The 57,671-nt window shown below is 43.3% G+C and carries 45 protein-coding genes; 10 read left to right on the top strand and 35 right to left on the bottom strand.

Annotation, left to right across the window (positions count from 1 at the left end):
• Nucleotides 1-49 precede the first annotated feature (49 nt).
• From FEM33_RS05020 to FEM33_RS04940, 17 genes are all read right to left on the bottom strand, one after another.
• A complete protein-coding gene (locus FEM33_RS05020; RefSeq protein ID WP_139011007.1) occupies nt 50-1,291 on the bottom strand; it encodes a PQQ-dependent sugar dehydrogenase in 1,242 nt (413 codons plus the stop codon).
• A gap of 263 nt (nt 1,292-1,554) precedes the next feature.
• Nucleotides 1,555-3,807, bottom strand: coding sequence for a xanthine dehydrogenase family protein molybdopterin-binding subunit (locus FEM33_RS05015; protein ID WP_139011006.1), 2,253 nt, complete (start codon nt 3,805-3,807; stop codon nt 1,555-1,557).
• Nucleotides 3,804-4,466 carry a hypothetical protein gene (locus tag FEM33_RS05010; RefSeq protein WP_201747698.1) on the bottom strand — a complete coding sequence of 221 codons (663 nt, stop codon included), beginning with the start codon at nt 4,464-4,466 and terminating at the stop codon, nt 3,804-3,806. Before FEM33_RS05010 ends, FEM33_RS05015 begins: the two co-directional genes overlap by 4 nt.
• A 25-nt stretch (nt 4,467-4,491) precedes the next feature.
• Nucleotides 4,492-4,971 (bottom strand): (2Fe-2S)-binding protein, encoded by a 480-nt coding sequence (locus tag FEM33_RS05005; protein ID WP_139011005.1) that lies wholly within the window; start codon nt 4,969-4,971, stop codon nt 4,492-4,494.
• Between the two features lie 46 nt (nt 4,972-5,017).
• Nucleotides 5,018-5,476, bottom strand: coding sequence for a putative quinol monooxygenase (locus FEM33_RS05000; RefSeq protein ID WP_229214098.1), 459 nt, complete (start codon nt 5,474-5,476; stop codon nt 5,018-5,020).
• A gap of 18 nt (nt 5,477-5,494) precedes the next feature.
• Nucleotides 5,495-6,217 (bottom strand): carboxymuconolactone decarboxylase family protein, encoded by a 723-nt coding sequence (locus tag FEM33_RS04995; RefSeq protein ID WP_139011004.1) that lies wholly within the window; start codon nt 6,215-6,217, stop codon nt 5,495-5,497.
• A gap of 15 nt (nt 6,218-6,232) precedes the next feature.
• Entirely contained in the window at nt 6,233-7,288 is a 1,056-nt protein-coding gene (locus tag FEM33_RS04990) for an NAD(P)-dependent alcohol dehydrogenase (protein WP_139011003.1), read from the bottom strand.
• A gap of 96 nt (nt 7,289-7,384) precedes the next feature.
• Nucleotides 7,385-7,879 (bottom strand): nuclear transport factor 2 family protein, encoded by a 495-nt coding sequence (locus tag FEM33_RS04985; RefSeq protein WP_229214097.1) that lies wholly within the window; start codon nt 7,877-7,879, stop codon nt 7,385-7,387.
• A 21-nt stretch (nt 7,880-7,900) separates the two neighbouring features.
• Complete coding sequence (locus FEM33_RS04980; RefSeq protein WP_139011002.1) at nt 7,901-8,359, bottom strand: cupin domain-containing protein; 459 nt, start codon at nt 8,357-8,359, stop codon at nt 7,901-7,903.
• A gap of 24 nt (nt 8,360-8,383) precedes the next feature.
• On the bottom strand, nt 8,384-9,382 hold the full coding sequence (locus FEM33_RS04975) for an aldo/keto reductase (RefSeq protein WP_139011001.1): 999 nt from the start codon (nt 9,380-9,382) through the stop codon (nt 8,384-8,386).
• 12 nt (nt 9,383-9,394) lie between these two features.
• Nucleotides 9,395-10,246 carry an aldo/keto reductase gene (locus FEM33_RS04970; protein ID WP_139011000.1) on the bottom strand — a complete coding sequence of 284 codons (852 nt, stop codon included), beginning with the start codon at nt 10,244-10,246 and terminating at the stop codon, nt 9,395-9,397.
• Nucleotides 10,247-10,457: 211 nt separating this feature from the next.
• Nucleotides 10,458-11,579 carry an alpha/beta hydrolase gene (locus FEM33_RS04965; RefSeq protein WP_229214096.1) on the bottom strand — a complete coding sequence of 374 codons (1,122 nt, stop codon included), beginning with the start codon at nt 11,577-11,579 and terminating at the stop codon, nt 10,458-10,460.
• A gap of 260 nt (nt 11,580-11,839) precedes the next feature.
• Entirely contained in the window at nt 11,840-12,373 is a 534-nt protein-coding gene (locus tag FEM33_RS04960) for a flavodoxin family protein (protein WP_229214095.1), read from the bottom strand.
• A 165-nt stretch (nt 12,374-12,538) separates the two neighbouring features.
• A complete protein-coding gene (locus FEM33_RS04955) occupies nt 12,539-14,470 on the bottom strand; it encodes a PQQ-dependent sugar dehydrogenase (protein ID WP_139010999.1) in 1,932 nt (643 codons plus the stop codon).
• 163 nt (nt 14,471-14,633) lie between these two features.
• Nucleotides 14,634-15,110 carry a cupin domain-containing protein gene (locus FEM33_RS26525; RefSeq protein ID WP_139010998.1) on the bottom strand — a complete coding sequence of 159 codons (477 nt, stop codon included), beginning with the start codon at nt 15,108-15,110 and terminating at the stop codon, nt 14,634-14,636.
• Nucleotides 15,107-17,260 carry a xanthine dehydrogenase family protein molybdopterin-binding subunit gene (locus FEM33_RS04945; protein ID WP_139010997.1) on the bottom strand — a complete coding sequence of 718 codons (2,154 nt, stop codon included), beginning with the start codon at nt 17,258-17,260 and terminating at the stop codon, nt 15,107-15,109. Before FEM33_RS04945 ends, FEM33_RS26525 begins: the two co-directional genes overlap by 4 nt.
• 43 nt (nt 17,261-17,303) lie before the next feature.
• On the bottom strand, nt 17,304-18,395 hold the full coding sequence (locus FEM33_RS04940) for an alpha/beta hydrolase (protein WP_139010996.1): 1,092 nt from the start codon (nt 18,393-18,395) through the stop codon (nt 17,304-17,306).
• Between the two features lie 211 nt (nt 18,396-18,606).
• Here FEM33_RS04940 and FEM33_RS04935 point away from each other — a divergent pair, with 211 nt between their 5' ends.
• Complete coding sequence (locus FEM33_RS04935) at nt 18,607-19,512, top strand: helix-turn-helix domain-containing protein (RefSeq protein ID WP_139010995.1); 906 nt, start codon at nt 18,607-18,609, stop codon at nt 19,510-19,512.
• 117 nt (nt 19,513-19,629) lie between these two features.
• Complete coding sequence (locus FEM33_RS04930; RefSeq protein ID WP_139010994.1) at nt 19,630-20,124, top strand: cupin domain-containing protein; 495 nt, start codon at nt 19,630-19,632, stop codon at nt 20,122-20,124.
• A 415-nt stretch (nt 20,125-20,539) separates the two neighbouring features.
• On the opposite strand, the gene FEM33_RS04925 is transcribed toward FEM33_RS04930, so the two are convergent.
• The 8 genes from FEM33_RS04925 to FEM33_RS04890 form a co-directional block, all read right to left on the bottom strand.
• Nucleotides 20,540-21,124 (bottom strand): hypothetical protein, encoded by a 585-nt coding sequence (locus FEM33_RS04925; RefSeq protein WP_139010993.1) that lies wholly within the window; start codon nt 21,122-21,124, stop codon nt 20,540-20,542.
• On the bottom strand, nt 21,121-22,056 hold the full coding sequence (locus FEM33_RS04920; RefSeq protein WP_139010992.1) for a relaxase/mobilization nuclease domain-containing protein: 936 nt from the start codon (nt 22,054-22,056) through the stop codon (nt 21,121-21,123). The genes FEM33_RS04925 and FEM33_RS04920 overlap by 4 nt, the downstream gene beginning before the upstream one ends.
• Nucleotides 22,046-22,423 (bottom strand): MobC family plasmid mobilization relaxosome protein, encoded by a 378-nt coding sequence (locus tag FEM33_RS04915; protein ID WP_161597070.1) that lies wholly within the window; start codon nt 22,421-22,423, stop codon nt 22,046-22,048. Before FEM33_RS04915 ends, FEM33_RS04920 begins: the two co-directional genes overlap by 11 nt.
• Nucleotides 22,424-22,548: 125 nt before the next feature.
• Nucleotides 22,549-23,478 carry a DUF8464 domain-containing protein gene (locus FEM33_RS04910; protein ID WP_139010990.1) on the bottom strand — a complete coding sequence of 310 codons (930 nt, stop codon included), beginning with the start codon at nt 23,476-23,478 and terminating at the stop codon, nt 22,549-22,551.
• Between the two features lie 218 nt (nt 23,479-23,696).
• A complete protein-coding gene (locus FEM33_RS04905; protein ID WP_139010989.1) occupies nt 23,697-24,902 on the bottom strand; it encodes a primase-helicase family protein in 1,206 nt (401 codons plus the stop codon).
• Nucleotides 24,899-25,195 carry a helix-turn-helix domain-containing protein gene (locus FEM33_RS04900; protein ID WP_139010988.1) on the bottom strand — a complete coding sequence of 99 codons (297 nt, stop codon included), beginning with the start codon at nt 25,193-25,195 and terminating at the stop codon, nt 24,899-24,901. The genes FEM33_RS04905 and FEM33_RS04900 overlap by 4 nt, the downstream gene beginning before the upstream one ends.
• Before the next feature lie 214 nt (nt 25,196-25,409).
• Nucleotides 25,410-26,594 carry a hypothetical protein gene (locus FEM33_RS04895; protein ID WP_139010987.1) on the bottom strand — a complete coding sequence of 395 codons (1,185 nt, stop codon included), beginning with the start codon at nt 26,592-26,594 and terminating at the stop codon, nt 25,410-25,412.
• A gap of 3 nt (nt 26,595-26,597) precedes the next feature.
• Nucleotides 26,598-27,836, bottom strand: coding sequence for a site-specific integrase (locus FEM33_RS04890; RefSeq protein WP_139010986.1), 1,239 nt, complete (start codon nt 27,834-27,836; stop codon nt 26,598-26,600).
• 810 nt (nt 27,837-28,646) lie between these two features.
• On the opposite strand from FEM33_RS04890, the gene FEM33_RS04885 reads away from it, so the two are divergent.
• A complete protein-coding gene (locus FEM33_RS04885; RefSeq protein ID WP_139010985.1) occupies nt 28,647-29,291 on the top strand; it encodes a pseudaminic acid biosynthesis-associated methylase in 645 nt (214 codons plus the stop codon).
• 127 nt (nt 29,292-29,418) lie between these two features.
• Here FEM33_RS04885 and FEM33_RS04880 read toward each other — a convergent pair whose 3' ends face one another.
• The 3 genes from FEM33_RS04880 to FEM33_RS04870 all read right to left on the bottom strand — a co-directional run bounded on the left by FEM33_RS04880 (nt 29,419) and on the right by FEM33_RS04870 (nt 34,415).
• Entirely contained in the window at nt 29,419-31,365 is a 1,947-nt protein-coding gene (locus FEM33_RS04880; protein WP_139010984.1) for a hypothetical protein, read from the bottom strand.
• Between the two features lie 102 nt (nt 31,366-31,467).
• Nucleotides 31,468-32,514 (bottom strand): T9SS type A sorting domain-containing protein, encoded by a 1,047-nt coding sequence (locus tag FEM33_RS04875; RefSeq protein WP_139010983.1) that lies wholly within the window; start codon nt 32,512-32,514, stop codon nt 31,468-31,470.
• Nucleotides 32,511-34,415, bottom strand: a complete 1,905-nt coding sequence (locus FEM33_RS04870) for a hypothetical protein (RefSeq protein ID WP_139010982.1) — start codon at nt 34,413-34,415, stop codon at nt 32,511-32,513. The genes FEM33_RS04875 and FEM33_RS04870 overlap by 4 nt, the downstream gene beginning before the upstream one ends.
• 517 nt (nt 34,416-34,932) lie before the next feature.
• On the opposite strand from FEM33_RS04870, the gene FEM33_RS04865 reads away from it, so the two are divergent.
• The 4 genes from FEM33_RS04865 (at nt 34,933) to FEM33_RS04850 (ending at nt 42,200) form a co-directional block, all read left to right on the top strand.
• On the top strand, nt 34,933-36,480 hold the full coding sequence (locus tag FEM33_RS04865) for a catalase (protein ID WP_201747699.1): 1,548 nt from the start codon (nt 34,933-34,935) through the stop codon (nt 36,478-36,480).
• 269 nt (nt 36,481-36,749) lie between these two features.
• Complete coding sequence (locus FEM33_RS04860; RefSeq protein WP_139010980.1) at nt 36,750-39,908, top strand: TonB-dependent receptor; 3,159 nt, start codon at nt 36,750-36,752, stop codon at nt 39,906-39,908.
• 28 nt (nt 39,909-39,936) lie between these two features.
• A complete protein-coding gene (locus tag FEM33_RS04855; protein ID WP_229214094.1) occupies nt 39,937-41,286 on the top strand; it encodes an alkaline phosphatase family protein in 1,350 nt (449 codons plus the stop codon).
• Nucleotides 41,287-41,540: 254 nt separating this feature from the next.
• Nucleotides 41,541-42,200: a Rossmann-fold NAD(P)-binding domain-containing protein gene (locus FEM33_RS04850; RefSeq protein WP_139010979.1), complete on the top strand. Its 660-nt coding sequence runs from the start codon at nt 41,541-41,543 to the stop codon at nt 42,198-42,200.
• A gap of 81 nt (nt 42,201-42,281) precedes the next feature.
• On the opposite strand, the gene FEM33_RS04845 is transcribed toward FEM33_RS04850, so the two are convergent.
• On the bottom strand, nt 42,282-42,713 hold the full coding sequence (locus tag FEM33_RS04845; RefSeq protein WP_139010978.1) for a DUF1810 domain-containing protein: 432 nt from the start codon (nt 42,711-42,713) through the stop codon (nt 42,282-42,284).
• Nucleotides 42,714-42,972: 259 nt separating this feature from the next.
• On the opposite strand from FEM33_RS04845, the gene FEM33_RS04840 reads away from it, so the two are divergent.
• The gene (locus FEM33_RS04840) at nt 42,973-45,825 is read left to right on the top strand and encodes a PQQ-dependent sugar dehydrogenase (RefSeq protein ID WP_139010977.1); all 2,853 of its coding nucleotides are present in this window, start codon (nt 42,973-42,975) and stop codon (nt 45,823-45,825) included.
• 26 nt (nt 45,826-45,851) lie between these two features.
• Nucleotides 45,852-46,787, top strand: a complete 936-nt coding sequence (locus FEM33_RS04835; protein ID WP_139010976.1) for a sugar phosphate isomerase/epimerase family protein — start codon at nt 45,852-45,854, stop codon at nt 46,785-46,787.
• A 51-nt stretch (nt 46,788-46,838) separates the two neighbouring features.
• Here the strand turns inward: FEM33_RS04835 and FEM33_RS04830 are convergent, their stop codons facing one another.
• The 6 genes from FEM33_RS04830 to FEM33_RS04805 all read right to left on the bottom strand — a co-directional run bounded on the left by FEM33_RS04830 (nt 46,839) and on the right by FEM33_RS04805 (nt 53,647).
• Entirely contained in the window at nt 46,839-47,414 is a 576-nt protein-coding gene (locus FEM33_RS04830; protein ID WP_139010975.1) for a hypothetical protein, read from the bottom strand.
• 336 nt (nt 47,415-47,750) lie between these two features.
• Nucleotides 47,751-48,230 carry a hypothetical protein gene (locus tag FEM33_RS04825; protein WP_139010974.1) on the bottom strand — a complete coding sequence of 160 codons (480 nt, stop codon included), beginning with the start codon at nt 48,228-48,230 and terminating at the stop codon, nt 47,751-47,753.
• 213 nt (nt 48,231-48,443) lie between these two features.
• A complete protein-coding gene (locus FEM33_RS04820; protein ID WP_139010973.1) occupies nt 48,444-49,193 on the bottom strand; it encodes a LytR/AlgR family response regulator transcription factor in 750 nt (249 codons plus the stop codon).
• 286 nt (nt 49,194-49,479) lie between these two features.
• Nucleotides 49,480-49,902: a hypothetical protein gene (locus tag FEM33_RS04815; RefSeq protein ID WP_139010972.1), complete on the bottom strand. Its 423-nt coding sequence runs from the start codon at nt 49,900-49,902 to the stop codon at nt 49,480-49,482.
• Nucleotides 49,903-49,994: 92 nt separating this feature from the next.
• The gene (locus tag FEM33_RS04810) at nt 49,995-51,164 is read right to left on the bottom strand and encodes a T9SS type A sorting domain-containing protein (protein WP_139010971.1); all 1,170 of its coding nucleotides are present in this window, start codon (nt 51,162-51,164) and stop codon (nt 49,995-49,997) included.
• A 29-nt stretch (nt 51,165-51,193) separates the two neighbouring features.
• Nucleotides 51,194-53,647: a hypothetical protein gene (locus FEM33_RS04805; RefSeq protein ID WP_139010970.1), complete on the bottom strand. Its 2,454-nt coding sequence runs from the start codon at nt 53,645-53,647 to the stop codon at nt 51,194-51,196.
• A 443-nt stretch (nt 53,648-54,090) separates the two neighbouring features.
• Between FEM33_RS04805 and FEM33_RS04800 the strand changes: the two genes are divergently transcribed.
• Nucleotides 54,091-57,576 (top strand): sensor histidine kinase, encoded by a 3,486-nt coding sequence (locus tag FEM33_RS04800; RefSeq protein WP_139010969.1) that lies wholly within the window; start codon nt 54,091-54,093, stop codon nt 57,574-57,576.
• Nucleotides 57,577-57,671: the final 95 nt, after the last annotated feature.

The raw sequence follows: 57,671 nt of genomic DNA, 5'->3' as shown, positions 1-57,671 counted from the left end.
ATCGACCCGATCAGATCGGCATTCGCCGCTCACTCTATTAGTCCCAGGTTTAGTTTGAGCCAATTCGATAAAGGCGTCCTCCGTCGGTGATAGCATATAATGCTCCATCGGAGCCCTGTGTGATGTCCCTGAAACGCTGATTTTGATCTGCAAGTAGCCGTTCTTCTCCAACGATCCGGTTGTTCTCTATGACCAAACGGGCGATATGCATTCCGCTAAGTGAGCCAATGAAAAGGTTATTCTGCCACTCTTGAATCGTAGTGCCGTTGAAAAATGTCATCCCACTCGGAGAAATAACCGGGTCCCAATAGTAAGCAGGTTGTTGAAGTCCATCGCGTTGCTGAATCGCGTCACCCACTGGCTGACCGCTGTACTCGATCCCATAAGTAATGGTGGGCCATCCATAATTCTGACCAGCCTGAACGCGGTTGATTTCATCGCCGCCTCGCGGGCCGTGCTCGCTCTGCCAAAGCTCGCCGGTAACCGGATGAAGCGCGAGCCCCTGTGGATTACGGTGGCCTAATGAGAAAATCTCGTGCCTTGCACCGGCCTGACCCGCAAACGGATTGTCGGCAGCTGATTCGCCGTCCCTAGTAATCCTGACAATCTTACCAAGACCGGAATTGAGGGACTGCGCCTGAGGTCTGGTCACTGTTGATGATCTTTCTCCCGTACTCACCAGCAGGTGACCGGTTCGGTCGAACAGAATCCTCCCGCCATAATGGGCACTACTGTTAAAGGCTGGCGTGGCCTGGTAAATTACGGTTGGGCTTTCTATCCTGGTTTCATCAGTAAATAGCCTGCCTCGACCAACAGCTGTGAGCGTTCCACCGGACACTGCTTGTGAGAATACCCAGTAAACCTGCCTGTTAGTTTCAAAAGCAGGGTCGATGCACAAGCCAAGTAGGCCGCCTTGGCCGGACGCATTCACAGCTGGTAATCCGGTGATTGAAGCAACGATCGCTCCGCTTGTGTTAACAATCCGCATCTGTCCCGATTTCTGAGTGATCAGCAAACGTCCATCGGGGAGCGTAGTAATGCCCCAAGGGCTACTTAATTGTTCGGTCAGGATTCGGGAAGTGTATTGTGCTCGAGTTTGGACTGATCGGATGCGGGTTTGTCCTGCAAATGCTGGTGCATAGTTGGTGTTTGGCGCATTGTTTTCGACGCTTGCTGAGTCGGTTTGTTCTGTGCCTCCTTCCACCGGGTCCGGCGAATCCGGATCGTCCTGTTTGCAAGAGGCCAATAATGTTGATGAAAGGAATAATGCTGCTAGGATGTAGGTCTTCATAGTAATAGAGTTTGTGTGATGATTAATTATGCTTGGACCCGCATTTCCATACTGAAGTGGAATCGGTTTATAGACATTTACGCGATATGTGCAGTCATTATTAACGATCTTACGATCGATTCGCCAAACGTCTATTGTGGCCTGCGGAAAAGCAGAATTGGTAAGATGAACGACAACTTCGCACAGAGACATTTAAAGGCCCGGAATTAAAGAACTCCGGGCCTTGACGAAGACTAATATCGGTTTCTATTCAATCTGTCTTCCTAGATAGTCTTTTCGAGTTCGTCCCGGAATGGCTGATTATAATACCGCTTACCTTTCAATTTATACATCGCATTGGCCACTGCGCCAAACACTGGCGGAAATGGCGGCTCGCCAAGGCCGGTCGGATCGAGGTCGTTTTCGACAAAATGCACTTCAATGCTTTTGGGCACTTCATTGATGCGGATCATCCGGTAATTACTGAAATTGTTTTTCTGTGGCACGCCGTCCTTGAAGGTCAGCTCACCATAAAACGAATTGCCAATGCCGTCCACCACCGCTCCCTGCACCATATTCGTTGCAGCATCGGGATTGATGACTATCCCGCAATCCATCGCACTGTAAACCCGATCAACATACGGCTGCCCATCGCGCGTGACCATATCGACGACGTGCGCTGCGTAAGAATTATGGCAGAAATAAGCCGCCACACCACGATGGTATTTTTCATTTCCTGGCTTTCCCCAATTCGATTTATCGCGCACCAGTTTTAGCACACCAGCATAGCGGTCGGGCTCATACTCGTTGTTCTTTCCGACTGGATTTTCCTTTGCCCTTTTCAAGAGCTCTAAACGGAACTCGATCGGATCTTTGCCAGCGGCTTCGGCGACTTCATCCAAAAACGACTGTTCGGCCGCTGCGTTAAAGTTTGAACGCGGCGCACGGAAAGCACCAATAGTAATATTAGACGGGATTTGCCATCCCTCTGCCAAATAGTTGTCAACAGCTCCTGCAGGAAAGCGGTTTGCATGGATTGGATGCTCGGGGATACCTCCGCCTTTCACATGGAATGCGATCAGGTTTTTATTTGCATCCAGTGCAGCGCGGTAGGTTGCCGTGTACATCGGGCGGTAAATGCCGTAGGTCATGTCATCCTCACGGGTGTACATCAGCTTCACCGGAGCTTTCACCTTGCGGGAAATCAGTGCGGCTTCCGAGAGATAATGGGCATAGGCCCTGCGACCGAAACCACCACCCATTCGGGTCATTTGAATTTCGATCCTTTCGGGCGGGAGGTTTAGCAGTTTGGCCAATGTCGGTTCCGCCCAGCCGGGAGCTTGAAGTGGACCGGCCAGCAATGCTTTTTCTTCTGTTACGTGCGCGAAGAAGTTCATGGGCTCCATGCAGTTGTGTGCCAGAAATGGACCGTTATAAGTGCGCTCGATTACTTGAGCCGCATTTTTAAAAGCGTTTTCTGGATCACCGTCTTTTCGCAATTGTTGCGATGGCTTGGCTGCATACTCCTGCATTTGCTGCATTTGAATCAAAGTGCTTTCAAGCGCACCAGGTACTGTTACCTCACGTTTTCCATTTCTCCCGCCCATTGTATCTTTCTGGTCACCCGCAGGCTCCCAATTAGCCACGAGCTTTTTACGGGCTTCCATAACGTGCCATGTACTGCTGCCCACCACTACAAGTAAATCATTAAAAGACCGGGTATCAAAGCCACCTTGCTCGAAACCATCTTCGTATAATTTCAGCGAAAAAACTTCCTTGATTCCCGACATTTTCAGTGTTTCCGCAGCGTCAAAGGATTTTAGTTTCATTCCAAATGCAGGGGGATGCTGGATCATCGCGATCAGCATACCGTCAACACTGTAGTCCAGTCCGAAAAGCGGCTTGCCGGAGGTGATCTTTTGAACCTCTACATTTTTCTTGGACTTTCTGACGACCGTAAACTCCTTCGGTGATTTCAACTTTAAATCCTTCGGCACCGGCACGCTGGCTGCTTTGCTGGCCATCTCACCATATTTTGCCGACTTACCGCTGGAATGCAACAGCACACCCGCCTTGGTAGTCACTTCTCCAACTGGCACATTCCAGGTTTGGGCCGCCGCTTCGCGCAGCATTTGTCTTGCCGCCGCGCCTGCTTCCCGAAGCGGCTTCCAATACATTCTTACCGAGTTGCTTCCTCCGGTAAACTGTGCGCCCAGCTTTACGGGATCATGCGGCCCCATTTCGACTACCACATTCTTCCAGTCCGCATCCAGTTCTTCCGCGACGATCATCGGTAAGGAGGTCATTACATTTTGTCCAAATTCGGGGTTTGGACAAATCAGTCTGATCTTGTTATCTGAGGTAATCTGGATATATCCGTTTAGCTGCGACCATTGATCGGGCAGGTTCAGCGCCTCTGCCTTGTCAGCGGATTTGAATGAAGACAACCAGCTTACGGAAAGCATTAAGCCTCCGCCGGATAGCAGCGAGGCTTTAAGGAATGAGCGCCTGTCCAGCGCATTTTTATCGTTGTTCATGGTAGGTTCAGGTTAAAACTATTTTTTCGGCGCATAAGCACTTTTTGAATCCAGGTAATCCAAGCTTTCTTGAATTCGGCGTGCGATACCGGTGGGAGTGTCCTACCTTCCCCCGGATTCCAACCAGCCAGCACCAATCCGTCGTCGGCGTGCTCAATGAGCTTTTTCATATCCTTGTTGCCGTTTTGTTTTTTGTCGACAAGCTGTCTGGCAAGTTCATGAGGACTTTTACCCTGAAAGACCATGCGCATAGCAGCAGGAGGTAAGTGCCATTCCGGATTTCCCGGTGGCGTGTGCAAACCGGGTGTATTGGTATCCTGGTGGCAGTTGGCACATTTCATCGCAAAAACTCCTTTTCCGTCGACGCCTCTTTTTGGACCCATCGCGTGCAAATGACTATCGTCTCCCTGTAATGGCACATCGCCGGCCGGGTGACAGTTCATACAGCGCGGGCTCATCAGGGTTTTGTAGACCGTTTCAAAAGCCTTGACGGATTCAATGCTATCGCGCTCGGCCAGGTTTAGTCTTATTTCCTTTGTCGGCGGATTTTTCCTAAATGTAGAAGCTGCTACTGAAATAATGAATATCATTAGAGAGAGCAGCATGGCAGCTTTTCGGGTCAGGAAGTACCCAGGCCCTTTGTTCAAATCTTGTTTCATACGGATTAGATTAGGCGTGAATAACTTAACCTTTTACAGGCGCTTTCTTCTGCATTTCCGCAGCCTTGTGAATGGCCTCCCGGATTCGCAAATATGTACCGCACCGGCAAATGTTTCCCGCCATCGCATCGTCGATATCCTGATCGGTCGGATTCGGTTTTTCGCGCAGCAGAACTGCTGCAGACATGATCTGGCCGGAATGGCAGTAACCGCATTGCGGTACGTCAACTTCTTGCCAAGCTTTTTGCACCGGGTGGGAATTGGTTTCGGACAACCCTTCAATTGTGACTACTTTCTTACCTGTCGCGCGGCTGACCTTGGTCACGCACGAACGCACAGCCTCGCCATCTAGGTGCACAACGCAAGCCCCGCATTGCGCAACCCCGCATCCATACTTTGTACCTTTCAGGCCAGCCAGATCGCGGATCGCCCACAAAAGCGGCATTTGAGGATCAGCTTCCAGCTGATAGTCCTTCTTGTTGATATTCAATGTGATCTTCGCCATGTTGAGTTTAGTTAGTCTTCTATTAAGTTACCAAAAAGTCCTGCCATTATTCTTTCAACTTCTTAAATAACAAGGGCATCGTTCCAGGATCGATGGCAGTCATATCTACCAACTTCAATGACTTCACCATGCTAGCTGTACCGGTCTTGTATCTCTGAAAATGAGTTGTTTTCAAATGTTGTTCATATGCTGCCCTGTCGGCATATACTTCCAAAATTCTTACACTTGTAGGGTTTTCATCTGAATACATCGGAAAGATGCTGATCACACCCCTTTCCAACTTGATAGACGCGGCAGCCTCTTCTTTCAAGATAGCCTTATATTCTTCCAGCGAGGCAGGGTCAATTTCAATTTCGGCAATGCGGATCATCATCTTGCTTTGCTGCGCGATAGCGGATTGACATCCAAAAACCAGAATGCATGAAAACGACAAAAACGCAAACAGTAGATGCTTGCGAAATGGTCGAGACCGGCGGGTCGTACCCATACTTGTTAAATCTTCCATCGTAAGAGAGGATAATCGTTATCTATTAGCTCCCGTCGAAACCCTTTCCAAAATTTTATTCGCTTCAACCGCCCTCTGATCTCCAACTTTATCAGCAATAATGTTAAGCAAGTCCTGCAACTGCTTCTTAGAAATGCCTAGATGTAAGCTAATACCAATGTGACCGCTCAACTGAGACTCTACACCACCCAAAGTCGCCAGTATTGAAACAGTGATTAGCTCACGCTGTTTGTAATCCAACACTCCGCGAGTGAAAATGTCGTTAAATAAATGCTCTTTCAACAACGTATCAATACCGGGAACAAATGCTGCATATCCGGTTTTGGGATAGCGGTCTGGTTGTCCGGTCAACGATTCCAACACCTTTTTACCTGACTCGTATTTATTCGATTCAGTGGGTTTGGTTGGCGCTTTACCTGCCGGGTCGTTGATTTTTTTTGCTTTCCGTTCATCGAGAACACTGTTAAAGGTAATGATCCCATTCAGCGCTCGGGGAAAGCCGCAGTATGCTGATACATGTATGAATTCCTCTTTGATCTCATTGATAGACAAACCAGCTACGAGAGCACCATTCAGAGCCGATCGGAGATCTGCAAGATCACCGTTTGCGGTTAACGCAGCGATCTCGATCAAACTTTTTTGCTTCGAATCAAGCTCTTGTGACAGGTCGGCCTTTCCTTGCGCATAGCCAAGGTTTGAAATTGTAAAAGTGGCAATAAACAAGATTACCAACTGCTTCATAGGTCTATCCTTCGTCTAATTGTTATTTATTGACGCCATGTCAATTACAAAACGGTACTTTACGTCACCCTTCTCCAAGCGCTGAAAAGCTTCATTTACTTCTTGAATAGTGATCATTTCAATATCTGCTGTGATATTATTCTCTGCACAAAAGTTTAGCATTTCCTGTGTTTCGGCAATTCCACCAATGTTTGACCCTGCCAAGCTCTTGCGGCCGTGAACAATATTGAATGCACTAACTGGAAGCTCCTCAGCCGGTAGACCCACCATTACTAGCGCACCATCTACGGCTAGCAGATTAAGGAAGGTATTAATATCATGTTTTGCCGATACGGTGTCTATAATGATATCTAGTTTTAAAGATTGACTTATTTGGTTGTCGTCAGAGGACAGGACCACCTGGTCGGCACCTAGTCTTTTGGCATCAATGGCCTTGGACTGCGTTGTTGTAAACACCGTGACATGTGCGCCAAGGGCCTTGGCAATCTTTATGGTTAGATGCCCTAAACCACCAATTCCAACAACACCGACTTTTTTCTCACGATTTGCATTCCAATGCTTTAAAGGCGAGTAAGCAGTAATACCTGCGCACAGCAGGGGTGCAGCTGAAGCCGGATCCAATGAATCCGGAATCTTCAACACATATTTTTCATCCGCAACAATCCTTTGAGAAAAACCACCAAATGTATGTCCACCAATAAACTTATCTTCCGAGCCGTACACGATCGTATTTCCATTTTCACAGAACTGTTCTAAATCTTTCTTACAATAGTCGCAATCGCGGCATGAATCAACCAGACATCCTATCCCGGCCAAATCTCCTACTTTAAATTTCGTCACATGTTCTCCGATCTGGCTAATTCTGCCGATGATCTCATGCCCGGGAACGATTCGATATTTCGTCCCACCCCACTCATTTCGCAACATGTGAAGATCCGTGTGGCATATACCGCAGTAGGTAATTTCAATCTCGACGTCATGCGCCATTATCTGCCTTCTCTCAATACTCATAGCAGCCAGCGGCTGGTTTGAATCGAGCGAACCAACTGCTTTTGTTACGGTTGTTTGCATATGTTTTAATTAGATCTCTTCCTTGGTTAAGTTTTAGGCCTGATTTCAAAAGATTACGTCGGTTCGTGTAAAAGCGCTCAATTAACTTTCAGTGATTTACCTGGCCATTTTCACCGGCCTCAGAAGACGGGAGAAAGTAAGCGAGCCCATTGACCATTCCCCGTCCTCCTTTACATACACCTCGGTCACCATGAATGGATTGATTACCTCATTTCCTCCAACAACAGCTTTTAAATCAATGTCATTTAGGAGGATCGCGGTATTACCAAGGATATTTACCGACGAAGAATAGACCTCTGCTTGTTTGTACCAAATCTCACCGCTTTTAATCACTTCCAGTTCACGCCCTTTTCCCCAGGTTCCACCCATATGGATAAACATTGCTTTCTCATTGAAAAGCCTGGATAAAGAGTCAACTTTTTTCTCGGACATCCACTGCCACTTCTCTTTGGAAAGAGCTATAAGTTTCTTGCCAGCCTCGGTTGTGCTGTCGCTTGATTGAGCAAGGCTGGCGCCCTGGCTCATGATCAGTAAACCGAATCCAGCAATTGTAGAGATAGCCAATTGAGACAAGAGCATGACATTTTGCATGAGGTAAGTAGTTTAGGTTGATTATTTCTCTTCCGCACCAAATTCTTGATCCGTAACCCTTTGAAACCAAATTGTCTTTCCCTTCTGTGAGGGCGAAGTGGCAATGTAGGTCACGCCGGTCTGCTGAGTCGCACCATGCCAATGCTCGACTCCAGGTTGGCATTTAATCACTTCGCCGCGACGCACCGTTTGTTTGGGTTTGCCTTTTTCCTGATAGTAACCAACTCCGTCAGTGATGATCAGAATCTGTCCACCCGGATGTGAGTGCCAATCCAATCTTGCGCCCGCATCGAAGGTTGCTACCGATGTCCCGTAAGCAAATACGCTGTCTGGAGCATTTAATTCCGTTAACCATACATCTCCCACATGGTGAACATTAGGTGATTTTTCACCTTTGGGGAACAGCGGTTTATCTTGAGCCAGTGACCGATTTGCCGTTATCGTTAATCCGGCGAATAATAGATATTTAGTCGCTATCATCTTTTCGTTTCTTGAATGTTCGGATTATCTGTCTACTCGTTTCTGTAACTCATCTGGATACCGCGCCCCGCTGACTTCGAAGTCTGCAATCACATCAGCGATCCATTTCAATTCATATTCTGTGAGCTGAATTTGAGTAGCTCCCAGGTTCTCTTCCAATCTATGCAGCTTTGTTGTGCCAGGAATAGGCACGATCCAAGGCTTTTGAGCCAAAAGCCAGGCTAACGCGATTTGGGCGGGCGTCACAGAAACTCCATTATTTTGTTTCTGTGTAGCTATCGATTTCAGAACCTCAACAAGTCCTTGATTGGCTTTGCGATTTTCGTCTGAAAAGCGCGGGACAATATTGCGAAAGTCACCCTTGTCAAAAGCTGTGCTATGATCAATTTTACCGGTCAAAAAGCCTTTTCCAAGTGGGCTGAATGGAACAAAGCCGATACCAAGCTCTTCCAGTGTGGGAAGAATGCTTTCCTCTGGCTCTCGCCACCAAAGTGAATATTCACTTTGCAATGCCGCAACCGGTTGAACCGGGTGAGCCCGGCGAATTGTCAATGCACTCGCCTCCGACAGCCCAAAGTGCTTCACTTTTCCCTCTTTGATCAATTCCTTTACTGTTCCGGCCACGTCCTCAATGGGGATCAAAGGATCTACACGGTGTTGGTAAAACAAATCGATTGTCTCTACATTCAGCCTTTTGAGCGAAGCCTCTGCAACCACGCGGATATTTTTTGGACGACTGTCAACCCCTTCATTGGGCTTTCCGTTAGTAAATCCAAACTTAGTGGCTATTACGACATTGTTAGCGAAAGGCTTCAATGCTTCACCAACGACTTCCTCGTTGGTGAAAGGGCCATATGCCTCCGCAGTATCAAAAAATGTAACGCCACGTTCGACCGCTGCCCGGATAAGTTTAATCGCCTCTTGTTTATCTGTTGCAGGACCGTAACCGAAGTTCAGTCCCATGCATCCCAGCCCAAGTGTCGAAACTTCCAAGCCGCTATTTCCTAATTGTCTCTTTTTCATACAGACATTACTTTAGTCTTCAAGTTTTCTTTCTCCCAGCCACTTGACCATCGCTGGATCTCTGTGGTCAAAAAAGCTGCTTGCGCTTGTATCGAGTGACTTGATTGCTTCCATATCGTCGCTGTCAAGGGTGAAGTCGAAGACCTCGAAGTTTTCGGCCATTCTTTCCTTCCGCACTGATTTGGGGATCGCAATCACGCCTCGCTGGGTCAACCAGCGTACTACTACCTGTGCGATCGTCTTTCCATATTTGTCGCCAATTGTTTTCAGCAGCTCATTTTGGAAAAGTCCGTTTTTTCCTTCGGCAAATGGCCCCCATGACTGGATTTGGACATTATTGTCTTCCAGAAAGGCCTGCGTTTGGATTTGTTGATGAAATGGGTGCGTTTCAATCTGATTGATGGCAGGAACGATTTCGTTGTGGACAATCAAATCTATCAGTCTGTCCGGGTGAAAGTTGCTAACACCAATCGCACGAATTTTACCTTCTTTATACAAATCCTGCATTGCCCGCCACTCTCCATAGACATCGCCAAATGGCTGATGGATCAGATATAGGTCCAAATAATCAAGTTGCAGTTTACTCATTGACCTTTCAAAAGCTCTTTTAGTGCCTTCGTAGCCATCACCCTGAATCCATAGCTTTGTAGTGATAAAAAGCTCCTCCCTTGGTACGCCACTTTTTTTGATAGCGCTTCCAACTGCCTCTTCGTTTGCATATGCTGCCGCTGTGTCGATCAAGCGGTACCCAGTTTCGATCGCATCTATTACGCTCCGTTCACATTCCTGCAAATCAGGTACCTGGAAAACTCCGAAACCCAAAACTGGCATCTGAACGCCATTGTTCAACTTTATATATTCCATGTGGTCATCTTTTTATATTTCGCGGCACTTTACTATTTCTGTGCCTTTTGGGGTGATCATTCGTTCGGTCACCATGCAAATTTCAGTTATAGTTTATATTCAAATGGTATACATATCCCGGAATTGCTTACCAATATTCCTGATTTGGAATACGCATGGACTCAGGCAGCTCGTTTTTCGCCCTCGCCACCATACAATCTGAAATTTTACGTCACAAACGGGTACTGAAGAAATCAACCAGCTTTGAAACTGCTTGGTTTACATACTCTGGTTTCCAGTATGTTTCTATATGGGTTGCACCATCAATAAGGTACAACTCTTTGTTTTTAGCATTCGACGCTTTTTTAAAAGCATCCTCTGTCATGTAATACGTGTCCGCTTTACTTCCGGCTATCATTAATAGTGGCTGTTGGATCAGATCCATATTGGCGGCGGCATCGAATGTCATCAAATCCAAGAGGCTACTCATCGTATATTTTCCACTGGAATTGGGATGCGCATGGGTCTTACCGTAGTAGATATACCCTTCACGATACAGATCAAACGGCATTTTAGCGATCTGCTCATCAGTAAGGGGCGTTTTATTATCGCCGACGTAAATAACTTCACCAACCTTGGCTTCTTTCTCACGGGCTTCTGAAGCTTGTTTCAAGCGATCCTGGATAGTAGCTAGCTGGGAATTCATAAAGCCGTTTTTACGAACAATACCTGAATTGAACATGCTCAATGTAGCTACTGAGGCAAAGCGCTTATCCGATTGTGCCGCTGCCAAAGAGTAGCCGCCCCCGCCACAGATACCTAACAAAGCAAGTTTAGAAAGGTCAACCCCAGCGTATTGTGAAAGATAGTCTGCCATAGCATGGATATCCTCAATACGGTTAGCTGGCTTGTCTACGTTACGTGGCAGGCCGCCGCTGCCTCCCTGGTAAGCTGCATCGGCCGTAATGGTGATAAATCCATTTTCAGCGAGCCGTTGGGCATACAAACCAGCCACTTGTTCTTTAACACCACCGTTTGGGTGCGCTACGACGATAGCTGGATATTTCTGGGAGGGATTGAAGTTAGCAGGGGTATAGACATTAGCAACAATGTCAATGTCTTTGATTTTATAAGTTACCGGGTGAATGTTAACTTTTCCGGCAACGTTTTCAGTGATAGCCCCGCCATAAACCAGAGTGAACGGATTTTTTCCGGCATTTGACTGATTCTTCACTCTTTTTGTATCTGCACTTGCCAACTCCAATTGTTGGTTTGCTCTCGCCTGGGCATCACTTGTCTCTATACTTCCAGCGGATAGTATTGACGCGCCCATTAAAATTGCTATTGACTTCATATGCCTGTCTGTTTTCTTTTCGTAATTGATGAATTATTCATTTTCTACAATACAAAGTTCGCAAGTCGACCACACCTGATGCTTATACCAATTACAGTATTACTTACCAATATTACCGACCAGAAATGTACTTGGCAGAAAGATGGATTAAACACGCTTACTAACTGTCTGGCGGCAGATATCGGGATACAAAAAACAGCTCATGAAACTATGTTCATAAACTGTCTGTGCCACCGGCTACTACACTAGAAATAAGCTAATTAGGGCATCTTAAAATTTTGAATCCAACTTGTAACCTGATCTTGCACCTGAATCAGCCGATCGCCTTCCATCACGAAGAGCACGCCATCCCGCTCAACGCCTCCCCGCGTAGAGAAGCCGTCTAGTACACGAGTTCCCGAAGCCAGGTTCTTGACTTCTTCAAAAGTACTTCCTATGCCATATCCGGCATTAGTATTGAATGGGGCGATTGTCTTTCCTTTCAAATTATATTGTTTCAAAAAGCTCTTTACTGGAGGCGGCAGCTGCATTCCCCAAGTCGGGAAACCCAGGAAAATCATCTCATATTTTTCGATGCTATCGATGACAGTTGCCAGGGGCGGCAGAAAGCCAGATGCATTTTCACGCGCAACCTGATCTACCGTTGTTTGGTAGTCCTGTGGATATGGATTTTGCAATTCCAGAGCGACTAATCGGCCGCCTGTCTGCTTCTGAATAATTTCGGCGACCGCCTTCGTATTCTTTGTTCGTGAAAGATAGACAATGAGGATTTTCTCGGCCTGAACGGCTGTCATCTTATTTTCTGACGATCCCGGTTGTCCGCTAGTTGAACATCCCATGAACGATAGTATAATCAAAAGGCAAGCACAAATAGGCCAACCATTTACCGGCTGCATTCTCATAGTTTGTAAAAATTTAGCTGACGCAAATACATATACGTCATTAATCAACTGCATTTGCTACTTGACACCTACGATCTTCCGAATCATACCATCTGCCTTCGTCAATACGTACAGTTCGCCTTCGCTATCTTCGGCCAGGCGCAAATCAATTCTACCAGCCCCAGCAATGGCCCCGCGTCCAGGCAAGCCTGGATTCTTGCCGCCTCGCCTTTTGTAAGTTTCTTCCGCAAGGCTACGAATCTGCGTGCCTAGCTCATGAATAGGGGCAAAGGTAAGCGGATTGCCATCGTCTGCTGCAATCACGTCTTTTATGCGAGCGTACCAGATACGGCCGGTTGTAATGTCACCAAAAACGAAAGTGCCTTTTAACATCGGAATCTTTTTGCCTCGATAAACAAAGCCATTGGCTATTGCGTCGCCCCCACCTGGCGCGTGAGGGTAAGCCAATACCGCGTAGGCAGGCTTCACTGTTCCATGTTTCACGACGTCTGTAACCTGAACCGCGATCTGATCATCTGCTGGTATTGGTCCCATCTTGTTACCTTCTTCCATGCTCTGGGAGCCTTCACGCAGGGGATATCCATAGTTTGCTCCTTTCTTTATAATCATCACAGTTTCCCAGCTCACCAAGCCAATGTTAAAAGCGAACAATATTGGCTTTCGGGGACGGGCCGGATCGATGTACCAGGTCAATCGATGCGGATTGCGCAGGCCGTAAGCCCATATCTCTTTTCGCGCACCCGAAATCGAGACAAAAGGATTGTCATTGGGAATTCGGTATTGCCCATTATCGCTTAACGTGCTGGTGGACTTCTGTACGTCCGGCGACGGGATAATTCGGAGCACTTTCCCTTGAAACGTATCGAGCCTTTGTGCATGCATCCTGTTGGGTCCTGGACGTTCACCCGTACCTGCATCACCAATTCCCAGGTACATGACGCGCCAGTCAGTGTCACCGGGCCGGGCAGCCGGATTAAACGTTAGTTCATTAAGAGGGTGGAAAAGTCCAGGCACGTACAAACGAAGCACCTCGCGAGCTGTCCCTTCAAATGTATAATTTCCAATTTTCTGATCCCTCCACTCAACAATAACCAGCTCTCGCTCCATCTGCGGATCACCAGCAGCAACTGGTTTGGCAAGCGCAGGAGTGATATTATATCCTGCAAGATTTAGACCTGGAACTACGCCGGCCTTTGGCATTGGACTTTCACCAGGTGCGGCGACATTCTCCATGTGGAGCGTATAAAAAATGCCGTTTTTCGAATAATCAGGGTCGAAAACAAAATTCATTAGCCCAGACGCGTAGCCCTTCGCGGAAGTCAGTTTCGTAAATAGACCAGCGCGACTATTCGAACCATCGAAGTCCAGGTACGTGGTAAGCTTCTTGGTTTGCTTGTCAAGAATGTACAATTGACCATTCAGGTCATTAATGAAAGTGCGTTTCCCACCAGGCTCATCCAGCATGATGCTGCCACGTGCCAGCACGCCCGTCACGCGGTCAGCAGACATATCCCCTGTGATGGGCATTTCAAGGTAATCGGCCAATTCGATTGTATGTTCTGCATTGGTTTGTATAACATTGACCTTCGCCGCAGCGGCAGCCGCAACTCCCTGCGGCGTGGACAGAGAACGGACGTAGGCAATGACATTCTTAATCTGGCTGTCAGACAGACTTCCCTCGAAAGGAGGCATCATTCCCGATGGGAATCCTTTCTTGACCGTGTTAAAAATCTCTGCGTCAGTCGAGCCGTGATCCCAAGCGTCGTCGGTCAGATTAGGTGGTTGTTTTCCGCCGCGCTCGGTGATAATGGAGAGCTCGATGCCCGCCTTCACAGCTCCCTGAGCCGCATCGCCGTGACAATTTGCGCAGTTAATCGTGTATAAACGCTGGCCCTCTGCCAATGATTGCCTAGTGGTCTGAGAGTAAACCGGCATCGTTGATATGGCGACAGAAAATAAAGATGCCGCAAATTGCTTATACATGTTCATAAAATTTGGTTTTCTAAAATCAGGCTTTCAACTTTTGACACCAGCATACGCGATGGCATATTGGTTTTTACTTATTAAGTTTTGCAGATTTGTCCATCACATCAAGCATGGTTTCTTAGGATCAAAGCCGATGTATTACGGATTAGTGATATACCGACCAATCTCACGGATTTAAATACTCTTGGTTGGTAACTGGAAGTCCCGAAGTTACCCCGCCTTTATCCAGGTTTGGGGTCGCAACAGTATGTACCATCGCTGAATCTGGAGGAGCTCCATGCCAGTGCATTGCACCTGGCGGAGCAATAATAGCCTCACCTTGACGAAGAATTTGCTTAGGCTTTCCCTTTTCCTGATACCATGCTGTTCCCTTTGTTACAACAATAACCTGGCCGCCTGCGTGAGAATGCCAGATCGTTCGTGCGCCCGGACCAAAACTGACTGTACTCACACCACAGTTTATTTCAGCTACTCTAGGGAGGCGACTCACCGAAGACTGCCCTCCCGTAATAAACCCGCCACTCTGATTCCGCGTTGTGTCGGCCGACCCTACCGAAGCGGTCTGCTGTTGTGCACAAAGCCTCGCACAGAAGCAAATGGACAAAATTATAGCTGTCAAATTGATGACAAATCGCTTTTTCATATGTTTGAAAGGTCGAATGGTAAAGTTCTCAAACGTTTTCCGGTGGCTGCAAATATGGCGTTGCCCAATGCGGGTGCAAAAGGTGGTACACTGGGCTCACCGACTCCCTTCATCCGACTGCCGTCGGCGATAATATGAACCTCGATAGGAAATATTTCATTAATGCGTGGAACAGGGCTATCGTAAAAATTATTTTGTTCGACCATGCCGTCTTTAAAGGTAATTCCCGGTTTCACAGCCGCAGAATAGGCCATCACAACACCACCTTCCATCTGGTTCTTGACATTATCTGGATTAACGACAATACCCAGATCAATCACGACAGTAACTTTGTCAACCCTTACAATTTTCTTTTCACCGTCATAGGTAACCTGGACAACTTGACCGCATTGGCATCCGAAGAATTTCCATTGGCTTACTCCACGTCCTTGGTAACTTTGTAAGGGTTTATCCCATCCCGACACCTCTTTTAGCTTGGTTAGCAGCTTTTTTGTATCCGAATTTTCATCAACTAAGCTTAACCGAAATTCCATCGGATCAATCCCGACCTTATGTGCCAGCTCATCAATAAAGCTCTCGTGCGGAAAGCAGATCGTCGAGCTTACGACTGATCGAAATGCAGCGCCAGGAATGTGCGAATCAGTTTTGACATAGGACGTTTTAAGATTTGGGATTTGATAATCCTGATCGCCTATACCTTCAACCATACTAGGATCGAGTTTGGTCTGGTCAAAATTCTTGAACAGCGATTCATGGAAGTTCGGGCCAATGACTTTATGGCGAAACGCAGTCAGTTTCTTCTGGTCGCTCACTGTTCCGCTTAACTTAGAGAATGTCATCATTCGCCATGGGCCATTTTTGATAACTTCTTCCCTTGACCAAAGCGTTTTCACAGGCTTATCCACTAGTTTGGCGACATTGACTGCCTCAACTATGTAATCATAATACAAACGTCTACCGAACCCCCCGCCGATAAACATGTTGTGGTACTTAACACTTTCGGGCTTAAAGCCAGTCAGCGCAGGTATATCGTTTGAGCCAGAACCAGTTATAAGGTTGGGCACCTGTGTCGATGACCATATTTCGACCTTATCACCTGTAACTTGTGCAACACAAACCATCGGTTCCATTGTCTGGTGCGAAATCACCGGCGTTTCATAAAATGCCTCGATGGTATTCTCAGCGGTTACTACAACCGAATCAATCGCACCAATATTTTTATCAACCATACCCTCCTTATATTGCTGTTGACGCAAGTACTGGTCATATTCTTGAGAATTGTATCGTTCGAAGCCTTTAGTATCCCATTCAACTCTCAGTTTTTTACGGCCTTGCAGCGCATTCCAGTAGGAATTGGCAATTACGGCCACTCCGATGAAGCTATAAATACCAACGATCCTTTCAACCGGAGCCACCTTGATCACACCAGGCACTTTCAGCGCATCAGATGCATCAAAACTTTTTAGTGTACCTCCAACTACCGGACATCGGTATACGCTTGCATGCAGCATCTCGGGTAATTCTACGTCAATTCCAAAGACTGCGGCCCCGCATGTCTTTAATGGTACATCGGGCCTATGCGACTGTTTTCCGATAATTTTAAAATCCTTCGGATCTTTGAGCTTCGGCTGTTTTGGTAATTCTAATTTCGAAGCTTCAGTCAATAACTCTCCGTAAGTAGCTGATTTTTTTGTCCCCATATGTAGCACTCTGCCATACTCAGCATAACAGGTCGATTCATCAACCTGCCAAATTCTACTGGCAGCAGTAATAAACACCGCCTTCGCAGCTGCACCAACTTTACGCATCTGCTCATAACTTCCTCTGACAGATGTGCTCCCACCGGCACGCTGCCCATTCCCAAATTCCTTCTCACCGCCGGTATTTTTAATCGTAACCTGATCCAAGGACACCTCAAACTCTTCTGCAATCAATGCAGGTATCGATTGATACGTTCCTTGGCCCATTTCTGGCTTTATGTTGAATAATGTAATATTTCCGTTAGCTTCAACCAGGATAAACGGTGTGAAATTACTGGCTTCAACGCCGGTCGCCTTTCTAGGGAAACCCTTTGCCGAAAGTCCAAGCCAAAGTGCCGCGCTACCAACAGATGCCCCTCGGATAAAATGACGCCTTGAAATATTGTTCATATCGCTATCTAATGGGTTAGATTGACAGGGTTACACGAAGTAACTAGTCGAGATTTTTCTCTTTCAAGAATTTGGACATTTGGTCGGCCACCTCAATGTTATTCAAGTCTGAGAAAGGAAAGTGCGTGTTGCCTTTGATCCCGATTTCCGGTAGATGCACAACTGTAACATCCCCACCGTGCTTGTTGACCACATCACGCCAAAGACGCGCCATTTCAAGTCTTGCACGCCAGCCATCTTGACCGGGATTATCGATTTGCTGCGCCGGAATAAAATCACCGTAGTAAATGATAATCGGAATCTTGGTCAGCTTCATGAACTCTTCTAATGGGATACCTACCCCTTCTAGCGGGCCTGATGAACTAGCGATTGGAGCTGGTACTTCCCAAGTTGGAAAGACGAACCCGCTTCCAGGCTCATAAGAAACGATTGCTTTAACTTTGCTATTCTTTAATGCGGTTTGCCAACCAAAACCTCCCGAGTGGGAGTGGGTTACCAGAATTCCCTCACCAATCCTATCAAAAAGTTTTGATGTTGCACCAGAGATAACTTCCGTATCGAATCCCCCTATATTTGGTGTTATTTGGCGAAAATATTGATTGAGCGCCTCCGGATCTTTCGAGAATTGGACCCCAGGAAAATAATCAGGCCAAATCCCCACTCTAAATGTCCCAAACCATCCCTGTTCGTCGGGGATTGGGTCGATCTTCGCAGCGACGGTACTCCTTCCAGCATTGCCACGCCTAGGCTGATCAATAAGATATACTCCGAACCCACGACGTAGAAATATGTTCTGAAAGCCCTCTCGACCATCAGGCGTTGTCTCCCAGGTCTTTGAGAACTGACCGATACCATGCCAGAAAACGAGCGGCAGTTTTCGTGCTTTGTCCGGGATTTGATAAAACACATAGGCATGATCACCATGATAAGTTTGTCCATCAGGTGTTCTCGTCTTCGGATCGAAGGTTCCTGGGTTAGTTATCACACTTCCTCCCACCGCAAAGCTTCCTTGCTCCCGAAGCGTGATCAGACCATTACCCGTTCCATTTTTGCTACTGGAACATGAAATGCCGATCAAAGAAGAGCCTATGATAACCGCCAAAATTTTTATCCGAGTTAATCCTAATTTTTTCATTCTGTATCAAATATGGTCTACCAAATCACTGAAGTCCACAACCGCGCCCAATGCGGCTAGTTGGTTACCTTGCAAAATTGCCTAGAAAAAAGGCCGAGCGTTGTATACGGATTACGGAAATGCTTACCAATATTACTTATCCAGAAAAGATTACAATAAAAACAAGACGTGCAGCATTAAGTTTGTGCTCAGAAATTTAAAAATCAGCGACATGGAAGATGTACTTAGGTTTAATAGTATTCAGGAGTACAACACGTTCAATAAACATGAAACTTTATACCCACTGGTAAGTGTGGTTGATTTGTCAAAGGCCGACCCACGAGAATCGCGCCGAATGGCATATGAGTTCTACGTGGTGTTTCTTAAAGAAATCAAGTGTGGGGATCTGCGGTACGGGTTGAATTATTACGATTATGAGGAAGGTACCTTGATCTTCCTGGCGCCAGGTCAGGTAATCGGAGAAAATATCAAGGATAACTTCTATCAACCTCAAGGCCTGGCACTGGTGTTCCATCCGGATCTATTACATGGCACAGGCCTTGGAAAGCACATCGATCAATATACGTTTTTCTCTTACGAAGTAACCGAGGCACTCCACCTATCAAAGCAGGAGCGCAAGATAATCACAGATTGTCTTGCTAAAATTGAGTATGAAATAAGTGGGAGGATTGACAAGCATAGCCGGCGACTGATTACTGCTAATATTGAGTTGTTTCTCGAGTACTGCGTAAGGTTCTACGACCGGCAGTTCATCACCAGGGAAACAGTAAACAAAGGCATACTGGAAAGGTTCGAAACTTTGCTTAACAAATATTTCAAGTCAGATAAGCCTCAGCAGCTAGGCCTTCCGACCGTAGCATACTGCGCTGATCAGCTTCACACATCTGCAAATTATTTTGGTGATTTAATCAAAAAAGAAACTGGTAAGACTGCCCAAGAATACATTCAGGTGAAAATTATCAGTATGGCAAAGGAGCTAATTTCCGACCATGACAAATCCTTTAGTGAAATCGCGTACGAGCTAGGATTTAAGTACCCGCAGCACTTCACGCGCCTGTTTAAACAGCGAGTTGGGCAGACCCCCAATGAGTACCGAGTCCTTCACAACCCTAACTGATCATCTTGTGTCTTTGGGTTCAATACTCGATTGAAGGAATATTGTTCACTGTTGTGTGCCGAATAAACCTCATTTAGCCGCAAATAAACCCTGGAACATAATTTCAATTTATTAGATATGAAACACTTACTTAAAATAACAGCTTTTATTTGCTGCCTTCTCGCACCGACTTACGATGTAAATGCGCAGAGAAAAAAAAACGACTATAGTGAAAAAAATACAAGCATTTTCCCAAGAGGACAGCGAGTGCCGGCGAACAATTTTACAGGCAAGGCATGGGTCCAACAATTGATCCTACCGGATAGCGCATTCAACATCCCAGTAGGTAATGTTACATTTGAAGCAGGAGCACGAACATACTGGCACTCACATCCCGGAGGGCAAGCTTTGCTGGCGCTTGATGGGGTTGGCTACTACCAGGAGAAGGGGAAGGAAATCCAGGTTCTTCGAAAGGGTGATACCATAAAGTGCCCGCCGAATACACCACATTGGCATGGCGCGTCCCCAGAGACAGGCTTTACGCAAATCGCAATTACTCCAAACACTTCTAGTGGCAGGGTGAACTGGCTACAGCCGGTAACTGACCAGGAATATTCCAGCTTTAGAAAATAAATGCGTTTTGCTGAAATCATCACCAGAACGGCGATCAGAGAATTGAAAACTAAGCTATAATTTTGTAGCTATTTTTCAGCGTGATGTCATGCTAATCATGTATGTATGCAGTCAGCTACATATGATTTCAGCGTGATATGTCTTATTGTATAAACGTTCTATTAGGCCTAACTCTTATTGACTACAGTACACTTTAATATGGTATATGGCAGATTAATCGAACTAAATCAGGCCAATAAGAGATCAACCCGTGGATTTTTCAACTAAATCAAAAGTACGTTTTAACGACGGTATTTATGAAAAGTTGAACATTACCAATTCTATTATAACTGCCATGCCAAAGATGTCCTATCAGGAAATCGCTGCTTGAATATTTCTCGTATTATTAATATACTTCATTGGTTTAAAGCAATACTTATTTTCTCTTTAACTGTCTGAGCAGATCTTGTGCCTTCTTAGCTTCCATTTGCCTCCGATTTAGATTCTGCTCTGCCTCTTTCACCGATAGTTCATGCGCTTCAAGCCTTTGTGTTTCAAGCTCAGCCCGGTCAGGATCTCTGTAATAAATACTGTCAGCTTGTGCTGCAAGGGTCGGGCTGAGCTGCCTGGCAATACGGAATTTAAGATTATTTTCCCGCAAACGGCTACATTCCCCATAACTGCTGATGGTTACTGCAACACTCAAAGCCGTAACGATCAAAAGCAATACAGCTGAAATGATGAACCCTTTCGAACGAAAGTCAAAATGGTGGTAGTTTTTAACTTTGAAAGCATGGGGAATACACTCAATGCCCTTCTGGACTTCTGAAAGCTGGGACGCCAGCGAGGAGATTGATGAACAATTGTCTATTTCGCTCTTTAACCCGGCCAATGTGTTTGTCAGGACCTCGTTCTGAGATTCTGCCCAAGATTGGATCAGATTCTCAATAGATGCGTTCTTCCTGATCACAATCGAAAGCACTTCTTCAATCGATTCTAGTTGTTCTTCTATATTTTTCATAAGCTTTGTCCTAAATACTTTTTACGTTTCTTCTTTTTTGACAGATTGGTAATAGGCTGCCCATACTGCTGAACAGGTTTGAACAGGTCATCAGGTATTAGGTCACTTGGGCTGTTTTGCAGGAACAAAACAGGATAAAACCTTTCTTTTGAAAAATCTGGTTGATAAGCAGACTGCTTTTGATATTGCTGCATCAATAATTGTTTCTGGTTCTGCCCGATCAAGGCATCCAGCTTGCCAAAGCTCAGGTTTCGGTCGATCTTTGACCCTTTGAACAGAAAATCGCTTTTTTTAAAGCTGACTCCCTGGATCTCACTTGTGCCAGACTTGTATTTGAAAATGGTTTCAATGCCTTGTCTTTCCAGTTTAACACTTAAATCCTTCCAGTTTTGAGCACTTGTGCTTGCTGCTTTGATCGCATCATATAATTCATACTTGATTTTATCTGCACCTTTCAGCTGCTGCCGGTTGACCTGTTCTTTCCCCTTTCCTAAATAGTAGCCATATTTCAGGGTGATGTCTTTGCATACTTTTATATTCCTTGATTTTTGAAACTGATCTGAGATGGATTTTCCTTCATTGCTTACCCGGTTATAAATTATATGCAAATGTGGATGGTTTTTATCCCGGTGCTCGACCAGGATAAACTGCGTATCTGTAATCTTCATCTTTTCCAAATACTCCAACGCACGCTGTTTCATGATTTCAGGTGTTAGCCGGGCAACATCTTTCTTGCTCCAGCTTAGTGAAATATGCCCGGTTGCCTTTCTGAGGTCCGGATTCAGTTTCCTCTGCATGTTGAAATCATCGATCATTGAGCTGACCTGATCCGTTCTTACACCTTCGGCCAGCAGCAGACTTGCCTCATGTTTTTGCATGGCATACCGGATCACACCACCAAAGCTGCTGCCGATTGTAATCTTACCGATCATCGCTGCTCATCTTTTTTAAGATTAAATTGATTTGCAAAAGCAACTCTTTACAGGATTGCCGGATGAATGTCAATCCTTCCTTATGGGCAAGATGCGCGAGTTGATTGAGGTTGTTGGCCATACCTGTCAGTGTCCTGAGATGTTTGAGATCCTCAGGTTTTAGCCTGGCCAGAACTTTTGCTTTTTTAGCAGCCTGCCTGAACCAAGCACTTGGTTTTATGCCGGCATCCCTGGCTTTTTCTTCAATCAGAAAACGCTCGTTTTCCGTCAGTCTGACCATGAACTGAGTTTGCCGTTTTACTTTTTTAGGGGGCCTTCCACCTTTTGGGTTATAAGGCTTTGTCTTCTTTGTTTCTGTCTGTTCCATTTCACATTCCATTTTCTATTTCTAACCTTTTGCGACCAGCGGGAGAAAAAGGCAAGTTTTTAGTTGCGCAAGGAGCGCAACATGTTTTTGCGAAGCGAAAACACAAACTTGCTCTCTGAAGACATTTATAGACTTAGCCCCCTCGACTTTTTCAAATCCTTACGTTGTATCGTATCTTTCTGTATTGGCTTTTGATCTAATAAATACTCATTAAGATCTTTAAACTTCTGATACATACATGATGCATCGATGGGGTTCAAACCAGCGGATTCGTATTTCCCCAAGGCTTTTCTGCCTGCATTATCATGATCCAGATAGAGAAAAACATTACGGTAGTTTTTCAAAATGTCCAAACTGCGATCCACGAAACTGACTGAGTTCAGGATTAAAAAATCACTGGCTACCGGGTTTTCTTTTCTAAGAGTAAGAAGAGAAAGAAAATCCATAAACCCTTCCAATACACAAACTGATCGGGTGCCATTTTCAATGTGGCTGATATCCTTAGGAGAAGATGAGCCTTTGAAGTATTGACTGCGAAGTTCATATCCACCGGACCTGTTTTTAAAGCCTACAGCAAAGTAGCTTTTGTCTCCGATCTGGTAATACACTTCTTGACAGTGTATTCTTGCAATTTCGGACGCAATCCCTCGTGACTTGATGTAATTTGTAATAGCAAGATTGTTCCCCAACTGCTGGACATGCGAAATTTTTATTGACGAAACACTTTCTTCCTGGGTAACGCTATCCAATATATGTAATGGTGGTCTTAACGCAAATTGCTGTTGAAATAAATAAGAACCTGCTTCAAACTTTGATAATGATTCTTTCACATCACAATTAAACAGCTGGCATCCCAGATCAATAATATCTCCTCCTATGCCAGTACCATGATCATAAAATAGGTTGAGTTTTGTGTCAACTTTGAAAGAGGGTGTATTTTCCCGGCGTAATGGAGAAAGATACCAATGATCATTTCCGCGAATGTATTCAGGATGGATATGATTACTTTTCAGAAACTCTACAATAGAGATTTCTTTGGCTTGCTGGCAAGTCATAATTATAGGAGTTAAATGTTAAAAAACTGATGAATTGATGCGCTGAGCGCTTATCTTGTTCTATACCAATGATTTAAACTATCATCAAGGTTTCATCAACAATCATCGAATGCTGCATCATAGTTATTGGATTGATGCGCTGCTGATGCGATCTTGATGCATCATAAAAAATTGATTATTAAATAATTAACCATATTTCTCATCAATTCATCAAAATATTAGATAATATCATTGTACTCGTTTATCTGCTTTTTCGACAGGATATAATATCTGCCTTTCCCTGTTTGCTCAAAGACACTGCCATCGGTCAGAAACTTGTATTGTAGATAGCTTAGCGAGTTTTTAGCTGGAACCAATTTCCAATTATTTTGCAGGATCCGTTTAATTTGTATAAGATCTTTGTACCGGACATGCTTCTTATTAAGCCAGTCCTGCACGTCTGCGGTACAGAATTTTATCTCGTCTAAATCCTTTTCATCCACGATTGTCAATAGGACGTGGGCAATCTCTAATTCCAGCTTATTCCGGTTTTGGTTGAGCAACTTCTTTAATGCCGGTGTGGCAATCTGTGCGGCGGTGAACCACATACGTGTCTGCTGCTGATAGGTGAAGTCCCGGTGAATGAGGAAATGAATAAAGTAGGGAATCTCAGACTGAAGCTCAGCCAACAGTTTCTCGTTATCGAATTTGAGCACCGGTATTTTTCGGACCCAGTAACGGATTTCACCAGGCTCGGCAATGATAAAATGATCTTCGTTATTGCTGCAAAGAATAAATTTTCCGAAGAACTCTATTTCCTGTCGGTCAAATCCTTTAGCCTCTATCTTGTAAAACTTAGCCGTACTTAAATTCTTAATCCGCTCGGAATCTTCTTTTCGGTCGAGAAATGTCTCATCTACCCCAATAATTAGCTTTTGAGCCCATTCAATATTGAAATTGGACCGAAAATCTTCATTGCTGTTAATGGTCATATTTTCCCCGAAAATGGATTTGACAAAGTGCAGAAAAGTTGTTTTCCCTGTATTACGTTCTTCACTGACCAGACAAAGGATTGGCAGGATCTGTGTAGGTTTTTCCAAAAGCACTTTAAAATAATCATATCCCATTTCTATCTGTTCTCCGAAAATATGTCGGAGAAAACCGAAGATAGTATTCGAGTCCCCTTTTTTGGCAACATGCTGAAATGGTTGATAACGGTTGTAGAAGCCAACCACTTTTTGCTCATAATTTAAATGGCTGGGCACAAAGCAAAATCCATCATACCGTTCTACCTCGTTTTTAAGGAATTTACGGTCATGGTCTAGCCGTATGCAATCTGCGGACCAAGGGACCAGAATGGTCATGGTGTCCCCGGAGGAGAGCGGCTTTCGCACTTCCTTGAAGTAGCTTGTTCCAATTCTCAGATATTTGTGTTTATTTTTCATTGTCTCGCAAGAATTGGTTTCTGACCATTAGCAACCCATTCCAAAAGCTTTTGTCTGGAAAATAGGAGCTTACCTTCAATCTTACAAAACGGGATCTTTTTTCTTTTCACCAGCCCATATATTGAAGTCTCTTTGTACTTGATAAGCTGAGCAGCTTCTTTTGTATCTAAGAGCGTGTCGGAATCATCTGGTTTGTGAACCGGTTGTACTAGCAATGCTTTTCTAACTGAGGCTTCGATCAGCTCATGCAATTGTTGCCCCGAGAGTGAAATTAAAACGGTTGTGTCCATCATATCTATCAGATTTTCGTGATGGGCAAAACAAACTTGAAAAAAATGAAAAAAGGAATAAAACGTTGACTACGTCCAAAAGGCAAATTATGCAGAAATAAACTTTTTTCACATTTAATGGCTCGGTACGATCGAAACGACAGCGATTCAGTATATTTTGATGCTAGCACTGGCAGGCATGTGCTCCTCTCAATCAGAGCATCCCTAGTCTCTTAAATCATTTTATTATGGCATATTCGTTGATCTTTCCCAAGACTTTCAAAAAGTCAGTCTTGTAGGTTCCATTAGGTAGTGACTTGATGCTCTGAATAATGTTACCGCGCTCTTTGTTAATATTACTTTTAAGGCTTGCAACCTTGGTTTTACTGTAACATGAAAAGGTTGCTATCAACGCTTCACAGTATCTTTCAAGATTGATATTGTTTCGGTCAGTGTTAAGTTTGTATGTAACATGCATTAACAGATTTATAATTCTTTCATATTTCCCTGGCGGTAAGTTATAAAATTTAGATTCGGATTGCGGGAGCATTCCCTTCTTTGCCGAATCGTCAAACATGCAGCCCAATAATTCCAGTACCTCTTCCGGTTCAAAAAAAACCTGGATAGAATTAATTGGTCGACACTTCCACACGTCTAATAAAATCATCCACAGTGAGATGATCTCATCAACCGGATAGTCCAATAGGATCTTATTAAATTTTGCCTTTTCGACTTGTTCAGTAAGTAAGCTTGGCAGAAATTCCTGCTTAACATCCTCTTGAATCGCTGCGTCTTCATCCGGCTCCTCAGTACGCTCGTCTTTCTCTATGACTTCCTCAAATACCTTTTCGTTAGAGACCGACTCCCGAATTCTTGCCTCCGGGATAGTATTTTCGAGATTCTGGATCAAATTGTGATATTCTCCAAAAGCTTTGAGTAAATACGCCTGTATAAATCCTAGGGCATAAAGACATTTGGGAGTAGCAAACCCCTCGAAAAACAAATGATCGCCGCAAAACTCGATGAAGTCACGAAGCCTGGTTTCCTTTACAGCACCGTCTATCAGATTTATCGTTGATTGGACCTCTCTTGGAAAGTCTGAACTTCCGTCGGAATAGCCCTTAGAAAAATTGGACTTTATTGCGTCAAGGTGTTCAGCTGAAATAGGATGACTATGATCTATTAGTAGATCACCTTTGAGAACTGGGTTGTACTCAAAGACTTCTATCAGATTCCTTTCGCTGACAAACAGTGTTTCCCAGTTGTTGAAAACAATCCTTTTAAACGGGAAATAGGAATTAAAGTAATTAATTTCCTCTCTTTGGAATATTTTGTCCTTAAAATGCAAATAGGGATGCTGTCCGAGATCCTCCGTATCGAGACCACTAACCGGATGAAAGCCTGGCAAATCAAAAAAATACATACGCTAAATAGTTGAGTTGATCAAATCATCCAAGACCGGATCTCCGATATCTTCAAGATAGATATCTGTTGTTTTCAGACTGTCGTGACCTAGTGATCTGCCAATATTCTCTTTTGACATTCCGTTCCTGCGAAGTGCTGTTGCATACGAGTGCCTAGCTACGTATGTAGTCAACGTCTTTGCTATGCCTAATGATAAACCCAGTTCCTTTATCTGCTTGTTAACCCTTGTGAGTATTTTCTTCTTCCTGTCCCTAACAGATTGCAGAGTCGCATGTCTCTTGTATAATATCGGAAAGATGTGTCCGGAATCGCTATTCCCTTCCATATTTTGATAATGCTCAAGAATTCGCAACGCAGTCGGATGCAGCTTAAACCGAAACTCCTCCTTTGTCTTGGATCGGAAGTAATGAAGTTCATCTCCCATAATGTTAGTCCACTTCAAATCTGCCAGATCCGTAAAATTCAATCCGCGGCAGTAAAAACTGAAAAGAAAGTAATTCCTCGAATTAATGAGTGTGTCGTTCTTCGGATCAATTTCTAACGCTTCTATCAATCCAATCTGATCTTTGGTGATTGCTCTCTTTTTGGTTCTGGGATTATTGTATTTTGAAAACGCAAAGTCCTTAAATGGATAGTGAGTTTCCGGACAATATTTGTTTTTGATGGCCAGCTTCCACAATGTTCGAAATGTTCGCAAGTAAAAACTACGCGTCGTAATGGCGCAACCTCGTGCCAAGAGATATTCCTCATACTTCACTAAAAAACTCGTGTTGATGCTAAGAAATTCTCTATCCTTCTTATTCATGAAGTTTTTCAGACTTTTCAACGTGGACTCATAGGTTTCCTTCGAACCGAGACGATTCTGTTGATCCAAATAGGCAATGTGCTCTTCGAACACGTCAAAGAGCTTTTTTCGTTCTGGTTCGGTATTTCCACCAGTGAGCTTCCTAACTAAATCCTTAATTTCCTCAAATGTTGGTCTGACGCCTTTCTTCCCTTCGGATAAAATATAGAAATCTATTTCAGAGGAGATCGTCCTTAAAAGAAGATTGATTTCTTTGTGCTTTGGGTGTGCCTTAGAAACAGATTGTGTTTTATCTTGCCAATTCTCAATTGAACTGTACTTTTTGGTACTTACCAATTGATTCTTCCTGTCAATGATAATCTGAAGCATAATTGGATATTCCGTCTCGTTCGGAGAGCTCTGTGGCCGCAGGATCAATCTGGTTGAAATCGCCATATTGAGATAATTTAGTCGAACATTAGTCGAACATTTTGTATCTAATCTTACCTAGGCAAACTTAAAAAAAATAATTAACATATTGATTATTAGACATATAGAAAATTCAAAGTTATGTAAAATTATACAAAATTACCCTAAAAAGTTGCATGGGGTGCTAGGGGTCGCAAGTTCGAATCTTGTCATCCCGACATTGATTATCAGCCACTTACAGCAAATGTTGTAAGTGGCTTTTTTATTAGGCCGAACATGAGTCGAATATTTCTTGTCGTGAAGAAATGAGCCTTTTGCCGTTTTCAATTCATGCAATGGAATTAAACGACGAGCATCGATACTACTGTATAAATAGTTTCCGTTTAATCAGTGACAGTAAAGCAACATCTAGTCCTTTACGAAAATAATTGCGTTACAGCCTGACAGCAGTTTACTGTACAATGTAATTAGGTTACTTTAATGAGCATTCTTTCTTTGCAACCTGTATTGAACAATATTAACTATTGTTTTGAATGGTGCCTCTATTAGAAATTCTGCTGCAGCTCAACATCCTTTATTGATATTGTAATAGCTCAAATGGCGCTAATGATATAGCCGCCAGAAATTGACGCAATTGCAAAAATGTTAAACATTCCTATGCTGCAAACCGCACAGGTAATTGTAACATTTCTTCTCCTTGTGCCAGTGTCCTGAATTTTATTTGGATATTAAGTGCGGAAACCGAGGTAGAACATTACTGCTTTCCGCCTGCGTCCAGGAACCTCATTATCTTAGCAAACATAATTTCATTTTTAAACATAAAAATTATTCTAAACAATGAAAACAGATCAGGAGAACTTTTGGAGTAAGGATTTTGGACAAGAGTACAGCGACAGAAATTCATGGCAGTCTGATGCAGATTGGGATCAATTCTATTTAGACACCTGGGGTAAATCAAAATTGGATATCAACAATATTGTACTTGAAGGCTTGCCTAAGGATATCAGAATACTGGAAGTTGGCTGTAATATCGGTATGCAGTTAAAAGGTTTTCAAAGAATGGGTTTTGAAAATCTTTACGGCATAGAGTTACAACAATATGCTGTTGAAAAAGCAAAACAAATTACCAGCAAAATCAATATTATTCAAGGTTCCGGTTTTGATCTCCCTTTTAAAGACGGATATTTTGATCTTGTATGCACAAATGGGGTTTTAATCCATATTGCTCCTGCTGATCATAGCCGTATCATGACAGAGATGTATCGCTGCAGCAATAAATATATCATGGGATGGGAATATTATTCCGATGATATTCAGGAAATTAATTACAGGGGAAATACCGGCTATCTTTGGAAAGCTGATTTTGCAGGTATTTTTATGAAATACTTTCCTGATCTGAAGGAGGTTTCCCGTACAAAGGTTCCTTATACTTCTGAAAAGGAAAAGGGAAATGTAGATGAAATATATTTGCTTAGAAAATAGAAATTATACCGCTCAAAAAGCCTGATTATAATGTAATGGAACTGGACAAAACCAGCTCCATTACATAAAATGTTAAATCTTAAACCGTCTGACCTGACAGGAAATAATGTATTCTGCTTTGCAATCTTTAATTAGCACCTATTGCAGTCATGACTGTATTATTTGTTTCATCCGTATCACCACCAGAATTTGGAGTAATTGACGCTACAATTTTACGGGTTGCTCCGCTTGGTACACCGGCATTACGGGTTATGGTGAATCCGATTACAGAATGTCCTGATGGCCCCATTTGCGATCCGGGTTTGGATTTTACGATAATGTAATCGTTATCAAATGAAAGCAGCCAGTCTCCATTTTCGTTTGCCGTTCCTCCGAAAACATTGGAAACGGAATTAACCCCCGGCGTAGTTATTTTGAAACCATCAATCTTGGCTATTTTAAATTCAATCGGGGTAGATGTTGGATTGCTCTGCGTATTCCATACATGCACAACAAAGTCCCTGGAAGCACCTTCATCCAGATTCACTTCATTAATATCGACCGTAAGCGTCAGGTCAGACGGGCATGGAACCACTGCTGTTACCTTTGCTGTTGAATTATCCGTATTGTAACAGTTATGCTGACTGTCCCAAAGAAAAGCATAATATGTTCCTGGCTGAGCAGCCGCAACAGCATTGGCATCCATAGCCTGACCGGTATGCGTCGGATTGTCAAACCAAACCACCTGCGTACCTGCAACGGGCGCTCCTGACAAAGCTTTATTAAGATCTATGCTAACAGTTGGGCAAACACTAGTCAAGGTTTTAGCCTCGAAAACCTGCTGGTTGCCTGCGTAACAATTCTTGACTTCTACCTTGGCAGTTGAATTGTCTGTATTGTAGCACCCTCCATAAGAATCTTGAAAGTAGAACGCATAATAGGTTCCCGCTGAAACGATTGGAGGAACAGACTTCCCACCGTTAATTGGATCCCCACTGTGTGTTGGGTTATCAAACCAAGCAACATAAACCCAAGGCTTAGATGGAACCGGTGTAAAGGGATCACCGGCAAAGGCATCATTGAGGTTGACTGTTGTTGAAGGAGATATAGGAAACAAAGTGGTCTTTTGCGCATCTAATGATACCTGAGAGCTGCCTGCATCACAAACCTGCGTAACGCAGTTTTTCAGTTCCACTTGTATCCATAAAGGATTACTGTAACAATCGTTTACCGCATCATAATAATAGGCATAGTAAGAATGCAGTCCCGGCGTACTGGGGGCAGCCAGGCCATTGAGAAGCGGATTTCCTTCATGCTTGTTGTTGTCAAAGAAAACAAGGGTTGTGCCGGGAGGATTGGGACTGTTTGCCAAGGCCGCATAAAGGTTTATCGTTTTAGTAGGACAAGAATTGGATAGAGTTCCTTTACCGGGTTCACCTTTGGGAGTGGTAGTCGCCAAACACGAAAGATCAACAACGGCGTTTTCCCCTACATCAACATTGACAGCACCCCTGTTTGTACCTTGATACCAGGGATTCGCACGAATAGTAAATTTATGACTTGATGATTTGGCTGTAAAAATGTATTCTTGCTTAAGCCACTTATCCCGATTATTAACATTAGGCTGATCAAAAAGTATAGTGACATCCGGAAGACCATCTATTGAGTAAGAGGCCGAACCTGCATAGTCACTTATTTTATTTAAACTTGGAGATTGTTGTGATACCACTTCTATGTACTTTGCCGTCATGATATGGAAGGTAAACTTGTACTGATGGCCTGGCACCAAGTTATAAATAGTTGTAAAAGCCGGCGTTGGACCTATAACATTAGGATCAGCAAGAACAGTCATGAATGTACTGAACAGAGCCGGTGAAGCTGGCAATGGTGCAGTTACCCATGGATAAAGTTGGCTACTGCCAAAAGTCGAGATAGTGGATACTGCCGGATAAGGGTCTTTTAAAAAGCTTGGAGACCACCCATTAGGAGTACAATTATAACATGCAGCCTTACCGCCGGTTATAGAAACAGTCTGTCCAAACGACAAAACAAGCGTCGTTAAATAAATGAGCGTTAATAAGAATAGTTTTTTCATTATTGCTTTGAATGGGATAGTAAATAATAAATACCTTGAAGAGCCGGCAAAATGTCGCTTAGATATTGCTTGGTACCGATCTTTTTGTTCAGCTACAACTCATTATTTTGTCACCAGGACTTTCTGTGCACTACTAGACCCGTCCTTTTTAACTATTTTAAGGATGTAGATTCCAGACTGCCAATCTCTTACATCAATTGTTTTTATAGACTGAAGACCAGAATTGTATACAATTCTTCCATCTGCTGTAACAGCACTTACTTTAGATATTGTGCTCCACTCATCAATATTCAAGAAGTCAGAAACAGGATTTGGATATACAGAAATACTGCTAGCGAATTTAAACTTTAATGTACGCACCTTACTATACGTATTGGTTCCATCCTTATCAATCATATGCAATCGGTAAAGGTTTTCTCCTTCATAAGGCTCTTTGTCAATCGCAGAATATATGGACAGCTCTTTACTTTCTCCCTTGGCCTCTACAGTTTCAAACGTTATCCAATGCTTGCCGTCCACACTTTTTTGAACATCAAACCGCTCACTGTTGAATTCGTTGCTGGTTTCCCAATGTAACAAAGCATGTTGTCCTTCTTTTTGAACATTGAATTGTACAAGAGTCACCGGCTGAGGGTCCTCACTGATGGTTTGAATATTGGTTACGCTGTTATCATTTCCGCTATGGTTTCCTTTTGTTTGCGGACCATTATGAAAGCCCAAAGTTGATGTAATTGTAGAAAGCGGCGCCTTGGTTATGGCCTTTACAAGTACATGAAAGATAACATTTTCTCCCGGATCCAGTGATTTGTCATATCGGAGAATAACCGTACTTGATGTTTTAAAAAGCGTCCCGAATGAGGTCAACGGCGAATTATCGTCGTTCACCACATCGACTATCTCGATATTCGGTGAAACCGTGATCTCTGATCTCAGACGTCCTGCCGGCGCTGCAATTCCCTCGAGCGATTCATTCAGCAGTTCTATTTTCACATACCCGGTTTGTCCTAAAATAAGTTTATCGGGCTGGCCCAGAATGTTCAGACTAACATCCTGCGCAAACGCATGCTTTCCGAAAACCAACAAAGTGGTTATGCATATGATTTTAAAATAATTTTTCATCTGGAAATAATCTTGAATGTGAATTATCATTTGGTTGTGATCAAGTTCGTGACGGTATTGTTGTTCTTACTATTGATATCACCACCGGCACCTGCAACAATTGTAGGTGTAACATTTTGGATGGTGTTAAAAGGAACGCCGTTTTTCCGCTTGATATGAAAGCCGATAATTGCCTCTCCTTTTCCTGCAACGACAATTCCGGGCTTGCTCGTAATCGTAATAAGCTTGTTATTTTCGGAAAACTGCCAGTTGGAATTCTGATTCTGAATGCCTCCTGAAACATTGGAACTGCCATTGAAAAAATTGTAAGTTATATCAAAGCCACTTGGCTTGGTGACGCTGAATTTGACTTCACTAAACGTACTGCTTCCATTAAGTTCCTTTATTCTCACAATGAAGTCCCGTTCAGCCGTTTCGGTAAAATCAGCATCATCAATATCCAGAACCGGTGTCAGATCAACGCAATCCATAATAACAGCAACAACCTGGGCAGTTGAGTTTTCGGTATTATAGCATTTCATGATCGGATCATAGTAAAAAGCATAATAAACACCCGCTCCCACAGCCGTAGCGTCCGCAATCGGAGATCCTGAATGACTGGGATTATTAAACCAAACCAGCTCCGTACCGTTTGGAGGTGTATTAACAGCGGCCTTATTCAAGTCCACCGTCAGCTTTGGGCACTCATTTACCAAACTACCTGAAACAGCCACCGTAGTACCTTCTGCTGCACAAGGACAGTTTACCTCTACCGTAACCACAGCATGTGATTCGGCAGTATTATAGCAATCAGAAAGCGGGTCATAATAAAATACATAGTATGTTCCCGGCTTAACAGCTGTAATATCCTCTATCCACTGACCGGTATGGTAAGGATTGTCAAACCATCTTATAATAACACCCAAAGGTTTCTGATCTATTTCAGCCTTATTCAAATTTCCCAGGGAGTCAGGGCAATTTGCAAAGATCTTTTCTGTGCCAAGCCAAACTTGATCCGTACCCGCTAGACACGGGGTCGGATCACAAAGCGGAGCAGGCTGAACAAATACTTCGGCAATGGAATTATTGGTATTAAAACAGTTCAAACCAGCATCCCAGTAAAATGCGTAATACTTCCTTCCGACCTGACCTCCTGTAACCTTATGAGGATCAGCAACTTCTTTGCCGGCAGAATGCTCGGGATCACTGTACCAGACAACGCTGGTTCCCGAAGGAGCTTGCCCGATGACAAATGGAGTAATATCGGCCGTATTAGTCGGGCAAGTAGCCTGAACTGTGTTTCCTTGTAATGTAACCTCATTGGTACCGGCTTTACAAAGATCGGTTATGGCATTTTGTGCAACATCAATATTGATTGCACCCGTTTTTGTTGACGGTGTTACCGGCACTACAAAAGAAATTTTGGCATCCGTGTCTGTTGCAGTCCAGGTAATTGAATAATTATTCCATTCATCAGCAGGTACCAAAACATGCTTTGTAACAACGCCATCGTCCACTTTAATCAGAATATCGGCGGCATAGGTCCCGAAAGTTGGCGGAGAACCGGCAAAGTTTCCGACACGGGCAGACATTATTTCAGAAGTTAACGTATAAACGTGTCCCGCAGTTAAACCCGTAACCATTGTAGAAACCTCATGCGGCTGATTTGTAGGCTGGTTAGCCTGGGTAACTATCGTCAAAAAGGTACTCGCTCCAGACGGAGGCGGCAAAACAGGCCCGGGATTATTGCTGCCATATTCCAGCCATTTAAGCGAATTAAAACCACCCACGTTAGTTAAGGTAGACACATGAGAAATGACGCCAGTCGATGTCCAGGACGGAGGTGCGCAGCTTAAGCATGGGTCGCTGCCGCCGGTAGGAGCTATACTTTGCGCCATTAACTGGCCATAACCGCAAAGTATCAGTAAAAAGAACTTGAAGATTTTCTTCATAATTTTTAAGTTATGTGATAAAAATGAATTTGAGCGGGAAGATTCTATTTTACTCCTGTTCAAACATTCTAATGTTAGCAGGCGGCAGGGCGCAATTACCAAAAGGCTTTATGGGCAGTTACAGTAGCTTAGGATAAACATCCCTGCTGACTCGGCAAAAGGTTTGCGGGTTCAAGTACACGGGAATTGCAAAAGTTCTGACAACTAGAAGCTGGCTGCGGGCGGAGGAAAACTAAAAATCTGGCAGCCGCTTAAACAAAGCCGGTGACAGGTACTTAATTTGAAAATTAAGCTGTGAAAACCGGCTTCAGGCACGCATTTTTCGGTAAGTAACATTTCGGCCAATCTGTAATGACTCTGAATGCCGGATCACGGCCTGAATGCAGGAAAAGAAATTAAGTTTACTCAATATCAACCAAATAAACTTATTATGGATCAAGAATCACATTCCAACGGCAATGGAAAACCACAGGTAATTCCGGCTAATGGAGAAAATTCGGCAACAACCGGTTCAGAAATGCTGACGACCCGGCAAGGGCATCCGGTTTATGACAACCAGAATACCCGTACGGTAGGCAATCGCGGGCCGGTAACGATGGAGAACTATCATTTTCTTGAAAAAATGTCTCATTTTGACCGTGAACGTATTCCTGAACGCGTAGTGCATGCACGCGGAGCCGGAGCACACGGATATTTTGAAAGCTACGGAACAGTAGGCGGCGAGCCTGTTGCCAAATATACAAGAGCAAAAGTATTTCAGAATACTGAAAAGCGTACGCCTGTTTTCGTACGGTTCTCAAGCGTGATTCATGGCGGCCATTCGCCTGAAACACTCCGCGACCCGCGTGGTTTTGCGGTGAAAATGTACACAGAAGATGGAAACTGGGATCTTGTCGGGAATAACCTGAAGGTATTTTTTATCCGCGATGCCATGAAATTCCCCGACCTTGTGCATGCATTCAAACCGGACCCGGTCACCAATATCCAGGACGGCGAACGGATATTTGATTTTATCAGCAATACGCCCGAGGCATTGCATATGATTACGTTCCTCTTTTCTCCATGGGGAATTCCGGCCAATTACCGGCAGATGCAGGGTTCAGGCGTGAATACCTATAAATGGGTAAATGCGGAAGGCGAAGCAGTACTGGTAAAATATCACTGGGAACCTTTGCAGGGAATCCGGAACCTGACTCAGCAACAGGCTGAGGAAATTCAGGGAAAAAATTTCAATCACGCAACGCAGGATTTGTATGAAGCCATTGAAAAAGGAGAATTTCCGCAATGGGAACTATGCGTCCAGATTATGGCTGACGGAGAACATCCCGAGCTGGACTTTGATCCGCTGGACGATACCAAATTGTGGCCCAAAGAACAGTTCCCGTTTTTGCCGGTAGGTAAAATGACTCTGGACCGGAACCCTGTAAATTATTTTGCCGAAGTGGAACAGGTTGCCTTTGGTACCGGTGTACTGGTGGACGGACTGGACTTTTCAGATGACAAAATGCTGCAGGGACGCACATTCGCCTACTCCGATACACAGCGCTATCGCGTAGGCACCAACTATCTGCAGCTTCCGATCAATGCACCGAAACGCGCGGTGGCTTCCAATCAGCGGGATGGACAAATGGCTTACAGACAAGATATTGTTGAAGGGTTGAATCCGCATGTAAATTACGAGCCTTCAACCATGGGCGGCCTGAAAGAAGCGCCAAGAAACGGACGTGAACATACGCCGATGTATCAGGCAGCACTGGTCAGGGAAAAAATCAGCAGACAGAACAACTTTCAGCAGGCAGGCGAAACGTACCGGAATTTTGAAGACTGGGAACGTGACGACTTGATCAACAATCTTGTAAATACGCTTGCTCCTGCCAAAAAGCATATTCAGGAAAAAATGATCGAGCTTTTCACGCAATGTGATGAAGATTACGGCAGAAGGTTTGCCGAAGGACTGAAAGCCAGTGAATCCAAAGTCATTGACGCAGGTCCGATCGGAACAACCGACACGCATAAAGCAGTAGAACAAGCCGAATCAGTTTCCAGAGAAGCAAACCCGTACTGATCCGCTTTTCAATAGTTGATAAACCGGCAATCCGGATGATCTGCATTCAAAAGCCCGTTCCACTCCGGAACGGGCTTTTATTTTAACTCTTGCCTCAACTTCTCTTCTACCTTACTGCTCACATTTCATTTTCTGCATCTCACATGCTGCATCTCACATTTCACCCCTTTGCCGATTTAATCCAGCATTAACCCTCGCTTAACGTCCTGGTAATATCAGGTGCCTACTTTCGCACTCCATTTACAATCCCTTTTAAAAACGAACACAAAATGATCAGATTAATTACCGCATTTTTTGCGCTCTGCATCTTATTATGCACAGCTCCACCGCGCACTTACGGGCAGGGCAATGAAGCGACGATCACAGGAAAAGTATCAGAATCAAAGGCTGGAGGCATTGTCGGTGCTACGGTTATTGTCCGCAATGAATCTACCGGTTTTCAGGCGGGTACGGTAACGGATATCAACGGTGACTATATTATCAAGCAGCTTCCGCTTGGTTCGCCCTATTCCGTCAGCGTTTCATATGTGGGATACGGAGAGCAGAAAAAAAGCGGCTATGCATTGAACCAGGGCGACCAGTTGCGGCTCAACTTTGCACTGGAAACAGACGCTACCGAACTGCAGGCTGTTGATATCAAAGCCAGTTCTCTTAAAAATACCGTCATGACGCTCGGCTCTTCCACACCGATCTCGGCAAGAGACATCGGAAGGCTGCCCGTAAACGGCCGTAATTTTACTTCTCTCATCGACCTTTCACCGCTGAGCAACGGAAGCAGCCTGGGCGGCCAGCTGGCATCATCCACCAATTACACGATTGACGGCATGACTTCCCGCGGTACCATTGCCGGCGGAAGCACACAGAGTGCTTACTCCATTTCCATGGAAGCAATCCGTGAATTTAAAGTTGTAACCAATGAATATGACGTAACCATGGGCCGCGCCGGTGGCGGTACGATCAGTACGGTAACAAAATCGGGAACAAACCAGCTTTCAGGAAGCGCATTCACTTTCGGCAGAACCGACTGGCTTTCGAGTCCTTACGACCTTCGCGGCAACAAAAGAACACAGCAGTTTTCTACTTATCAGTACGGATTTTCACTGGGCGGGCCGATTATCCGCGACAAGGCGCATTTCTTCGTTGCATGGGATCATCAGGCCGACTCACGTCCGCTTTACATTGCCAACAACCTTTCGCCCGCCGATATAGCAGCCAACCGCGTTACTAATGAAACACTGGAAGAATTCAGCGCCATTGCGCGCAGCAAGTACGGCATGTCGGATGCACCTCAGTACGGTGCATTTGACAAGAGAAAAGGTACGGATGCCATCTTTGCACGTGTCGACTGGCAGCTGAACTCCAAAAACCTGCTTACACTGCGCAACAACTTTGTACGTGAAGACGACAAGCTTTCTGAAGGGGACAACTCGGGAATCAACTTTTATGAATCCTATATCAACCGTAAAAAGTTTGACAACAGCATCATGGCATCATTGCGCACGATCCTGAGTCCGAAAATCACGAATGAAGTCAAATTGCAGCATTTTTATGAAGACGTAGCCGTAATTCCGAGCGATGAGCTGCCGGCACAAGGCATTCCGCGTGCCATTGTTGAAAACGTTGAATCCGTTTCAGGAACAAACACTTACTTCAATTCCATTCAGATCGGCGGACAGCGTTTTTCACCGGAATGGTTCAAAGGAAATGTTCTTCAGCTTGTCGATAATTTTTATTACAACACCGGAAAAATCAACTTTACTTTCGGCGTTGACCTGATGTACAACCAGATGCATTCGCGCTACGGAAGCGAAATGAACGGCCGCTTTTATTTTACCGGTCTTGAAAACTTCAATAACCTGAAACCATACCGGTATGCACGCGAAATCTACATGTCGGAGGATGAAAGCCAAAAAGTACGTTCCCTGAGCTCGGGCTTGTATGCACAAATGGAAACCCGCCTCGGCCTGGGACTCGAAATGACAGCCGGTCTTCGCCTGGATCATACGACTTACCTGAACCGCGCCAATTTCAGCCAGGTCGTTTACGATCAGCTTGGAATACGTACGGATAACAAAATCAATACGTTGCAATTGCAGCCGCGCGTGCAGTTTACGTGGGATGTCAACGATCAGAGCAAGGATGTAATCCGTTTTGGTGCGGGTGTGTTCGGCTCGGCACTCAACCCGTATTCTATGGTGAACAATATGCTTTTTGACGGTTCCAAAGTAGCTTCTGTAGAGATTCAGGGCGATCTTGTACCCACACCGAATTTCCCGAGCTACCGCAATGATCCGTCTACTGCACCGGGTGCAGAACTGTTTAACATACCGGGTATTGAGCGGCTGATCACGATCAACACCAACAGTCCGGATGCAAAAGTACCGGTGGTTTACAAGACTAACTTTTCTTACAACCACTTTTTCAGCGACCGTCTTCGCATCGGGGTAAGCGGATATGCATCATGGGCACGCAACAATTACATGTATCTGGACCGCAATATGGTGGACGATCCGTTCTTCAGAATTGAAGCCGAAGCCAATCGCGGCGTGTACGTTCCGGCTGCAAGCATCAATGCTACCAATGGTGCTACAAACTGGCTGAACGGCCGTAAAACAAATCAGGTCGGCCGCGTACTGGAACTGGTGAGCGAAGGCAAGAAAAACCAGTACGCCGTTGTGATTGACGGAACTTACCGCTATTTCCGTGACGGACAAATCACTGCTTCCTATACCTGGAACGACTCCAAAGACAATACTTCTTACAATGGTAACGTGGCCAATACGGCTACCCTCGACCAGATGGTTGTGGACGATCCGCGCGACCTGAGCAAAATGTCGTATGCAAACAATCAGTTCCGCCAGAAAGTGGTATTCTACGGAACGGCACCAAGCTTCTGGGGCATAACAGTAGGACTTCGTTACTCAGGAATTGGCGGAACGCGCTACACGCTGGCAGTAAGCGGAAATATGAACGGGGATTTTGTATCGTCTAATGACCTTGCTTTTGTGTATAATCCTGCAAATACCGCCACACCGGAATATCTGCGTACGGGAATCCAGGCTATTCTTGACAATCCTGAAGCTGAAGAAAGTATCAAACGCTACATCCGCGAAAATGCAGGAAAAGTGGCTGAGCGCAACGGCGGTGTCAATGACTTTTACGGTGTGTTCGATCTGAGGCTTGCAAAACGTTTCAGGATTTACAGAAATCATGGCATTGAAGCATCCGTTGATATTTTCAATGTTGCCAACATGCTTAACAAAGACTGGGGTGTGGGAAATAACCTTGGCAAGCAGAATCTTCTGACGATCCGCAGTTTCGACAAGACCAAAGAAGAATTTGTATATAATGTAAACAAAGGCGCCGGCGTATCCAGCCTGAACGGAAACCCTTATCAGGTACAGCTTGGTCTCAGATATGCTTTTTAAGATGGTAAATAGAAACAAATGGACGGACATGCGTAAAGTCGTTTTTTCATTCCTGCTTATGGCACTTTCCTGTGCTTCCATTGCTCAGGAAAGACACGTGATCCTGATCAGCATCGACGGACTCCGGCCCGAGTTTTACAAAGATCCTTCGTGGTCAATGGTGAATCTGCGGCAGGCCATGCAGACAGGCGCCTACGCAGACGGCGTAACCGGCGTGTTCCCGACTGTCACTTATCCTTCGCATACGACAATGATCACCGGCGTAAAACCTGCAAAGCACGGCGTACATTACAATACGCCGCCTGAGCCACTGGAAGTTACCGGAAAATGGATATGGGATTACAAAACGATTAAGGCCCCGACTATTTTCAGTGCGGCAAAGGCACAGGGATTAAGAACGGCATCCGTATTCTGGCCGGTTTCGGTAGGCGGTCCGGCCGATTATAATATTCCGGAATTCTGGTATTTGCCCAAAACAAAGGGTGGCAAGCGCGATATGATGCATGCACTTTCAGAAAATGCTTCGCCAAAAGGCTTTTTCGAGGAAGTGCAGCAGCAGGCAACCGGCCAGCTGGAAGAAATCGACTTTGACGGGGATTATCTCGGCATTGATGCCAATTTGTCACGTATGAGCGGCTACATCATCCGTAAGTACAAACCGGCATTTCTGGCTGTTCACCTTGTTGCGCTGGACCATTTCGAGCACGAGCAGGGACGCGACGGAGACAAGGTCCGTGCGGCGCTGAGCAGTGTGGACGGCGGTGTGAAGACAATCCTGGAAGCAATTGACAAGGCAGGTATCAAGGATAATACGACGGTTATTGTTACCGGAGACCACGGTTTTGTAGATATTCATTCGGCTATTGCGCCTAACGTGCTCCTTGCAAAAGAAGGCTTGTATGATCCGGCAAACAAAGCAGACTGGAAAGCTTATTTTCATGGTTCCGGCGGCGCTGCGTTCCTGCATCTGAAGGACAAAAACGACACGCAGACACTGGAAAAAGTAAAAGCTGCATTGACCAAACTTTCTGCTTCGGAAAAAAACATGTTTGAAGTGAAAGACCGGACTGCGCTGGACATGATCGGAGCCGATCCGACTGCCGCGCTTGCACTCGCCCCGAAACAAGGCTTCACGATCAGCAGTGCTGCGACTGGCGAGCTTGTACGTTCGGCAAGCGGCGGCACACACGGGTTTTTTCCTGACTTCAAGGAAATACAAACGGGTTTTGTCGTGTTTGGCAAAGGCATCAGGCAAGGCGCCGTAATTCCGGAAATGGGTCTGCAGGATATTGCTCCGCTTGTTGCGAAACTGCTGAATATGCCGTTTCCTTCGGCTGAGGGAACACTTTATCCCGGATTGCTGACTGCTGACAAATAGTAACCGTAATGATCAATAAACGTCAAAAGCAGGGCATATGTCCTGCTTTTGACGTTTATCCCCGAATCAAAACCAACCTTGCGCCAGCCTGGAAACAAATGACATTTACAAGAATTCAACTTCTTTAAAATGGACGGAATATTTAATACCTTACAGGCATACGGATGTAAAAAAGCCTGAAACTGAATACCGGCTCTTGTAATTTTAAAGTTCTGACCTTACAAAGCCGGGCGCAGGCACTCAACAATATTTCTATGAAAATCAATGCAATAATCACAGGAGCGACGGGCATGGTCGGCGAAGGCGTTTTGCTGGAATGCCTGAATCATCCGGATGTGGAAAAGGTTCTTGTCATCAACCGGAAGCCCGGAGGCATAACGCATCCGAAGCTGAAGGAAATCATTCATTCTGATTTTTTCAACCTTGCTCCTGTCGAAACGCAGCTTGCCGGGTACAATGCCTGCTTTTTCTGCTTGGGAATATCGTCAGTCGGCATAAGCAACGAAGAATACAGACGCATTACTTACGACCTCACGCTGAATTTTGGACAAGTACTGGCCAGACTTAATCCGGAAATGACTTTCTGCTACGTTACAGGCGCGGGTACCGACAGCAGTGAACAGGGAAGTATTGCGTGGGCACGCGTAAAAGGCGCTACTGAAAATGCACTATTGCATTTGTTTAAAAATGCATACATGTTCCGCCCGGGCTTTATGAAAGCAACGCCGGGACAGAAAAATATAAAATCCTATTACAAGCTTATTTTCTGGTTTTATCCTGTTGGCCGCAAGTTGTTCCCGGCCGGTTTCTGTACATTACAGGAAGTAGGGCAAACCATGATCAAGGCAGCAGGCAAAGGTTATTCTAAAAAAATACTGGAAGTAAAAGACATTGTGGCACTCGCAAATTCGTGATTCAAATCCGGAACAGCTGCTGAAATTCAGATTTCCTGAAACTTGGTTTCAGGAAATTTTTAATACGGTACAATGGAGACTCTAACTTTCACTTTTTATAATGGCCAGCGTTTTCTGATCCTGCATGCCGTTGAAATATTTGTCCAGAACTGCCTGAAAAACCGGATCCGTATTTTCCAGCAAACTGAATAAAGTCATACAGGATTTCAGTTTCAGATCATCCGGACTTCCCATGATCTGGTTGGCTGTTTTGCCGCTGAGTGCAAGTACTGCCTTTGTAATTTCAATCAGCCTGCTTCCCAAAACCGGATGCTGCAGGTAATCTTTTGCTTCATTCAGATTTGTGATGGCATAAAATTCAGACGTGGAACTGAAACCCAGCCCGTGTATCTGAGGGAAAATATACCAGATCCAGTGACTTCGCTTTCTTCCGCTTTTCATTTCAGCCAATGCCTGTGGATAATCGCGGTTTTGTGCTTCCAAAAACCTGTTCAGGTTACGCTCGGTTTTCATTTTGATCCGGTTTAAAGTTGTAAAAGCAAGCTGATGAAATAACCGCAATACTAATTTCCAAACAACAAATATCAAAAGCCTTTATAGCAGGCAAAGGAAATTTTCCTGCTGAAAATACTTTCAACATTTCACTATTCTGTGAATTTTGGTACTAATACATGAAAATAACATAACTGGCCATTTTGGCTTGTTTAATCTTTTCTATTATCAATTTTTTCTTTTAATATTATTATTTGTTATATACAATAAACCGTTACTAATGATAAATACTTATACTTTCCGGCAAAAAATCATTCTGACTTTCAAATGTGCAGTGAACATCCTGACTGTTTCATTTCTTATGTCATTTACTTTACAGGACACCACGCCCAAGCCTGACGAAAGCAGATTTACGCCTGTGGTAATTGCCGAAAACCTTGACGAACCTATGGTTTTTGAAGTTCTTAAAGACGGCTCCGCTTTGATAATCGAAAGAAAAGGAGCGCTTAAGAAGTACAATCCGGTCACCAAAACCACTGATCTGATTGCCGAGATTCCGGTCAATACAAAATACACAAGTGCGGAAGGTGTTGTAAGAGAAGCCGAAGAAGGGCTGATGGGACTTACGCTGGATCCGAATTATGAAACCAATCACTGGATTTACCTTTACTATGCGCATCCGACCGAGAAAAAGCACGTGCTCGGGCGCTGGGAATTCAAAGACGATCAATTGGTTGAGTCGTCCAAAAAGACTGTAATTGAAGTAGAAACACAGCGTGAAGTATGCTGCCATACCGGCGGCGGTATGACTTGGGACAAAGCGGGAAATCTTTATCTTACCGTCGGGAACAACACCGGAAACCAGCAAGCGGCACAAACCGATGAACGTGAAGGCCGCAGCAGCTGGGACGATCAGGGCCATGCCGGAAATACAAATGATCTGAGAGGAAAAATCCTGAGAATCCATCCGGAGCCGAATGGCACTTATACCATTCCGGAAGGCAATCTTTTCCCGAAAGGAACCGCAAAAACACGTCCGGAGATTTATTCCATGGGTCACAGAAATCCGTGGCGCATTGCCATTGACAGCAAAACAGGATTTGTTTACTGGGGAGAGGTCGGTCCGGATGCCGGCGAAGATTCGGAAATCGGTCCGCGCGGATACGATGAAATGAATCAGGCAAGAAAACCCGGAAATTTCGGGTGGCCGTGGTTTGTCGCTGATGATCAGGCTTTTCCGGTTTATGACTATGCAGCCAATAAACCGCTTGCTAAAAAAGATCCTAAAAACCTTATCAATACCTCACCTAACAATACCGGCTTACGGGAACTTCCGCCAACGGAGCCGACCTTTATTTATTATCCATACGGCGTCTCGGAGAAATTCCCTCTGGTGGGTTCCGGCTCGCGAAGTGCTACGGGCGGACCTATATTTCATAAATCCGATTTTAAAAACCCGAAACGCCCTTGGCCTGCCTATTATGAAAACAAATGGATCATGGCCGACTTTTCACGCGGCTGGATCATGGCTGTTTCCATGAAGGAAAACGGGGATTATGAATCCATGGAACGTGTCATGCCGGCATATCATCCGGTGCAGCCAATTGATATCAAGTTTGGTCCGGACGGAGACCTTTACATTCTGGAATATGGCAGCAACTGGTTCCGTAAAAGCGATAATTCCCGTCTTGTCCGGATTGAATACAACGGCGGAAACAGAAAACCCGTCGTGCAGGTTGCAACGGACAAAAAAGGAGGAACTGTTCCGTTTCAGGCCAAATTATCGTCCGAAGGAACCAGGGATTATGACGGAGATGTGCTCAGATACAACTGGAAAGTAACAGGTCCCGGCAATGTCACCAAATCATTCAATACAGCAAATCCCAGCGTTACTTTTGACAAACCCGGCGTTTACATGGCCACGCTCCATGTTACCGATGCCAAAGGTGCAAGCAACAGCCAGTCTCTCAAGATAGTTGCCGGCAACGAACCACCACAGGTTACTGTCGACCTTTCAGACAACAGGACATTTTTCTTTCCCGGAAAGCCCATCCAGTATGCCGTTAATGTAAGCGACAAGGAAGACGGAAGCCTTGCAGACGGAAAGATAAAGCCGGAGCAGATCGCAGTCAGCATTGATTATACGTCCGATGGATTTGATTATGCAGAAGTAATCCAGGGTCAGCGAAGCGTGGATGCCTCGACGCAGTTTGCCGTTGCACAGGCATTGATCAACAAAAGTGACTGCAAGGTTTGTCATCAGCTTAATACCAAATCGGTTGGGCCTGCTTTTGCAGATGTTTCGAACAAATACAAAAGTCAGCCGGGTTCAATGGATTACCTTGTAAGTAAAGTACTGAAAGGCGGGGCCGGCGTATGGGGCGAAGTGGCCATGCCTGCGCACCCTGCATTGCCTGTTGCCGATGCGGAAGTAATTGTCAGATACATTCTGAACAGTACGGACAAAACGCTCAGCACTTTACCCGTAAAAGGAGAATTTACACCTAAAATCCCGAACGGCGATAATGGAAACGGCTCAGTCCTGATCCGGGCAGCTTATACGGATCGTGCAACAAACGGTTCAAAGGCTATTCCGGCGCAGACTTCCGAAGAAATGATCGTCCTGCGAAGCCCGGAAATGAATGCAGCCGAAGCATCTGTTGTAAAAGGGGCCGAACTGAAAGCACTCGGCGTTGCCGGACTGGGTTTCAGCGTGGTTGCATTTGATAACAGTTATCTGGGCTTCAAAAACATTGACCTGACCAACATAAGTCAGCTTTCACTCAATGCTTCCGCACAGAAACGCGAAGGCAGCGTGGGCGGAACCATAGAAATAAGGCTCGACTCTCCTACCGGAGAAATTGCAGGTCAGCAGAAAGTGGAAATTGCACCCGAAGTAGACATAGCCAAAGTAATGGCAGAAATGGAAAGTGAAAAGAAAAATGCCAAGCCGGGAGAAACGCCCAAGCAGCGGAATCCGTTTGCCAGACCGCCTGTTGTTATTGATCTGAAGGATGTAAAGGGGAAACATGACCTTTATTTTGTTTTCAAAAATGATGAAGCCAAGGCCATTCAACCGCTGCTGTCATTCTCCAAAATCAATTTCGTGCAGGCTTCGGATTCACAGAAATAAACAAACGCATTCAATTTCCCACTGCAATGGAAAATAACAGAAGACATTTTATTAAAAAAGCAGGTGCACTGCTTGCTGGCGGAATTGCTCTCCCCTATTTATCACAAGGCTCGGAATTAGATGAACTGTTCAAGGATAAAAAGCCTGTCGGGATTCAGCTTTTCACTGTTTTTGAAAAAATGAATAAAGATCCGAAAGGCACACTTGAACAGATTGCAAAGATCGGTTACAAGGAAATTGAATCGGCATTCAGTATGCGTGAAGGTTATTATGGTTACAAACCAAAGGAATTTAAAAGCCTTCTTGAAGATATGGGATTGAAATGGCGTGCGCACCATGCCCTTGGCGCACCGTTTAAAATGCCGGCTGGCGGCAAACTGCCAACCGGAGCAAACGGGAAACCAATTAGTATTCCGCCAACCCTGAATCTGCGGGATAATTATCAGCAGCTTGTTGACAATGCGGCGGAAGGCGGACTGAGTTATCTGGTTTGTGCCAGTACGCCGGTCGGCACAACGGACGAAATTAAAAAATCCATTGAGGTTTTTCAGAAAACGGGCGAAGCAAGCAAGAAAGCAGGCATCGGCTTTGCATATCACAATCATGCAACTGAATTTGACCCTGTCGATGGCGGGAAAACACCTTATGAACTGGTGCTTTCGCAAACGGACAAGGACCTTGTAAAAATGGAGCTGGACCTTGCATGGGCTACGAAAGCCGGAAAAGATCCGGTTGCTTTATTTAAAGAACATCCCGGACGTTTTCCTTTGTGGCATGTAAAAGACATCAAAAAGGATTTGCAGACAATTACAGAAGTCGGCAACGGCATCGTGGAGTTCAAGCGGATTTTTGAGGCTGCCAAGATCGCCGGCATGCAGAGTTTTTTTGTAGAATATGACCTTGCACCTTCCATGGAAAGTGTCGCAACCTGTTATCAGAATCTGATTAAAATGGATGTTTAGTGGCTGTTAGCTGTTGGCTATAAGCCAACAGCTAACAGTTAACCAGTTCAATCATAAAAGTGAAAAGCAAAGGGCCAAATAAGGCATTTTATAAACTGTTGAAAAACGCCTCTGGCCATTATCCAGTACAATCTGTGATTTTTTGTTGATCCTCGTTGTGTACGTTTGCCGGCCAAAAAGGTACGCCAGTTTCAGACCGATCTTTCTGGACAGCCAAATTCTGGTATATACCTCCGAAATACCATTCTGATTAGGTGTGGCAACAGGCATAAAGTTAAACACTGCCGGAATGGTGGGAACAAACTGGTTATAATGCGTGACACTATCTGCAGGCAAGTGTCTTTTTAAATAAAATCCGCTTCGCCGTTCCCCGAAAGCAAGATTAACCAGATCGGTATTGAATCCAAGGTTTAATTTCCAGAACCTCAGGTTCATTCCGGCCACGAAACTGATTGTATTTGCAGAAACACGGTTGTACATGAGCGTATCGCTGGAAATGGCATCATTGGTTGAAAGCAAATCCGTTGCTCCGGTGTAATAACCTCCAGCTCTGATCCCTATGCCAAACTGAAGCCATTGTAAGCCCCTGACACTTAAATTTTCATGGTAATAAATACTGGGTGCCATCGAATTGCTTTTAATACCTGCTCCAATATCCATTCCGACATTTACAGTTGGCTGCTTTTGCGCATAACACAAAGTTGCTTTCAGCAGTATTATAATCAAAAGAAGGTGTGTGTATTTCATTAATTCAAACAATTAGCTAAAATTATTTTGCAAATAATTCTATGGAGGATTTACAAATTATATTCTGTTCACTGTATTATAATTAAAATAAAAAAGAGCAGGTGAAACACCCGCACTTTTTTGATAACAAACCCTTATCTTAATTTATTTACCTAACACTGTCGTAAACCTAAATGAATGTAAATGACAATGACCTGTTTTCTTTAATCAAGCTGGCTAATTATAAGCATGCGACAGATCATTTTCTGTAAGCAGCGTGGCAGTTATTTGCCGTGGTTGCCCCACGGGTGAAAGTGCCAGCAGATCCGTATTGAGAAATAATTCTCTATTAAAATCATCAATTCTATTAAAGCTTCCCAAAACAATCCATGGAAAGCCAAAAGAGGTATCCATATAGATAACCGGAAGTTCAAACATCCCGTAAGCAGCATGAAGCTGATTATATTCTTCAAGTGAGTGATTGTGAAACTCTCCGATCACTTCAATTTTGAAAGGTTGTTGAGCGCAATTATTTGCAGTATAAAACGACATTAGATTATGCTTGCGGACATCCTTTTCCAGCACTGCATTTTCACAGCAATCCGATGACTTTTCCTTTTCCGTCCTAAGTAATATATATTCATATGTACCGGATAACAGATAGTTTATTTTATACAAGCTAAAACACTTTTCCAGACTATTCAGTATCCTTTTCATCCGCTAATATGATTTTATCTCCTTTTATATTTTGTTATTTAAATATTATTTGTTCTCGAATGTCATTCATAAAAGGCTATCAAATAATAACCGGCTATGAATATTTGATACGAACTTAATACTAAATTTTAATGATTATAAAAGCGATGAGCAAATGGCAGGTTTGAAGTATTAAATGGAAAAAATTAATTTTCGGCTTTCCAATCAGAACTCTTAATCAATCCGGTCATATTGTTGTAAATCCCGTTTCTTTCTTCTTGAAATTTCCGCCTTTGATCCATCTGAAAGAATAATGAATTCACTGTTCTTGCTGAAAGAAGCAATATGAACAGGATTTACCAAATGTGATTTATGCGTTCTGATAAAGTCAAACTGATCAAGCATGTCTTCATAATGTTCCAGTGATTTGGATGAAAGAAATGATTTTTTACCTTCCAGATAAATCAGCGAGCACTTGCCACTTGACTGAATATGAAGTATGTCAGAAACATGAAAGAAAAAAGTGCCTGCTTCGGAGGATACCGCCAGGCGAAAATCTTTAATGTTTTTCTTTTCAACATTACGGATCAGGTTTTGATAGAGGTGCAGCTTTTGTCGGGCAGAGTTCTGTTGGTCGATAGACTTTAAAACGGCTTTGGTAAGTTCGTCGGGGTCAATAGGTTTGAGAACATAATTCAGTGCACTGAACCGGATTGCCTGTATGGTGTAATAGCTGTATGTTGTAGTAAAAATGATCTCGAAAGTAGAATTGTCCAGTCCGACCAGAAACTCAAAGCCATTTTGATGCGGCATTTTAATATCCAGAAAAACGACATCCGGTTGAAAATCAAGCAGTATATCTCTGGCTTCTGCTACGGAAGCCGCCTGCCTGATTTCGGCAATCACCGGCAAAAAATGAATTATGTAATAATTCAGAATACACCGGGCTTTGGTTTCCTCATCAACAATCAGGACCTTTATCATATGTAAATAATACCAGTTCAAATACACTTCTAATTAAGTGCTTGAATTTACCCTCTGGCCTAAATTTCAAATTATTTACTGCGCAAGCGGTATCTGCGAATTATCCAACGGTCAAAATCAATGTCAGGAAATAGCAAGATTATTAAAATTTTATGTTAAAAATTCGGAACAACCGAATTGACAAAAGCATTTGCAATCGGCTTTGGAACAGATTTTGAAATGTAACTTAAACAGTAAGGCCGAATCAAGCTGTACTTGATCCGGCCTTTTCTAAATAATATAAATTTTACTTTTTTCTGGTAAGTATGAGCTTGTCTATCCCTTCCATATCAAACACTACTTTTTCACATGTATTGGTTAAAACGGAAAAGCTATAACTGCCTGATGTTGCATTATTGTATTTACCAGTTACCACCACCGAATCCTTTTGTATTTTCCATGTGATATCTGGTGCGTTATCAGTTCCAAAAAGCAATCCGTTACTTTCAACGTATGAACCATCATTTTTAAATTCTAGTATATACTTGGTTCCTTCATCGGACATTAACAATGCATCCCATATCCCAACCAGATTTTTTTCAATTGTAGGTGCAATACAAACATCACTCTCATTTTTCTTGTGACATGATACAAACAATGCTGATAAAATCAGTATGATGAAAACGTAATGTAATTTCCTGATCTCTGTAAATATTAAATTTTTCCTCATATGTATTATGATAATTCTGAAGGATAAGCACTAATTACATCCCTATTCCTCTTTATATATTAGCTAAACAGTATAAACCATTATACAGATATTTACTTTGCCAATAAGATCTTGTAGTTATTTACAACATTATTTTTCTCCGTAACTTTAACAATGTACATTCCAGTTGGCAGGTGCTCAACATTGATGGTTTTAATAGGATCATTGCTGGATTCATAAACTTTCAATCCATTCGCATTTAAAATCTGAACACTTGCAACATTATTCCAGTCTGAGGCCAGTACACTCAGCTGTTCTGAAACAGGATTCGGATAAATTGATATGTTTGACATAACATCGAAGTTCAGGCTTTGGATCTTACTGAAAGTACTGCTTCCATCTTTATCAATCATGTGAAGGCGATATAAATTTAAGCCGTTAACTGGTTCCTTATCTATGGCCTCGTAATTTACCAGTTCTTTACTGTCTCCTTTTGCTGCTATGGTTGCTATGGTTTTCCATTCTTTTCCATTGGTACTACGCTGCACATCAAACTTTTCGCTATTGACTTCTTCTGTTGTAATCCAGCTTAAAAAAGCAACATTTTCCTGCTTCACAGCATTAAAAGAAACAAGTCGTACGGGAAGTGGAACATCTAAATTATCTGTACCAACTATGTTCCGGTTATTACCACTCAAATCGCCCCACTTTGAACCACTAAGCCCTGTTCCAAAACCTGACTCCTGGCATCTGAATTGAATCTTTGCTCCATTTGCAACCGTACCAATGGTTACATTTGGTCCGAAAGTAACCTTAACCGAAGCAACTTTTACAGGCTCCACAGTCAATGCAGCGTTTTCATCTGTTCTTGTGAAGGTATACTTAAACTTAGCATCATAGCCAGCCGGCGAATTTCCTTGTACATTCAGCTGAGCCTGAACGGTTTGAATCTGATTACTTACTTTAACTCCTGAATTAGTTACAACAGAAGCCGGGCCTACTGTTCCGTCTGTTCCGAAATCAACATCCCATGCAACATCTACACTTTGTAAGCCAAATTGAGCACCGTTGGCATTCAGGTAATCTACATATGCCTGACTTACCGACATATAAATATCAAAGCTCACCGAAGGTGTTACATCGTTGCTTGTAACAACATTCTTTGCATTGAAGAATAAATGCGGGCCGGGTGCCACGTTATCAATAGGTGTATTTTGTGCAAAGCATAAGCTTGTTATCAACATTAAAAACAAGCTTGTAACTGTTCTAAAAGTCCTTAACATAATGGTAATTTCTAGATATATAGTGTGAATCAATAGTTTAATATTGTAGAATACGGTGAAGTGCCATTGTTGAAGAACAGCATATTCAGATCAGTGACATCTACACCTCCATCAAGGTTAAGGTCTTCTCTAATGTATACGTCGAAAGGAGCACTAGTGTTACTGAAAAATACGGTGTTGTAGTCTGTCGCATCTATTCCCATATCGAATACGTCATTTACATCACCAGCCCACATACACCATACCCCATTTACCTGGATCATCTGTACTGGATCATTTCCTGTATTGCTTGCCTGAAGCAAGGATGTTGTAAAATCGTAGTTTACACTTTTATTAGTAAAATTGAGCACATTACTCATAATCGGAATATGGTTCCTATGTTTTACAACCACTTTTACAGGAACAGACTGAAAAGAAAAAATCGGCTCTTTTCCTTCAACATCAACAATCTTTCCATTTGTTTTCAACAACAAGTTTTTTGCTTCCAGTAGGAAATGTGGATCCAATCCATTGCGAATTTCTACACGAACCCAATCAACAACTTTTCCTGCTACTCCCTGCACATTGTAGATATCATCGTAGGTGCTGCTTCCGTCATACGGATCTGAAACAGGCAATAATCCTGTTCCATCTGAAAAGTAAGTCTGAAGTTGATTATGCATGGTATCTCCCTGCATTGCGCCTTGTAAAAATACCTTTGCATTTAAAGTGATTTCCGTAGGAGCGAGATCACACCTTGACATTTGCACATCTACTTTGGAAGTTGATGTCACTGTCTGAAAACAGTTTGTATTTGTGTTATAGAAAAAAGCATAATAAGATCCATTCGTACTGACTGACGCCGGATTCTTAACCTGTGCTCCGCTATGTACATTATTTGAATACCATACTACCTTCCAGTCATTGGGAATAGTGCCTGATATTGACTTTGTAAGGTCCACTGTCGTACTTGGACAAGCATTCTTGATTGTAGCTGTACTCAATTGTACCTGAACTTCGGGCATTATACTAACAAGTACGTCCGCTGTAGAATGCATTGTCTTATAACATTGGTTTAAGTTGTCAAAGTAAAAAGCATAATAAGTTGCTGATTTTGTAACGGCTGTTGGATCAGCAACTGGTGTACCCTGATGGTATGAATTCGTAAACCAAAGTAATTGTACATCGGCAGGAATTGAATTACTTACTGCTTTATTCAAGTTAATGGTTTCACTTGGACAAAGCTGCTGAATTATCTCCTTGGCTATTGGTACTTCCGTAGGTGGCGGTATGTTCACTACTACTTTTGCAATAGAATTATGGGTTAAGAAACAACCTTCAGGATTTTTATAAAATGCATAATAGGTACCGGCATCAACTTCGTTTGGATAAAGAATTTGAGTACCTAAATGTTGTGGGCTCTTAAACCATACAATTGTGTTGTTACTTTGAGTAGGAGTAACAGTAGAATTCAAATCTGCTGTAGTACCGGTACATGTATTAAAGATCTGTGGTGTGTTTATAAAAACCTGTTGCTCTCCCTGGAAAGTTACCGTTAGCTTGGCGGTAGAATTATTGGTATTGTAGCACAAATTGACTTTGTCATAAAAAAAGTAGTAAAACGTTCCATTCTTTGTTGTGGTGGTTATAGGATTGCCGGTATGATTAGGATTGTCAAATACCCTTACTTCAAAATTGGCTGGGATATTAGTCGGGGTACCAACTGGAACTTCATTATAGTGACTTGGATCAATTAGATTCTCCGTGGTTCCGGGACATGGGTTCCACGTATCCGAGGTTAATTTAATTTGTTTATCACTGCAAATCCGTTCTATTGGTACCGCAGCAAGATCAAGGTTAACAATCTGAGGACTATCCTTGTCCCAAGCAGGATTTTGGCCCGTGCCTGAAAATGTCAATGTAGCCTGACTAGCCGTTGCTGTGAACTTAAGTGTAATAGGATGCCATTTACCAATTGTTCCAAGATAATTGTTGACACTAAAGTCAAACTCTGCACTACCACTTGCTCCATTCGTTAAAGTAAGCTTAGCGGTTTTTCCATGTGCAGAAGTTTTTGTTGTTATTTTCCCATTTATAAATTGATGACCATAATGAATTTCTCTGGTACTAACATAGGCACTGATTTTATAAATACTACCAGGTATTAATCCGGTTATTGTAGTAGACGCTGATGTCTTAACAAGTTCAGTATTATTAATACTTAGAAAAGTAAAATGTCCTGAAGGTGGAGCAGGTAAAGGATCAACCCAGTCATAAGTTGCGAGAAAATCATTGGGCACATTGGTTATATATGGCCCAATTTCTCCATATATAAACTTGTCTGAAACAGAAGGAAGATGACCGGTTGGTGTACTGAAGCCTGTCCAACCAGGCGGTACACAAGATAAACATTGTTTTGAGTTTGTAGATGGAATTGTTTGTGCTTTTAAAACTCCAATGCCAAACAATAGTAAGGCCAGTGTGTATAGAAAATGTTTTTTCATAGTATATTTTAGTAATCAGTTAATTGTCAAATAAATGGTAAGAGACAATGGTCATATACTGGTTTTCTCCGCTTTTGTTCCATCGTGCATGTTTGTTTAAGTGTGATTATAAAGTTCATGGATAATAGATGGCAAGGTGTTATTAAGCATTTATGTGATGCTAAAAGTGCAGCTTAATCGTAAACTTTAAAATATAGAATGACCCAGTGACCGCTTCGGGCTACCAAACGGTAAAATAGAAGTCAGCATGTGACTTTTTTGATATTCTTCGTCAAAAGGCAGAAAATGCGAAATACGTCATTCTGGAAAGCAGTATAAAACTGCGGAATGATGACTCCATTAAATAACCGGAAAATACCTTTTAATAAGTAATTACTTGCTAATATTCATTTATTTAAGAATTATGATCCAGGTTTTCTGTACTGGCTTAATCTCAACGAATAATGATACGCAAGGTTCTTATATGCTTACTGTTCCTTTTTTCATATACAAGCACTTTTGCACAATTTGTTTTTCAAAATATCCGTGAAGAGGACGGGCTTAGTGCAAAGGAAGTTCGTAGCCTTTACAGTGATAAAGACGGTTTTTTATGGATAGGGACGACAAACGGCCTAAACCGTTTTGATGGTGCAACAGTAAAACAATATATGGGATTCAGGAATGAAAAGAACATTTTCATCACCTCTATTTTGCCATTATCCAACAACAAGGAATTTATGCTTGGAACAAACAAGGGAGTTGCCATTTTTAACAAGCAAACCGGGGAATTTTACAGAAATAAAGAGTATACAAGTATTGAAAATGAAATTATATTGACCATCAAGGCAGATCACAGAAACAGAATATGGATTTTAACAAGCAAAACAGTTTTTTTATATGCAAACGGCAAATTAAATGAAGCAAAGGCATTAATACCTTCTGCCGCAGTTATCCGTAATAAACATTATTCATCACTTGCTTTTATCTGGGACCCGCATCGTAAAGGGTTTTGGCTGGGAGGTTCCAATACTTATTTTATAGATTGTGCCAGAGATATGGTGTTTAGCAAAGAGCATAATCCCTCAGGCATTCCTGTTCTAGAAAAGTCAGAGGTTTTTGCTATTGCCGTTGACAAGCACGCTGATGTATGGTATGGAAGCGATAAAGAATCATCGCTAAGTTTCTGGAATCATAAAACAAACCAGGTTACAACTTATTATGAACTAGATGGCATTACCTTAAATGGCTTTAACAATATTTTTATTGACAGTAAAGAACGAATCTGGGTCTCAACTTATCTGTTCGCCGGCTTTCTTAAAGTTCCGGGACAGCCATTCAGAAAAATTCCTTACAGCCAAAACCAGAAGTATTCGATTGGATATGGCTTTTTTAACGAAGCTATTGAAGATCCCGAAGGAAATGTGTGGCTTGGAACCATCAATGGTGTGAGCAAAAATCCTATTATTGCTCCATTGCAGGCTATTTATGAATTGCCAAGTTTCAAAAGTTTTTTAGAAACCGGGTTTTCACATGCCAACTCCATTGTCATAGACGGACCACATCTGATAGCGTGCAAGGCCGATGGAATAATCAAGTATAATATGGTTACGCGTACATATGAAAGGTATGCAATAACCCGAAAGAAAGACTTGATCCAGAACTCGTTTGACAAGGCTGTTAAACTAAACAAAACCTGGTGGTTTGCTGGCTATGATGGCATTTACACTCTTAATGGAAAATCTCTAAGGAGATTCGAAAAAGTAAAAAAGGCTCCGGCTCCTTTTATTTTTACAGATCATATTGGAAATATATGGTTCCAAATATGGAACGATGCCATATACAGGTATAATCCGCAGACTAAAAAGTGCCTCCGCTTTGATGGCAAAGATCCTAAATACGGTTTTTTTAATTACGAGAATGTATTGGGTTACTTAGTTACTAAAAGAGGTGATATTCTATTTGCTATGAAGGGAGTTGGGATCCTAAAATTTAACACGGCAACTGAACATTTTTCTATCGCTAAAATGGCAAATGCTAATGATTTCGAAACTTTATCCTCCTCCATGCTAGAAGATAATGAAGGCAATATTTGGGTTTGTATAAAAAACAGAGGGGTTATCAAAATAAATCAACAGGGTGTATACCTGGATAGTATGAACACCGGTAACGGGTTGCCATCGGATAATGTAAGCAGTATTGCAATGGATGGACGAGGTTTTATCTGGGCTGCAACCCGTGAAGGATTGGTGTTTTTTAATCCAACAACCAAAGAAGTAACCAACGTTGATATTGATTTTGGGAAAACTTTACAGAATTACTGGAACTACGTAACATTTGCGAATGGTAAAATTTACCTGGTTATGCTGGATCAGGTGGTTGAAATCAACCCGCACCTGTTCTCCAGGATTTCCGTCAAGCAGCCTCCGCATATTACTTCTGTCAGAATATTTGAAAAAGAGCATGTATTTGATACAAAAGAAATTCTTCAGCTGGAACCGGACCAGAACTATATCAAATTTCAGTACTCATCGCTTAATCACAGAGATATTCCTTCTCTTCAGTATAGTTATCAGTTACAAGGGATTGACAATAAATGGATTAATTCTGGCAGATCTCTGGTTGCGGCATATAACAACATCCCTCCGGGTAAGTATATTTTTAAAGTCCGCAGTACAGATGCAAACGGCAAATGGATGAAAACGGCAACTACATTGCAAATTAATATATTACCCTATTGGTGGCAGACATGGTGGTTTTTGACGATATTGGCTGTACTTGTTGCCATTTTGCTAGGCGTATGGTATCGGCAGTATTTACGTAACAAGCAAAAACTCATTGTTGACAATACCATAAATTATTTTATTGATTCCGTGTATGGCGGAAATACATTAAATGAAATTTGCTGGGATATAGCCAGAACCTGCTCTATGCAATTGCATTTTGAAGATTGTTCGGTTTATTTATTTAACAGCAAAAGGAAATTGCTCATACAAAAATCATTGTATGGATTAAAAAATACAAAAGTCCATGAATTGGTAAACCCAATTGAAACTGAAATAGGTCAAGGAGTCGTAGGAACGGCAGCAGCAGTAAGAAAAGCTGTTGTTGTTCCGGATTTTTCTAAAGACAAACGCTACATTGCTGTTGATCCATCAAAAAGATCAGAAGTTTCTGTTCCTATTTTGCATGAAGGAAATTTGTTGGGTGTGATCGATTCGGAGCATAGCCGTAGAAATTTTTTTAATGAAGAACATGTTCGTGCCTTGACAGCAATTGCTTCTATCAGCGCAAATAAAATTGCTGAGGCACAGGCGCGGGATCAGGCTCTGGATAAGGAAAGGATGCTACTGGAAATTAACAGAATGCTGGCTGACAGTCAGTTGATGGCGCTAAGAGCACAAATGAACCCCCATTTCGTATTCAACTGCCTGAACAGTATTCAGGAATGCATTATTACTGAAAAATACCCTGAGGCTAGCAAGTATCTGAACAAATTTTCCAAATTATTCAGGATGGTGCTGAATAATTCGGATAAGAATCTGGTTACGATTAAAGAGGAAGAAGATGTACTTCACCTTTACCTGCAGCTGGAACAAATGCGTTTTGAAAACAGCTTTTCTTACCAGATTTTAGTTGATGACGAACTTGAAACTGAAGAAATTGTCCTTCCTTCCATGCTTTTACAGCCTTATGTTGAAAATGCTTTGTGGCACGGATTAATGCATAAAGATGGAGACCGGACATTAACCATTTCCTTTAATAAAATCAATGAAGATATATTTGAATGCAGGATTGAGGACAATGGAATAGGAAGAAAGAAATCTTATGAAATTAAGGAATACAACAGCAAAGTAAAACGTCATAAATCGAAAGGATTACAAATTTCAAAGGACCGGCTTGACATTTTACAAAAGCAAGGGGAGTGTACGCTGAACTGTGTCAGAATTTGATTTTGGTAGATTCAGCCTCCAAGGAAAAATTCGCGGTCTGCTTGTAGTCTATCACCAAATTTAATATACAATTGTGACATCGTCAAACCCCAATT

Origin of the sequence: Dyadobacter flavalbus (assembly GCF_006149045.1) — a bacterium.
Classification (GTDB): Bacteria; Bacteroidota; Bacteroidia; order Cytophagales; family Spirosomataceae; genus Dyadobacter; species Dyadobacter flavalbus.
Note: the sequence above shows the minus strand (reverse complement) of the source record. Positions and strands in the feature narration are given on the sequence as shown.

What these genes read in the sequence shown, in the direction of transcription:
- FEM33_RS05020 (WP_139011007.1), bottom strand. Translation starts at nt 1,291, where the DNA reads ATGAAGACCTACATCCTAGCAGCATTATTCCTTTCATCAACATTATTG.
- FEM33_RS05015 (WP_139011006.1), bottom strand. Translation starts at nt 3,807, where the DNA reads ATGAACAACGATAAAAATGCGCTGGACAGGCGCTCATTCCTTAAAGCC.
- FEM33_RS05010 (WP_201747698.1), bottom strand. Translation starts at nt 4,466, where the DNA reads ATGAAACAAGATTTGAACAAAGGGCCTGGGTACTTCCTGACCCGAAAA.
- FEM33_RS05005 (WP_139011005.1), bottom strand. Translation starts at nt 4,971, where the DNA reads ATGGCGAAGATCACATTGAATATCAACAAGAAGGACTATCAGCTGGAA.
- FEM33_RS05000 (WP_229214098.1), bottom strand. Translation starts at nt 5,476, where the DNA reads ATGGAAGATTTAACAAGTATGGGTACGACCCGCCGGTCTCGACCATTT.
- FEM33_RS04995 (WP_139011004.1), bottom strand. Translation starts at nt 6,217, where the DNA reads ATGAAGCAGTTGGTAATCTTGTTTATTGCCACTTTTACAATTTCAAAC.
- FEM33_RS04990 (WP_139011003.1), bottom strand. Translation starts at nt 7,288, where the DNA reads ATGCAAACAACCGTAACAAAAGCAGTTGGTTCGCTCGATTCAAACCAG.
- FEM33_RS04985 (WP_229214097.1), bottom strand. Translation starts at nt 7,879, where the DNA reads ATGCAAAATGTCATGCTCTTGTCTCAATTGGCTATCTCTACAATTGCT.
- FEM33_RS04980 (WP_139011002.1), bottom strand. Translation starts at nt 8,359, where the DNA reads ATGATAGCGACTAAATATCTATTATTCGCCGGATTAACGATAACGGCA.
- FEM33_RS04975 (WP_139011001.1), bottom strand. Translation starts at nt 9,382, where the DNA reads ATGAAAAAGAGACAATTAGGAAATAGCGGCTTGGAAGTTTCGACACTT.
- FEM33_RS04970 (WP_139011000.1), bottom strand. Translation starts at nt 10,246, where the DNA reads ATGGAATATATAAAGTTGAACAATGGCGTTCAGATGCCAGTTTTGGGT.
- FEM33_RS04965 (WP_229214096.1), bottom strand. Translation starts at nt 11,579, where the DNA reads ATGAAGTCAATAGCAATTTTAATGGGCGCGTCAATACTATCCGCTGGA.
- FEM33_RS04960 (WP_229214095.1), bottom strand. Translation starts at nt 12,373, where the DNA reads ATGACAGCCGTTCAGGCCGAGAAAATCCTCATTGTCTATCTTTCACGA.
- FEM33_RS04955 (WP_139010999.1), bottom strand. Translation starts at nt 14,470, where the DNA reads ATGAACATGTATAAGCAATTTGCGGCATCTTTATTTTCTGTCGCCATA.
- FEM33_RS26525 (WP_139010998.1), bottom strand. Translation starts at nt 15,110, where the DNA reads ATGAAAAAGCGATTTGTCATCAATTTGACAGCTATAATTTTGTCCATT.
- FEM33_RS04945 (WP_139010997.1), bottom strand. Translation starts at nt 17,260, where the DNA reads ATGAACAATATTTCAAGGCGTCATTTTATCCGAGGGGCATCTGTTGGT.
- FEM33_RS04940 (WP_139010996.1), bottom strand. Translation starts at nt 18,395, where the DNA reads ATGAAAAAATTAGGATTAACTCGGATAAAAATTTTGGCGGTTATCATA.
- FEM33_RS04935 (WP_139010995.1), top strand. Translation starts at nt 18,607, where the DNA reads ATGGAAGATGTACTTAGGTTTAATAGTATTCAGGAGTACAACACGTTC.
- FEM33_RS04930 (WP_139010994.1), top strand. Translation starts at nt 19,630, where the DNA reads ATGAAACACTTACTTAAAATAACAGCTTTTATTTGCTGCCTTCTCGCA.
- FEM33_RS04925 (WP_139010993.1), bottom strand. Translation starts at nt 21,124, where the DNA reads ATGAAAAATATAGAAGAACAACTAGAATCGATTGAAGAAGTGCTTTCG.
- FEM33_RS04920 (WP_139010992.1), bottom strand. Translation starts at nt 22,056, where the DNA reads ATGATCGGTAAGATTACAATCGGCAGCAGCTTTGGTGGTGTGATCCGG.
- FEM33_RS04915 (WP_161597070.1), bottom strand. Translation starts at nt 22,423, where the DNA reads ATGGAACAGACAGAAACAAAGAAGACAAAGCCTTATAACCCAAAAGGT.
- FEM33_RS04910 (WP_139010990.1), bottom strand. Translation starts at nt 23,478, where the DNA reads ATGACTTGCCAGCAAGCCAAAGAAATCTCTATTGTAGAGTTTCTGAAA.
- FEM33_RS04905 (WP_139010989.1), bottom strand. Translation starts at nt 24,902, where the DNA reads ATGAAAAATAAACACAAATATCTGAGAATTGGAACAAGCTACTTCAAG.
- FEM33_RS04900 (WP_139010988.1), bottom strand. Translation starts at nt 25,195, where the DNA reads ATGATGGACACAACCGTTTTAATTTCACTCTCGGGGCAACAATTGCAT.
- FEM33_RS04895 (WP_139010987.1), bottom strand. Translation starts at nt 26,594, where the DNA reads ATGTATTTTTTTGATTTGCCAGGCTTTCATCCGGTTAGTGGTCTCGAT.
- FEM33_RS04890 (WP_139010986.1), bottom strand. Translation starts at nt 27,836, where the DNA reads ATGGCGATTTCAACCAGATTGATCCTGCGGCCACAGAGCTCTCCGAAC.
- FEM33_RS04885 (WP_139010985.1), top strand. Translation starts at nt 28,647, where the DNA reads ATGAAAACAGATCAGGAGAACTTTTGGAGTAAGGATTTTGGACAAGAG.
- FEM33_RS04880 (WP_139010984.1), bottom strand. Translation starts at nt 31,365, where the DNA reads ATGAAAAAACTATTCTTATTAACGCTCATTTATTTAACGACGCTTGTT.
- FEM33_RS04875 (WP_139010983.1), bottom strand. Translation starts at nt 32,514, where the DNA reads ATGATAATTCACATTCAAGATTATTTCCAGATGAAAAATTATTTTAAA.
- FEM33_RS04870 (WP_139010982.1), bottom strand. Translation starts at nt 34,415, where the DNA reads ATGAAGAAAATCTTCAAGTTCTTTTTACTGATACTTTGCGGTTATGGC.
- FEM33_RS04865 (WP_201747699.1), top strand. Translation starts at nt 34,933, where the DNA reads ATGCTGACGACCCGGCAAGGGCATCCGGTTTATGACAACCAGAATACC.
- FEM33_RS04860 (WP_139010980.1), top strand. Translation starts at nt 36,750, where the DNA reads ATGATCAGATTAATTACCGCATTTTTTGCGCTCTGCATCTTATTATGC.
- FEM33_RS04855 (WP_229214094.1), top strand. Translation starts at nt 39,937, where the DNA reads ATGCGTAAAGTCGTTTTTTCATTCCTGCTTATGGCACTTTCCTGTGCT.
- FEM33_RS04850 (WP_139010979.1), top strand. Translation starts at nt 41,541, where the DNA reads ATGAAAATCAATGCAATAATCACAGGAGCGACGGGCATGGTCGGCGAA.
- FEM33_RS04845 (WP_139010978.1), bottom strand. Translation starts at nt 42,713, where the DNA reads ATGAAAACCGAGCGTAACCTGAACAGGTTTTTGGAAGCACAAAACCGC.
- FEM33_RS04840 (WP_139010977.1), top strand. Translation starts at nt 42,973, where the DNA reads ATGATAAATACTTATACTTTCCGGCAAAAAATCATTCTGACTTTCAAA.
- FEM33_RS04835 (WP_139010976.1), top strand. Translation starts at nt 45,852, where the DNA reads ATGGAAAATAACAGAAGACATTTTATTAAAAAAGCAGGTGCACTGCTT.
- FEM33_RS04830 (WP_139010975.1), bottom strand. Translation starts at nt 47,414, where the DNA reads ATGGCACCCAGTATTTATTACCATGAAAATTTAAGTGTCAGGGGCTTA.
- FEM33_RS04825 (WP_139010974.1), bottom strand. Translation starts at nt 48,230, where the DNA reads ATGAAAAGGATACTGAATAGTCTGGAAAAGTGTTTTAGCTTGTATAAA.
- FEM33_RS04820 (WP_139010973.1), bottom strand. Translation starts at nt 49,193, where the DNA reads ATGATAAAGGTCCTGATTGTTGATGAGGAAACCAAAGCCCGGTGTATT.
- FEM33_RS04815 (WP_139010972.1), bottom strand. Translation starts at nt 49,902, where the DNA reads ATGAGGAAAAATTTAATATTTACAGAGATCAGGAAATTACATTACGTT.
- FEM33_RS04810 (WP_139010971.1), bottom strand. Translation starts at nt 51,164, where the DNA reads ATGTTAAGGACTTTTAGAACAGTTACAAGCTTGTTTTTAATGTTGATA.
- FEM33_RS04805 (WP_139010970.1), bottom strand. Translation starts at nt 53,647, where the DNA reads ATGAAAAAACATTTTCTATACACACTGGCCTTACTATTGTTTGGCATT.
- FEM33_RS04800 (WP_139010969.1), top strand. Translation starts at nt 54,091, where the DNA reads ATGATACGCAAGGTTCTTATATGCTTACTGTTCCTTTTTTCATATACA.